Origin of the sequence: Streptomyces sp. x-19 (genome assembly GCF_046549115.1) — a bacterium.
Taxonomy (GTDB): domain Bacteria; phylum Actinomycetota; class Actinomycetes; order Streptomycetales; family Streptomycetaceae; genus Streptomyces; species Streptomyces albulus_C.
In genome coordinates, this window is the sequence record NZ_JAJPWK010000034.1 from 1 (window position 1) to 55,214 (window position 55,214).

59 protein-coding genes, 4 pseudogenes and 1 CRISPR repeat array (1 of these 64 running past the window's edge) are annotated in these 55,214 nt (G+C 70.1%); of the genes and pseudogenes, 43 read left to right on the forward strand and 20 right to left on the reverse strand.

What is annotated here, in order from left to right; genetic code table 11:
• Positions 1-265 precede the first annotated feature (265 nt).
• Positions 266-997, forward strand: a complete 732-nt coding sequence (bioD, locus tag ACLJT4_RS38380; protein WP_411129693.1) for a dethiobiotin synthase — start codon at positions 266-268, stop codon at positions 995-997.
• A gap of 104 nt (positions 998-1,101) precedes the next feature.
• Here bioD and ACLJT4_RS38385 read toward each other — a convergent pair whose 3' ends face one another.
• The 3 genes from ACLJT4_RS38385 to ACLJT4_RS38395 are packed head-to-tail and all read right to left on the reverse strand — an operon-like array spanning position 1,102 to position 2,455.
• Positions 1,102-1,473: a hypothetical protein gene (locus tag ACLJT4_RS38385; protein WP_038523872.1), complete on the reverse strand. Its 372-nt coding sequence runs from the start codon at positions 1,471-1,473 to the stop codon at positions 1,102-1,104.
• A complete protein-coding gene (locus tag ACLJT4_RS38390) occupies positions 1,470-1,757 on the reverse strand; it encodes a hypothetical protein (RefSeq protein ID WP_411129694.1) in 288 nt (95 codons plus the stop codon). The genes ACLJT4_RS38385 and ACLJT4_RS38390 overlap by 4 nt, the downstream gene beginning before the upstream one ends.
• Positions 1,758-1,780: 23 nt before the next feature.
• Complete coding sequence (locus ACLJT4_RS38395) at positions 1,781-2,455, reverse strand: LysR family transcriptional regulator (RefSeq protein ID WP_411129695.1); 675 nt, start codon at positions 2,453-2,455, stop codon at positions 1,781-1,783.
• Between the two features lie 245 nt (positions 2,456-2,700).
• Between ACLJT4_RS38395 and ACLJT4_RS38400 the strand changes: the two genes are divergently transcribed.
• On the forward strand, positions 2,701-4,182 hold the full coding sequence (locus tag ACLJT4_RS38400) for an APC family permease (RefSeq protein ID WP_411129696.1): 1,482 nt from the start codon (positions 2,701-2,703) through the stop codon (positions 4,180-4,182).
• 9 nt (positions 4,183-4,191) lie between these two features.
• On the opposite strand, the pseudogene ACLJT4_RS38405 reads toward ACLJT4_RS38400, so the two are convergent.
• Positions 4,192-4,995, reverse strand: a pseudogene (locus ACLJT4_RS38405) (multidrug resistance efflux transporter family protein); the annotation flags it as partial.
• Between the two features lie 228 nt (positions 4,996-5,223).
• Between ACLJT4_RS38405 and ACLJT4_RS38410 the strand changes: the two are divergent.
• From ACLJT4_RS38410 to ACLJT4_RS38440, 7 genes are all read left to right on the forward strand, one after another.
• Positions 5,224-5,931 carry a GntR family transcriptional regulator gene (locus tag ACLJT4_RS38410; protein ID WP_411129697.1) on the forward strand — a complete coding sequence of 236 codons (708 nt, stop codon included), beginning with the start codon at positions 5,224-5,226 and terminating at the stop codon, positions 5,929-5,931.
• A 358-nt stretch (positions 5,932-6,289) separates the two neighbouring features.
• Positions 6,290-6,709 carry a phage tail protein gene (locus tag ACLJT4_RS38415; protein WP_411129698.1) on the forward strand — a complete coding sequence of 140 codons (420 nt, stop codon included), beginning with the start codon at positions 6,290-6,292 and terminating at the stop codon, positions 6,707-6,709.
• A 130-nt stretch (positions 6,710-6,839) separates the two neighbouring features.
• A complete protein-coding gene (locus tag ACLJT4_RS38420) occupies positions 6,840-7,730 on the forward strand; it encodes an LLM class F420-dependent oxidoreductase (RefSeq protein WP_411129699.1) in 891 nt (296 codons plus the stop codon).
• Between the two features lie 62 nt (positions 7,731-7,792).
• Complete coding sequence (locus tag ACLJT4_RS38425; protein ID WP_233659032.1) at positions 7,793-8,218, forward strand: GNAT family N-acetyltransferase; 426 nt, start codon at positions 7,793-7,795, stop codon at positions 8,216-8,218.
• Positions 8,219-8,474: 256 nt separating this feature from the next.
• Positions 8,475-9,812: a hemolysin family protein gene (locus tag ACLJT4_RS38430; protein WP_411129700.1), complete on the forward strand. Its 1,338-nt coding sequence runs from the start codon at positions 8,475-8,477 to the stop codon at positions 9,810-9,812.
• Positions 9,809-10,828, forward strand: a complete 1,020-nt coding sequence (locus ACLJT4_RS38435; protein ID WP_020929283.1) for a hemolysin family protein — start codon at positions 9,809-9,811, stop codon at positions 10,826-10,828. The genes ACLJT4_RS38430 and ACLJT4_RS38435 overlap by 4 nt, the downstream gene beginning before the upstream one ends.
• Before the next feature lie 157 nt (positions 10,829-10,985).
• A complete protein-coding gene (locus ACLJT4_RS38440; protein ID WP_411129750.1) occupies positions 10,986-12,299 on the forward strand; it encodes an FAD-dependent oxidoreductase in 1,314 nt (437 codons plus the stop codon).
• On the opposite strand, the gene ACLJT4_RS38445 is transcribed toward ACLJT4_RS38440, so the two are convergent.
• Entirely contained in the window at positions 12,274-12,897 is a 624-nt protein-coding gene (locus tag ACLJT4_RS38445; protein ID WP_411129701.1) for a TetR/AcrR family transcriptional regulator, read from the reverse strand. The genes ACLJT4_RS38440 and ACLJT4_RS38445 overlap by 26 nt on opposite strands.
• Before the next feature lie 89 nt (positions 12,898-12,986).
• Here ACLJT4_RS38445 and ACLJT4_RS38450 point away from each other — a divergent pair, with 89 nt between their 5' ends.
• The 4 genes from ACLJT4_RS38450 (at position 12,987) to mug (ending at position 16,297) form a co-directional block, all read left to right on the forward strand.
• Entirely contained in the window at positions 12,987-13,901 is a 915-nt protein-coding gene (locus ACLJT4_RS38450) for an SGNH/GDSL hydrolase family protein (protein WP_411129702.1), read from the forward strand.
• Between the two features lie 129 nt (positions 13,902-14,030).
• On the forward strand, positions 14,031-14,186 hold the full coding sequence (locus tag ACLJT4_RS38455) for a hypothetical protein (RefSeq protein ID WP_020929281.1): 156 nt from the start codon (positions 14,031-14,033) through the stop codon (positions 14,184-14,186).
• 116 nt (positions 14,187-14,302) lie between these two features.
• The gene (gene purB / locus ACLJT4_RS38460) at positions 14,303-15,736 is read left to right on the forward strand and encodes an adenylosuccinate lyase (protein WP_411129751.1); all 1,434 of its coding nucleotides are present in this window, start codon (positions 14,303-14,305) and stop codon (positions 15,734-15,736) included.
• A 12-nt stretch (positions 15,737-15,748) separates the two neighbouring features.
• Positions 15,749-16,297, forward strand: coding sequence for a G/U mismatch-specific DNA glycosylase (mug, locus tag ACLJT4_RS38465; protein WP_411129703.1), 549 nt, complete (start codon positions 15,749-15,751; stop codon positions 16,295-16,297).
• Between the two features lie 64 nt (positions 16,298-16,361).
• Here mug and ACLJT4_RS38470 read toward each other — a convergent pair whose 3' ends face one another.
• Positions 16,362-16,865 carry a hypothetical protein gene (locus tag ACLJT4_RS38470; protein WP_411129704.1) on the reverse strand — a complete coding sequence of 168 codons (504 nt, stop codon included), beginning with the start codon at positions 16,863-16,865 and terminating at the stop codon, positions 16,362-16,364.
• A 135-nt stretch (positions 16,866-17,000) separates the two neighbouring features.
• Here ACLJT4_RS38470 and ACLJT4_RS38475 point away from each other — a divergent pair, with 135 nt between their 5' ends.
• Positions 17,001-18,158: an ROK family transcriptional regulator gene (locus ACLJT4_RS38475; RefSeq protein ID WP_411129705.1), complete on the forward strand. Its 1,158-nt coding sequence runs from the start codon at positions 17,001-17,003 to the stop codon at positions 18,156-18,158.
• A gap of 87 nt (positions 18,159-18,245) precedes the next feature.
• Here the strand turns inward: ACLJT4_RS38475 and ACLJT4_RS38480 are convergent, their stop codons facing one another.
• Complete coding sequence (locus tag ACLJT4_RS38480; protein ID WP_411129706.1) at positions 18,246-18,992, reverse strand: GntR family transcriptional regulator; 747 nt, start codon at positions 18,990-18,992, stop codon at positions 18,246-18,248.
• A 212-nt stretch (positions 18,993-19,204) separates the two neighbouring features.
• On the opposite strand from ACLJT4_RS38480, the gene ACLJT4_RS38485 reads away from it, so the two are divergent.
• Positions 19,205-19,867: an aspartate/glutamate racemase family protein gene (locus ACLJT4_RS38485; RefSeq protein WP_411129707.1), complete on the forward strand. Its 663-nt coding sequence runs from the start codon at positions 19,205-19,207 to the stop codon at positions 19,865-19,867.
• A gap of 52 nt (positions 19,868-19,919) precedes the next feature.
• Here ACLJT4_RS38485 and ACLJT4_RS38490 read toward each other — a convergent pair whose 3' ends face one another.
• The gene (locus ACLJT4_RS38490; RefSeq protein WP_411129708.1) at positions 19,920-20,342 is read right to left on the reverse strand and encodes a VOC family protein; all 423 of its coding nucleotides are present in this window, start codon (positions 20,340-20,342) and stop codon (positions 19,920-19,922) included.
• A 209-nt stretch (positions 20,343-20,551) separates the two neighbouring features.
• Here ACLJT4_RS38490 and ACLJT4_RS38495 point away from each other — a divergent pair, with 209 nt between their 5' ends.
• The 4 genes from ACLJT4_RS38495 to ACLJT4_RS38510 all read left to right on the forward strand — a co-directional run bounded on the left by ACLJT4_RS38495 (position 20,552) and on the right by ACLJT4_RS38510 (position 26,055).
• Positions 20,552-22,141, forward strand: a complete 1,590-nt coding sequence (locus ACLJT4_RS38495; RefSeq protein WP_411129709.1) for an alkaline phosphatase D family protein — start codon at positions 20,552-20,554, stop codon at positions 22,139-22,141.
• Positions 22,142-22,224: 83 nt separating this feature from the next.
• Entirely contained in the window at positions 22,225-23,628 is a 1,404-nt protein-coding gene (locus ACLJT4_RS38500; protein WP_411129710.1) for a GNAT family N-acetyltransferase, read from the forward strand.
• Positions 23,629-23,743: 115 nt separating this feature from the next.
• A complete protein-coding gene (locus ACLJT4_RS38505; RefSeq protein ID WP_233659017.1) occupies positions 23,744-25,438 on the forward strand; it encodes a DUF885 domain-containing protein in 1,695 nt (564 codons plus the stop codon).
• Between the two features lie 170 nt (positions 25,439-25,608).
• Positions 25,609-26,055, forward strand: a complete 447-nt coding sequence (locus tag ACLJT4_RS38510; RefSeq protein ID WP_016577829.1) for an Lrp/AsnC family transcriptional regulator — start codon at positions 25,609-25,611, stop codon at positions 26,053-26,055.
• A gap of 22 nt (positions 26,056-26,077) precedes the next feature.
• Here ACLJT4_RS38510 and ACLJT4_RS38515 read toward each other — a convergent pair.
• Positions 26,078-26,290: pseudogene (locus ACLJT4_RS38515) on the reverse strand (hypothetical protein); the annotation flags it as partial.
• A gap of 122 nt (positions 26,291-26,412) precedes the next feature.
• Positions 26,413-28,146, reverse strand: a complete 1,734-nt coding sequence (locus tag ACLJT4_RS38520) for a tyrosine-type recombinase/integrase (protein WP_411129711.1) — start codon at positions 28,144-28,146, stop codon at positions 26,413-26,415.
• Positions 28,147-28,368: 222 nt separating this feature from the next.
• Between ACLJT4_RS38520 and ACLJT4_RS38525 the strand changes: the two genes are divergently transcribed.
• The 3 genes from ACLJT4_RS38525 (at position 28,369) to ACLJT4_RS38535 (ending at position 30,721) form a co-directional block, all read left to right on the forward strand.
• Positions 28,369-28,524, forward strand: coding sequence for a DNA-binding protein (locus ACLJT4_RS38525; protein ID WP_411129712.1), 156 nt, complete (start codon positions 28,369-28,371; stop codon positions 28,522-28,524).
• 320 nt (positions 28,525-28,844) lie between these two features.
• A complete protein-coding gene (locus ACLJT4_RS38530) occupies positions 28,845-29,756 on the forward strand; it encodes a recombinase family protein (RefSeq protein WP_411129713.1) in 912 nt (303 codons plus the stop codon).
• A gap of 83 nt (positions 29,757-29,839) precedes the next feature.
• Positions 29,840-30,721 carry an MBL fold metallo-hydrolase gene (locus ACLJT4_RS38535; RefSeq protein ID WP_411129714.1) on the forward strand — a complete coding sequence of 294 codons (882 nt, stop codon included), beginning with the start codon at positions 29,840-29,842 and terminating at the stop codon, positions 30,719-30,721.
• Here the strand turns inward: ACLJT4_RS38535 and ACLJT4_RS38540 are convergent.
• Positions 30,643-31,023, reverse strand: a complete 381-nt coding sequence (locus ACLJT4_RS38540) for a hypothetical protein (protein ID WP_411129715.1) — start codon at positions 31,021-31,023, stop codon at positions 30,643-30,645. The two genes, ACLJT4_RS38535 and ACLJT4_RS38540, sit on opposite strands and share 79 nt — an antisense overlap.
• Between ACLJT4_RS38540 and ACLJT4_RS38545 the strand changes: the two genes are divergently transcribed.
• Positions 31,016-31,842 (forward strand): IS5 family transposase gene (locus tag ACLJT4_RS38545; RefSeq protein ID WP_411129716.1). Its coding sequence is split into 2 segments (ribosomal slippage): positions 31,016-31,351 and positions 31,354-31,842, totalling 825 coding nucleotides; the frame shifts between segments, so codons are not numbered across the junction. The genes ACLJT4_RS38540 and ACLJT4_RS38545 overlap by 8 nt on opposite strands.
• Here the strand turns inward: ACLJT4_RS38545 and ACLJT4_RS38550 are convergent.
• Positions 31,839-32,405, reverse strand: a complete 567-nt coding sequence (locus ACLJT4_RS38550) for a helix-turn-helix domain-containing protein (RefSeq protein WP_411129717.1) — start codon at positions 32,403-32,405, stop codon at positions 31,839-31,841. The genes ACLJT4_RS38545 and ACLJT4_RS38550 overlap by 4 nt on opposite strands.
• Before the next feature lie 336 nt (positions 32,406-32,741).
• Between ACLJT4_RS38550 and fabG the strand changes: the two genes are divergently transcribed.
• The 18 genes and pseudogenes from fabG to ACLJT4_RS38640 all read left to right on the forward strand — a co-directional run bounded on the left by fabG (position 32,742) and on the right by ACLJT4_RS38640 (position 42,003).
• Positions 32,742-33,473: a 3-oxoacyl-ACP reductase FabG gene (gene fabG, locus ACLJT4_RS38555; protein WP_411129718.1), complete on the forward strand. Its 732-nt coding sequence runs from the start codon at positions 32,742-32,744 to the stop codon at positions 33,471-33,473.
• 133 nt (positions 33,474-33,606) lie between these two features.
• Positions 33,607-33,909: a hypothetical protein gene (locus tag ACLJT4_RS38560; RefSeq protein WP_411129719.1), complete on the forward strand. Its 303-nt coding sequence runs from the start codon at positions 33,607-33,609 to the stop codon at positions 33,907-33,909.
• Positions 33,910-34,088: 179 nt separating this feature from the next.
• Positions 34,089-35,057, forward strand: a complete 969-nt coding sequence (locus tag ACLJT4_RS38565; RefSeq protein ID WP_411129720.1) for a ParB/RepB/Spo0J family partition protein — start codon at positions 34,089-34,091, stop codon at positions 35,055-35,057.
• Between the two features lie 77 nt (positions 35,058-35,134).
• Complete coding sequence (locus tag ACLJT4_RS38570) at positions 35,135-35,461, forward strand: hypothetical protein (RefSeq protein ID WP_411129721.1); 327 nt, start codon at positions 35,135-35,137, stop codon at positions 35,459-35,461.
• A complete protein-coding gene (locus ACLJT4_RS38575) occupies positions 35,458-35,685 on the forward strand; it encodes a hypothetical protein (protein ID WP_411129722.1) in 228 nt (75 codons plus the stop codon). The genes ACLJT4_RS38570 and ACLJT4_RS38575 overlap by 4 nt, the downstream gene beginning before the upstream one ends.
• Positions 35,686-35,703: 18 nt before the next feature.
• The gene (locus tag ACLJT4_RS38580) at positions 35,704-35,925 is read left to right on the forward strand and encodes a hypothetical protein (RefSeq protein ID WP_411129723.1); all 222 of its coding nucleotides are present in this window, start codon (positions 35,704-35,706) and stop codon (positions 35,923-35,925) included.
• Positions 35,926-36,053: 128 nt separating this feature from the next.
• Positions 36,054-36,938: a hypothetical protein gene (locus ACLJT4_RS38585; protein ID WP_411129724.1), complete on the forward strand. Its 885-nt coding sequence runs from the start codon at positions 36,054-36,056 to the stop codon at positions 36,936-36,938.
• Between the two features lie 996 nt (positions 36,939-37,934).
• Entirely contained in the window at positions 37,935-38,186 is a 252-nt protein-coding gene (locus tag ACLJT4_RS38590) for a hypothetical protein (RefSeq protein WP_411129725.1), read from the forward strand.
• Positions 38,187-38,268: 82 nt separating this feature from the next.
• Positions 38,269-38,511, forward strand: a complete 243-nt coding sequence (locus ACLJT4_RS38595) for a hypothetical protein (RefSeq protein ID WP_411129726.1) — start codon at positions 38,269-38,271, stop codon at positions 38,509-38,511.
• Positions 38,512-38,540: 29 nt separating this feature from the next.
• A complete protein-coding gene (locus ACLJT4_RS38600) occupies positions 38,541-38,807 on the forward strand; it encodes a hypothetical protein (protein WP_411129727.1) in 267 nt (88 codons plus the stop codon).
• A 17-nt stretch (positions 38,808-38,824) separates the two neighbouring features.
• Complete coding sequence (locus ACLJT4_RS38605; protein ID WP_411129728.1) at positions 38,825-39,016, forward strand: hypothetical protein; 192 nt, start codon at positions 38,825-38,827, stop codon at positions 39,014-39,016.
• Between the two features lie 197 nt (positions 39,017-39,213).
• Positions 39,214-39,486 (forward strand): hypothetical protein, encoded by a 273-nt coding sequence (locus ACLJT4_RS38610; RefSeq protein WP_411129729.1) that lies wholly within the window; start codon positions 39,214-39,216, stop codon positions 39,484-39,486.
• Positions 39,483-39,803, forward strand: a complete 321-nt coding sequence (locus ACLJT4_RS38615; protein WP_411129730.1) for a VRR-NUC domain-containing protein — start codon at positions 39,483-39,485, stop codon at positions 39,801-39,803. The genes ACLJT4_RS38610 and ACLJT4_RS38615 overlap by 4 nt, the downstream gene beginning before the upstream one ends.
• 156 nt (positions 39,804-39,959) lie before the next feature.
• Positions 39,960-40,190 carry a hypothetical protein gene (locus ACLJT4_RS38620; protein WP_411129731.1) on the forward strand — a complete coding sequence of 77 codons (231 nt, stop codon included), beginning with the start codon at positions 39,960-39,962 and terminating at the stop codon, positions 40,188-40,190.
• A complete protein-coding gene (locus tag ACLJT4_RS38625; protein WP_411129732.1) occupies positions 40,190-40,471 on the forward strand; it encodes a hypothetical protein in 282 nt (93 codons plus the stop codon). The genes ACLJT4_RS38620 and ACLJT4_RS38625 overlap by 1 nt, the downstream gene beginning before the upstream one ends.
• A gap of 75 nt (positions 40,472-40,546) precedes the next feature.
• A pseudogene (locus ACLJT4_RS38630) lies at positions 40,547-40,822 on the forward strand (poly-gamma-glutamate hydrolase family protein); the annotation flags it as partial.
• Positions 40,803-41,204: a poly-gamma-glutamate hydrolase family protein gene (locus ACLJT4_RS38635; protein ID WP_411129752.1), complete on the forward strand. Its 402-nt coding sequence runs from the start codon at positions 40,803-40,805 to the stop codon at positions 41,202-41,204. The pseudogene ACLJT4_RS38630 and the gene ACLJT4_RS38635, both read left to right, overlap by 20 nt.
• A gap of 85 nt (positions 41,205-41,289) precedes the next feature.
• Positions 41,290-42,003, forward strand: a complete 714-nt coding sequence (locus ACLJT4_RS38640) for a DUF4328 domain-containing protein (protein ID WP_411129733.1) — start codon at positions 41,290-41,292, stop codon at positions 42,001-42,003.
• A gap of 210 nt (positions 42,004-42,213) precedes the next feature.
• Here ACLJT4_RS38640 and ACLJT4_RS38645 read toward each other — a convergent pair whose 3' ends face one another.
• Entirely contained in the window at positions 42,214-42,921 is a 708-nt protein-coding gene (locus tag ACLJT4_RS38645; RefSeq protein WP_411129734.1) for a hypothetical protein, read from the reverse strand.
• A gap of 674 nt (positions 42,922-43,595) precedes the next feature.
• Here ACLJT4_RS38645 and ACLJT4_RS38650 point away from each other — a divergent pair.
• Entirely contained in the window at positions 43,596-43,850 is a 255-nt protein-coding gene (locus ACLJT4_RS38650; RefSeq protein WP_411129735.1) for a hypothetical protein, read from the forward strand.
• Positions 43,851-44,004: 154 nt separating this feature from the next.
• Here ACLJT4_RS38650 and ACLJT4_RS38655 read toward each other — a convergent pair whose 3' ends face one another.
• The 7 genes and pseudogenes from ACLJT4_RS38655 to ACLJT4_RS38685 form a co-directional block, all read right to left on the reverse strand.
• Entirely contained in the window at positions 44,005-44,865 is an 861-nt protein-coding gene (locus ACLJT4_RS38655; protein WP_411129736.1) for an immunity 49 family protein, read from the reverse strand.
• Entirely contained in the window at positions 44,862-47,726 is a 2,865-nt protein-coding gene (locus tag ACLJT4_RS38660; RefSeq protein WP_411129737.1) for a hypothetical protein, read from the reverse strand. Before ACLJT4_RS38660 ends, ACLJT4_RS38655 begins: the two co-directional genes overlap by 4 nt.
• The gene (locus ACLJT4_RS38665; protein WP_411129738.1) at positions 47,723-48,175 is read right to left on the reverse strand and encodes a DUF6507 family protein; all 453 of its coding nucleotides are present in this window, start codon (positions 48,173-48,175) and stop codon (positions 47,723-47,725) included. Before ACLJT4_RS38665 ends, ACLJT4_RS38660 begins: the two co-directional genes overlap by 4 nt.
• 128 nt (positions 48,176-48,303) lie before the next feature.
• A complete protein-coding gene (locus ACLJT4_RS38670) occupies positions 48,304-48,615 on the reverse strand; it encodes a pore-forming ESAT-6 family protein (RefSeq protein ID WP_411129739.1) in 312 nt (103 codons plus the stop codon).
• A gap of 53 nt (positions 48,616-48,668) precedes the next feature.
• Positions 48,669-49,001 carry a hypothetical protein gene (locus ACLJT4_RS38675; RefSeq protein ID WP_411129740.1) on the reverse strand — a complete coding sequence of 111 codons (333 nt, stop codon included), beginning with the start codon at positions 48,999-49,001 and terminating at the stop codon, positions 48,669-48,671.
• Between the two features lie 143 nt (positions 49,002-49,144).
• Positions 49,145-50,563 carry a DUF6177 family protein gene (locus ACLJT4_RS38680; RefSeq protein ID WP_411129741.1) on the reverse strand — a complete coding sequence of 473 codons (1,419 nt, stop codon included), beginning with the start codon at positions 50,561-50,563 and terminating at the stop codon, positions 49,145-49,147.
• A 266-nt stretch (positions 50,564-50,829) separates the two neighbouring features.
• Positions 50,830-51,996: pseudogene (locus tag ACLJT4_RS38685) on the reverse strand (hypothetical protein).
• An 832-nt stretch (positions 51,997-52,828) separates the two neighbouring features.
• A CRISPR array of direct repeats spans positions 52,829-53,299; the repeat unit is 37 nt; unit sequence GCCGCAACCACTCCGAACGCCCGCAGGGCATGGAAAC.
• 422 nt (positions 53,300-53,721) lie between these two features.
• On the opposite strand from ACLJT4_RS38685, the gene ACLJT4_RS38690 reads away from it, so the two are divergent.
• On the forward strand, positions 53,722-55,214 hold the 5' portion of the coding sequence (locus ACLJT4_RS38690; RefSeq protein ID WP_411129742.1) for a TIGR03986 family CRISPR-associated RAMP protein. It continues 592 nt past the right edge of the window; only the first 1,493 of its 2,085 coding nucleotides appear in the window; the start codon lies at positions 53,722-53,724; its stop codon lies off the right edge, out of view.

Here is a 55,214-nt window from a genome sequence, read left to right on the forward strand (position 1 = left end):
AGACCGCTCAATGCGCTCTGCATGGCTCCGATCGTAGGGACGGAGGGCGCGGCATGTCACCGGTGTGTCAAATGCCGAGATGTGATTGTCCGCGATGTGGGATACGCGCCGCGGAGGAGCGGGCGCGGGGCGCCCCGGGGGGGGGCCCCCCCCGGGGGGGGGGGGGGGGGGGGGGGGGGGCGGATCGCCGGTCCGCCCCGCCCCACCGGCGATCCGCCCCACCGCCCGCACCCCCACCACCAGCGAAGAGTTCGGAGGCACACCCATGGCGGTGTTGTTCGTGACCGGTACCGGCACCGAGGTCGGCAAGACCGTGGCCACCGCGGCGGTCGCCGCGGCGGCGCTCCGGCAGGGCCGCTCGGTCGCGGTGCTCAAGGCCGCGCAGACCGGTGTCGCCCCGGCCGAGCCGGGCGACGCCGCCGAGGTCGAGCGGCTGGCGGGTGCGCTCACCGTCGCCGAACTCGCCCGGTTCCCCGAGCCGTTGGCGCCCGAGACCGCGGCCCGGCGGGCGGGGCTGCCGCCGGTGCGCCCGACGGAGATCGCCGAGGCCGCGGCGAAGCTGGCCGCCTCGCACGACCTGGTCCTGGTCGAGGGCGCCGGCGGGCTGCTGGTCCGCTTCGACGACGAAGGGAACACCCTCGCCGACGCCGCGCGCCTGGCCGGCGCGCCCGTCCTGGTCGTCGTGCAGGCCGGCCTCGGCACCCTCAACACCACGGCGCTGACCGCGCTGGCGCTGCGCACGCACGGCCTCGACTGCCCCGGCGTCGTCGTCGGCAGCTGGCCGGCCGAGCCCGACCTCGCGGCCCGCTGCAACCTGCACGACCTGCCGACGGCGGCGGGCGCCCCGCTGCTGGGCCTGGTGCCCGAGGGCGCCGGCGCCCTGCCGCCGCACGCCTTCCGCGCCGCCGCCCCCGCCTGGCTGGCACCGGAGCTGGGCGGCACGGGCGCCTTCGCCGAACCGGCCACCGCCGCCGAACCGGCCGCCGGCGCCCGGTAATTCTCTCGGCTGAGCCGGGGTGACGAGCCGATGCCGGCGCGGAGCTGCACCGGGCACCGTCGCGCGGCGCGCGGACTGAGCGGTGGTGGGTGGTGGTGGGCGGGTCAGACCGTCCAGGTGCGGAGTTCGTCGGCGATGGCGCGGACGTCGGTGGTGCCGTCCTTGACCATCCGGGCCAGATCGCGGACCTGCTCGGGCGAGGTGGTGACCTTCAGCCCGCTGGCGACCAGGAAGCCGTAGGCGACGGCGCTCGCGAACATGGCGTTGGAGCGCTCCAACGCCGGGACGTGGAGGAGGAGTTGGAGCAGGGCCGCGGCGCGGTCCTGGGGCTCGGGGTAGACGGGGACGCCGAATATCTCGGCTTCGTGGCGGCCGACCGCGGCCATCAGGGCGCCCCAGTCGGTGACCTGGGGATCGCCGGGGGTGTGCTGTTCGGCGACGAGGAGGAGCCAGGCGAGATCGATGCGCAATGTCACGTTGTGCCCGGCTGTCCTTCCCGGTGGGGTGCGGCCTCCTGGTCGGGGGCGGGTCGGAGGCGGTCCGGGCCGGGGTCGAGGCCGAACTCCTCGGCGAAGACCCGCTCGTACTGCTGCATGAAGTCCGCGGCGGCCTCGACGAAGGTCTGGCCTACCTCGCCGGCGTCCTTGAGGACCAGTTCCTCGATATAGCGGTTCACGCTGACTCCCCGCTGGAGGGCGCGCTCCCGCGCCGCTTCGGCGGTGGCTTCGTCCACCCGGACGTTCAACTGCGTTTTCGCCACCCCTCCACGCTAGCGCGGATTCGCTAGCACCGGCAAGGGTCGTCGTCCTCGGTGTCCCCGGCGCCGCCGTCGTGCTCCCCCGGCCAGTGCCGCACTTCGCGCAGCAGCTCCAGGAACGCCCGTTCCGCGGGGGACAGCAGGCGGTCGCGGCGGCGCACGAGGCTGATCGGGCGGGGCTGTGGGGCGGGGGTGACCGGCAGCGCGGCGAGGGTGCCGGCGCGCAGTTCGTCGACGACGGCGTGTTCGGAGATCAGGGGCAGGCCCGTCCCGGCCGCGACGCACCGCTTGACCGCTTCCGGCCCCCAGATGTCGGCGTGCGGGGCGGCGGCCAGCCCCCAGTCGGCGAGCACGCGCTCCTGGAGGGCACGGGTCTGCGAGCCCGGTTCGCGAGGCAGGAAACGCGGGCCGTCGGCGGACAGGTCGTCCGGGGTGACGGTGGTGCGGTCGGCGAGCGGGTGGCCCGGCGCGGCGATGAGCACCAGGTGCTCGTCGAGGACCGACTCCACGACCAGGCGGTCGCCGAGCGGGGTGCCGGCCACCACCGCGATGCCGATGGTGACCCGGAGCGACTGTTCGAGCCGGCGCACCTGGTTGGAGACCGAGGGCTGGCTCATGTAGAGCTTCTGGGCCGCGGCGGAGAAGCCCTGGTGCTCGACCACCTGCATGAAGATCCACAGCCGGTGGAGGTTGAGTTCCACGGCCCTCCCTCGGTACGCGGTGCGGGGCGCGCCGGGCGCCGTGGGGAAGCGCCATGATCGACTACCCGTCGCCCCTAACCGGGTACGCCCATCGGGGACAGGGGCCGGGCGGCCCGGGCCATCGGGGCGACCGGCGCGTTCCACCCGTCGCGCCGCCACCGGGCGGGCCGGGCGGATGCCGCACGATGTGATCCGCCGGGCGGCCGGACCGGCCGCCCGCCCCGCCCTCCGGAGGTGCGCCGCCCGTGTCCGTCCCCGCCCCCGTCCCGCACCTGCGGCGCAGCCTGCGCCGGTTCGACATCATGGCGATGGGCGTCGCCGCGGTGGTCTCGTTCGACGTGATCGGGCAGATCGCGGCGGGCGGCGGGCAGGCCGTCGGGTGGATCGCGGTGCTCGCGGTGGTGTTCCTGCTGCCGTACGCGCTGCTGTTCGCCGAGACCGGGGCCGCCTTCCCGCAGGAGGGCGGCCCGTACGTGTGGGTGGACGTGGCGTTCGGGCGGCTGCCGGCCGCGCTGACGACGATGTTCTACTGGGTCACCAACCCGGTCTGGTTGGGCGGTTCGCTGGTGTTCCTGGCCGCCCAGGCGTGGGACGGCTTCGTCTTCCCGCTCGGTTCCGGCACCGTCGCGGACTACCTCTTCAAACTGGTCTTCATCTGGGCCGCCATCCTCACCGCGGTGATCTCGCTGCGCCGCGGCAAGTGGATCACCACCGCGGGGGCCGCGGCCAAGGTCCTGACGCTGGCCTTCTTCACCGCCACGGCGGTCGCCTACGGCGTCCAGCACGGTTTCCGCGGGCTGGCGGAGGCGCGCTTCTCCCCCACCACGGTCGGGTTCCTGGCGCTGGTGCCGGTGTTGCTCTTCGCCTACGTCGGCTTCGAGGCGCCGAACGCGGCCGGTGACGAGATGGTCGATCCGCAGCACGACGTGCCGGCGGCGATCGGGGTGTCCGGCGCCATCGCCGCCGGCTGCTACCTGCTGCCGGTGGCGGCGATCCTGTCGGCCGCGCCGCCGGGCCGGATCACCGGGATCGGCGGGTTCATGGACGCCGCGGAGCTGGTCTTCGGGGTGTACGGGAGCTGGCGCGGGCCGCTGTTGACCGGCGTCGCGGTGCTGTTCGCGGTGGCGCTGCTGACCCAGGGCAGCGCCTGGATGATCGTCGCCGACCGGATGCAGGCGATGGCGGCGGCCGACGGCGGGTTCTTCACCCGGGCGCTGGGCGCCTTCCACCCGCGGCTGGGCACCCCGGTCCGGATGAACCTGCTCTCCGGCGTGACCGCCACCGCCTTCATGCTCGCCGCCATGCACCTGGCGCACGGTGACGCCTCGGCCGTCTTCGGGGTGGTGCTGTCGGTGGCGATCACCACGCTGCTGCTGTCGTACCTGGCGGTGATCCCGGCGCTGTTGGCGCTCCGGCTGCGCCACCGTGAGGTGCCGCGCCCCTACGAGGTCCCGTTCGGCACCCGGGGCTTCACGGTCGCCGCGCTGGTGGTCTACGCCTGGATCGTGCTGGGCTCATGGGTGGCGCTGTTCCCCGGCACGCTGGAGGCGGCGGTCGGGATCCCGTACCGCTTCCGGGCGGTGTGGGGCGTCTCGCGGCTCACCTTCGAGGCGTTCACCCTGGGCACCGTCGGACTGCTGCTGGCGGTCGCCGGGGCGGGGTACGTGGCCCAGCGCGTGCGCGCACAGCCCGGCGACGATCAGCGCCAGTCCGGTCCAGCCGGCTAGCCCGGGCGGCGCCGCGAGTCCGGTCAGCAGCGCCTCGCCGAGCAGGGTGAACGGCACCTCGGCTGCCTGGGTGGCCTCGACGGCGCCGAGGGCGGCGGGGTGGTGCCGCACCTGGTCGGTGGCCCGGAAGAAGAGCGTGGTGGCCACCACCCCGGAGAGCAGCGCGACGATCAACGACTGCACCAACTGCCCTTCGGAGGGCGGGTGTTGGGTGACCGCGGCGGCGCCGGCGAGCGCCAGCCACAGCGGCAGCGAGCCGAGCGTCATCGCGAGGGTGCGCTGCACCCCGTCCAGACCGTCCAGGCCGAGCAGCCGGCGGTTGCCGAGGGGGTAGGCGATCGCGGCGAGCAGCACCGGCAGCACCACCCGCAGCACGTCCCCGACCCCGATGCCGCCGGCCTGCCCGAGCTGGGTGAGCACCACGCCCACCACGATCAGCACCGAGACGCCGAGGGTGCGCAGCGGGACCCGGCCGCCGCCCGGCGCGCCGAGGGCGATGCCGGTGACGATCACCAGCTGCCAGGTGGCGGCCACCAGCCAACCGGCGCCGTGCTCGCCGGCCCAGGTCAGCGGCGCGTAGAAGAGTCCGAAGCCGATCGTCGACCAGAGCAGCCAGTGCCCCGGGCGGGCCCGCAGGCTGCGGAACACCGCGGGGAGTCCGCCGCGCAGGGCGACGAGGGCGAGCAGCGGCACGGTCATGAACAGGTAGCGCAGGCTCGCGCTCCACATCCAGGAGCCGCCGGCCACGCTCATCGTGCGGTTGAGCACGAAGGTGGTGGCGAAGCAGGCGGCGGCGAGGAGGCCGAGGCCCATGGGGAGCGCGACGCCGTTCCGGGCCCGGCGGGCGGATGGGGACACGTGGTTCTCCTTCGTCCGTAACACCGTTACAGGACCTCGCACCACCCGTCGGCGAAGCCCTCTTCCCTGCTGTCATCTGCGGTTTTCCGGGATCGACGGACTCCGGAGGCAGATTGACATCTGAAATGTTAGTGCGCCTGGGGTCGGCCTCGACGGCCGGGTCCGGCCGCTTAGGATCAGGGGGTGACCGCACTGGAACCGGTGCCGAGAAGGCTGCTGCGCGACAAGGCGTACGACGCCTTGCTGGAAGCGATCGTCTCCGGCGAGCTGCCGCCCGGACAGAAGCTCCACGACGGCGAGCTCGCCGAGCGACTGGGACTGTCCCGCGCCCCCGTCCGACAGGCGCTGGCCCGCCTCACCGCCGAACGGCTGGTGGTCTCCAAACCGCAGAGCTACACCCGGGTCGCCCCGGTGGTGGCCCGCGAGATCCGGGACGCGCTGGCGGTCGTCCAGGCGATGCACGCCCTCGCGGTCCGCGCCGCGGTGCCCCGCCTGACCGGCGACGACCTGGCGCGGATGCGGGCGGCCAACGACGCGTTCGTCCGGGCCCTGGACGCGGAGGACCCGGCCGCCGCGGTCGCCGCCGACGACGCGCTGCACGCCGTGCCGATCGTCGCGTGCGGCAACGAGGCACTGGCCGAGACCGTCCGCCGGTACACCCCGCTGCTGCGGCGGCTGGAGCGCCGCAGGTTCTCCAGCACCGCGGCGCGCGCCTCCGCCGCCCGCCACGACGCCCTGATCGACGCCTGCGCGGCGGGCGACACCGAGACCGCGGTGGCGCTGTCCGGCGCGATCTGGGGCGGCCTCGAAGCGGAGGCCGCGGCCGAGGAGGAAGCGGCGGGCACCGGCGCCGCGCGGGATGGACCACCGGCGCGTACCGCCGGGTCGTGAGCGGCGGCGCGGGCGCGGGGCTGTGGCGCGTATGGCGATTTCGGTGGTTCTGCGGCGCTGAACTGCGGTGCTACCCATGAGGGGTGCGGAACGTCGGTCATGTCCTGCCCCTTCGTCGCACGTCTGGATGCCGCCAGCTGGCCCAGGGCGCGGCCGGGCACCATCCACGGCTTGCGAATGCGGCCGATAGCCGGGGCCTATCGGGGCGTCGGCGGGGACGGCGTCCGTTCGAGCGAGCCGAATCGTTCTTCCTGCCGCCGTTCGAGCGAGCCCCGGAATGCGCCCGGACCGGCTCGGGCAACGGTCGGTCTACCGACGCGGGGTCGGCCGGCCCCGTTCCTGTGCACGGAGGAGGCCCATGTCCAGCGAAGAGACCCCCGACCCCCGGCATCCGGCGGCGGTCACCGTCGAGCTCGGCGCCTTCCAGGTGGAGACGGTCCGCTCGGTGTCCGGGCCCGCCTTCGACACCCCGCCGTCCGACGAGGACCCGTTCACGCACGGGATGGGGCACCCGGGCGAGGTCACCATCGTGCGCGGCCCGGACAAGAGCGCCGCCCTCACCGACTGGCTCACCAGGTGCCTGGTGGAGGGCGGTGCCGCCGCCTCCCGGCAGGCGGTGACGGTGGTCCACTACGCCGCCGACCGCACCCCGCTGCGCCGCTACCACCTCGCCGGGGCGCTGCCGACGGCGTGGGAGCCCCCGGGCGTCGGCACGGATCCCGGGACCGACGAGGAGTGGGTGACCCTGGCGTACGAGGAGCTGACCGTCACGGCCTGACGGGGCGTCGCCCGCCCGGGCCCCAGCGCCGAGCACAGCCCGGGAATCCCGGGTACGGCGACCAAGGGAGCGTGATTTCCTGCGTGTTGACGGTTGCCGATCCGCGGCGACCAGCTCTCAAGGGGGCCTGATGTCACGACCGTTCCGCTTCGGCGTCACGATGCTCACCCTCGACTCCGGACCGGCCTGGCGGGAGAAGTGCCGCCGCGCCGAAGAGCTGGGCTACGACGTGCTGCTGGTCCCCGACCATCTGGGGTGGCCGTCGCCGTTCCCCGCGCTGGTGGCCGCGGCGGAGGCGACCGTACGCCCGCGGGTGGGCACCTTCGTCCTGAACGCCGGCTTCTGGAACCCCTCGCTGCTGGCCCGCGAGGTGGCCACCACCGACGCGCTCACCGACGGGCGGCTGGAACTCGGCCTGGGCACCGGGTACGTCAAGGCCGAGCACGACGGGGCCGGCCTGCCCTTCGGGACGCCCAGGCAGCGGGTGGACCACCTGGCGCACGTGATCGAGGAGCTGGACCGGCTGCTCGGCGACCCCGGGCACCTGCCGGCGTTCCCCCAACGGCCCCGCCCGCCGCTGCTGATCGGCGGCAACGGACCGCGGCTGCTGCGGCTGGCGGCCCGGCATGCCGAGATCACGGCCTTCACCGGCGGCCGGCAGGCGCCGGGCCAACCGGAGGGCACCCTGGAGCTGCTGCCGGCCGAGCGGGTCGCCGCGTCCGTGGCCGCGTACCAGGAGCACGCCGCGGACCGCGCTGAGCCGGCCGAGCTCAACGTCCTCGTCCAGCAGGTGCTGGTGACCGACGACCGGCGGGCCGCCGCCCGGGACTTCGCCGCGCGCCGGGTCGGGGTGGACGCGGAGCAGGCACTGGAGGTCCCGACGCTGCTGATCGGCACGCCGGCGCAGATGGCCGAGCAGTTGCGCGAGCGCCGGGAGCGGTACGGCTTCTCGTACGTCACCGTCCTGGACACCTTCATGACGGCGTTCGCACCGGTCATCGAGGAACTCGCCGGCAGCTGACCGGCGGGCGGCCGCCGGGAATGCGATCGACAGCGCGCCGGGCCCGGTGATGGGATCCGACCATGACTGAGCTGCACATCCGGGCCGGGGGCCCGGCCGATCTCGATGCCGTCCTGACCTTCTGGAAGGTGGCCGCCGAGGGCACCAGCATCAGCGACGACTCCGACGGTGTGGCGCGGCTGGTGGCCCGTGACCCGGAGGCGCTGCTGCTGGCCGAGCGCGACGGGGAACTGGTGGGGACGGTGATCGCCGGGTTCGACGGCTGGCGGTGCCACCTGTACCGGCTGGCGGTCCGTCCCGACCAGCGCCGGCGCGGGATCGGCGGTGCGCTGCTGGCGGCGGCCGAGGAGCGGTTCGCCGCGCTCGGCGGGCGGCGCGGCGACGCGATGGTGCTGGACCGCAACACCGCCGCGCACCCCGCCTGGCGGGCCGCCGGGTACGCCCCGGAGCCGCAGTGGAGCCGTTGGGTCAAGCCGCTGGACGCCTGAGCGCGGAGCGCTGCACGAGGAGCCCGTCCCCTTGCCGGGGCGGGCTCCGTCGCGTCCTTGCGGGCTCCGGTCGCCGTCCCGACCGCCGACTTTGCCGATCCTTTACCATGGATGTCCGGGTGACGGACTCCCGGTTCCCCTTCCCACGAAAGGTGTGTGAGCGTCCGGCCATGGCCGAGCCTCCCAGTAGTCGTGCGTCCCGTCGACGGGACGCGAACCTCCCGAACGTGTCCGACCATGGGACGGAGGTGAACCGATGACCGACCTGCTCCTCCTGGCCGTGGCCGTCCTGCTGACCCTGGCCTGCGGCGTCTTCGTCGCGGCGGAGTTCTCGCTGACGACCGTCGAGCGGGGTGACCTGGAGCGGGCCGCCGCCCGCGGCGAACGCGGTGCGGACAGCGCCCTGAAGGCGGTCCGCTCGCTGACCTTCCAGCTCTCCGGCGCCCAGCTCGGCATCACCGTGACGGGCCTGATCATCGGCATGCTCTCCAAACCGGCCATCGCGACCCTGCTGGACGGTCCGCTGGTCGCGATCGGGCTGCCCCGCGCCGCCGCGGACTCGGTGGCGCTGGTCCTGGGGACCGCGCTCTCCACCGTCGTCCTGATGGTCGTCGGTGAGCTGGTCCCCAAGAACTGGGCGATCTCCAGCCCGCTGGCCGTCGCCAAGCGGACGGCCACCGCCCAGCGCGGTTTCAGCGCCGCCTTCAAGCCGCTGATCACCCATTTGAACAACACCGCCAACCGGGCCGTGCGCCGCCTGGGCCTGGAGCCGGCCGAGGAGCTGGCGTCGGCCCGCGGCCCGCAGGAGTTGGTGGCACTGGCCCGGCACTCCGCCAAGGAGGGCGCCCTGGAGGCCGACACCGCCGAACTGTTCGTCCGCACGCTCAGCCTCGCCGAGCTCACCGCGGAGAACGTGATGACCCCGCGGGTGCAGGTGGTGGCCCTGGAGGTGCAGTCGACCGCGGAGGACGTCGCCAACGTGACCCGGGCCACCGGACTGTCGCGCTTCCCGGTCTACCGCGGCAACCTCGACAGCGTCGTCGGCGTCGCGCACATCAAGGACGTGCTCGCCGTCCCCGCCCACCTGCGGCCCCGGCACCCGGTCTCCGAGCTGCTGCGCGAGCCGCTGCTGGTCCCCGAGACGCTGACCGTGGACCGGCTGCTGGACCGGCTGTCCGGCCGTCGGACGATGGCCGTGGTCATCGACGAGTACGGCGGCACCGCCGGGGTCGCGACGCTGGAGGACATCGTCGAGGAGGTGGTCGGCGAGGTCCGCGACGAACACGACCCGCTGGAGATCCCGGACCTGGCGCCGGCCGGCACCGACGCGGCCGGCCGGGCGGTCTACCAGGCCGACGGCGCGGCCCGTACCGACCAGTTGGCCCGGATCGGGCTGCGGCTGCCGGAGGGCCCCTACGAGACCCTGGCCGGTCTGATCGCCACCGAGCTGGGCCGGATCCCGCAGGGCGGCGACACCGTCGAGGTGGCGGGCTGGACGATGGACGTGCTCGACGCCTCCGGCCACCGCGCCGCCCGGGTGCTGCTGCACGCCCCGTCGGTCGGCACCCCGGACGCCGAGGAGGTCGGCCGATGACCGCGCTGCAGCTCTTCGTGGGTCTGCTGACCCTGGTCGTCAACGCCTTCTTCGTGGGCGCCGAGTTCGCCCTGATCTCGGTGCGCCGCAGCCAGATCGAACCGTACGCGGAGGCCGGGGACCGGCGGGCGGGCAGCGTGCTGTGGGGGTTGCAGCACGTCTCGGCGCTGCTGGCCGCGGCCCAGTTGGGCATCACGCTGTGCACGCTGGTCCTGGGTGCGGTCGCCGAACCGGCCATCGCCCACCTCCTGGAGCCGGTGTTCGACGCGGTGGCGATCCCGCACGCGCTGATCCACCCGATCTCGTTCGTGATCGCACTGGCGGTGGCGACGTACCTGCACATGCTCTTCGGCGAGATGGTCCCGAAGAACGTGGCGCTGGCCGAGCCGGTCCGCACCGCCCTGCTGCTGGGGCCGCCGCTGGTGGCGCTGACCCGGGCCCTGCGACCGGTCATCTTCGCCGTCAACGCGCTGGCCAACGGCCTGCTCAAGCTGCTGCGGGTGGAGACCAGGGACGAGGTCGCGGCCACCTTCTCGGACGCCCAGCTGGCCCAGCTGGTGGAGGACTCGCGGGCCGCCGGGCTGCTCGACGAGCGGGCCCAGGAACGGCTCCGGGACGCCCTGGAGCTGGGCCGCCGCCCGGTCCGGGACGTGGTGCTCCCGGTCGACGCGGTGGTGTCGGCCCGGATGGGGACCACCCCGGAGGAGCTGGAGCACCTGGCCGCCGAGTCCGGCTTCTCCCGGTTCCCCGTCGTCGACGACACCCAGCGCATCCTCGGCTACCTGCACGTCAAGGACGCCCTGGACACCGCCCCGCGCACCGCGCCGTTCCCGGTGTCGGCGCTGCGCCCGATCGCCCGGGTCCGGGCGGCCACGCCGTTGGACGACGTGCTGACCGCGATGCGGGGCTCCCGGACGCACCTGGCCGCGGTGATCGGTGACGACGGTCGGCTGGCCGGACTGGTGACCATGGAGGACGTCCTGCGGGAGCTGGTGCTCCAACGGCCCGCGGCCTGATCGCCGGCCCGCCCGATCGCCGGCCCGTCTGAGCAGCGCACCGAAGACGGCGCCGACGCCCGGCGGGCCCCGCACCCGCCCCGACCTGACCGATCGGTTAGATTACTAACCGATCGGTCAGTCGCGTGTCGGGAACACGGCGACCACCCGGTCACGCATCCGTACGCGCACGCGACGAGGGGGCAACACCGCGGATCGCACGACATGCTGCGTGGTGGGCGGCGGCCCGGCCGGCATGATGCTCGGACTCCTGCTGGCCAGGGCCGGCATCGAGGTGACCGTCCTGGAGAAGCACGGGGACTTCCTGCGCGACTTCCGCGGCGACACCGTCCACCCGTCCACCCTGAACCTGCTCGACGACCTCGGCCTCGGCACGCGGTTCGCCGAGCTGCCGTTCCCGAAGCTCCAGGAGATGCGCGCCCAGATCGGCGACACCACCGTGGTGATGGCCGACATGCGGCGCATCCCCGGCCGGCACAAATACTTCGCCATGGTCCCGCAGTGGGACTTCCTCAACCTGATCGCCGACGCGGCGGCCGCGGAGCCCTCCTTCACCCTGCGGATGCGCACCCGGGCCACCGGGCTGCGCACCGACGGCGTCCGGGTCACCGGGGTGCGCTACGTCGATGAGCACGGCGCGCCCGGCGAGCTGGCCGCCGACCTGACCTTCGCCTGCGACGGCCGGGACTCGCCGGTCCGCGAGGCGGCCGGGATGCGGCAGCGGTACTTCGACGTCCCGATGGACGTCTGGCAGGTCCGGGTGGACGCTCCCCCAAGCTCTCAACTGCGTTCGAGCAGGGGGGACCCCCATGCCGACGCCGTCAAGGAAGGCCGGGTCTTCGCCCGGTTCGGCGGCGGCCAGGCCGCGGTCACCATGGACCGCGGCAGCTACTTCCAGACGTCCTACCTCATCGGCAAGGGACAGGACGCCGCCATGCGCCGGCACGACGTCCAGTGGCTGCGGGACCGGCTGGGCGCGCTGTTCGGCTGGGACGCCGCGGTCACCGACACCATCGGCTCCTGGGACGAGGTGAAGCTGCTGGAGGTCACCTTCGGGCGGCTGCGGCGCTGGCACCGGCTCGGTCTGCTCTGCCTCGGCGACGCCGCGCACACCATGTCGCCGGTCGGCGGGGTGGGCGTCAACCTCGCCCTCCAGGACGCGGTGGCCGCCGCCCGGCTCCTGGCCGGGCCGCTGCGCCGCGGCACGGTCGGCAGCGACGACCTGGCCCGGGTGCAGCGCCGGCGGGAGTGGCCGATGGCGGTGATCCAGAAGTCGCAGCGGAGCGAGCACGCGATGATCCGCTCCGCGCTCGCCGGCACCCTGCACGGCGACCGGCTGCCGATGCCGATGAAGCTGCTGCGGCGGATCCCGGCGCTGCGGACCGTCACCGGCTACCTCGGCGGGGTCGGCGTCCGGCCCGAGCCGACCCCGGACTTCGCGCGGGTCAGTCCCGGCGCGCCACGGCGTTGAGGGTGAAGGTCTCCAACTCGGCGGCCGCGGCGTCCAGATCGAGGTCCGGGTGGTCGAGCCAGTGCCCGATCACCCCGTCGATCGCGCCGCCGATCGCCAGTGCCACCGCGCGTGGTTCGAACTCCCGCAGCACACCGGCCCGTTGCCCCTCCTCCAGGAGGGCGGCGAGGGCCTGCCAGCGGCCGTAGGCGTCGTGCTGCCCGGGGGTCTTCAGGCGGGTGCCGGCGGCGTCGTCGAGCAGCATCTCGGTGATCACCCGGACCTGGCGGCGATTGTCCCGCTGGTAGCCGATCATCGCGTGGACGTAGGCGACGACCGCGGCCAGTGGGTCCGGGGCCCGCTCCACCCGCTCCCGGACGTACCCGCCGAACTGCTCCAGCACCTGGGTCAGCGCGGCGCGGGTGAGGTTGTCCTTCGAGGAGAAGTGGTACAGCACCGCGGCCTTGGAGACCCCGGCCCGCTCGGCGATCGCGGCCAGCGACGTCGAGGGGAAACCGCGGCTGGAGATCAGGTCGATGGTGCAGTCGATCAACTGCTGCCGACGGGCCCGTTCGGTGAACGTCGCCGCCTCGGGGTCCGTGCTCCGCCGAGGACTCATCCCACGCCCACCTCTGTCCTTCCGCACCGCTGCGCGGCCGGCACTCCGGCCGCTGTCGACCGTACACCGCGGGATAGGATCACCGCGCCATGGAGACGAATGTGCCATACACCAGTTTCGTCGCGGTCGGCGACAGCTTCACCGAAGGCATGTCGGACGGCCTTCCGGACGGCTCCTACCGGGGCTGGGCGGACCTGCTCGCCGCCCGACTGGCGACCCTCGGACCGCCGGCGGCCGGCGACGCCCCCACCGAGGGGGACCCGCCCGGCTTCCGGTACGCCAACCTCGCCGTGCGCGGCAAGCTCATCGACCAGATAGCCGACGAGCAGTGCGGCCCCGCCGCCTCGATGGGCGCCGACCTGGTCACGCTGGTCGGCGGGCTCAACGACGTGCTGCGCCCCTCGTGCGACGTGGAGCGGGTGTGCGCACGGCTCGCGGACTGCGCGGAGGTGCTGGCGCGCGGCGGCGGGCAACTGGTGCTGATGCGCAGCCCGGGCCGCCGCGGACCGGTGCTGGAGCGGTTCCGGCCGCGGATGGAGCAGCTCTTCGCGACCGTCGACGCGCTGGCGAACCGGCACGACGCCGTGGTCGTCGACCTCTACGCGTCGCAGGCGCTGGCCGACCCCCGGCTGTGGGCCGCGGACCGGCTGCACCTCAACGCCGAGGGGCACCGCCGGGTCGCCGAGGCGGTCTGGCAGGCACTGGGGCTGCCCACCGCCGCGGACTGGGACGCCCCGCTGCCGCCCGCCGTCCCGCCCCGCTGGGCCAGCCGGCGCACCGCCGACCTGCGGTTCGCCCGTGAGCACCTGGTGCCGTGGATCGGCCGCCGGCTCACCGGGCGCTCCTCGGGCGACGGGCGGAGCGGCGCCCAGTTCGACACCGACCTGGGCACGGCCTTCTGGATCACCCCCGCGGACCCCGCCGACCCCGGCCCGGTGACCTGCTGGCGCGCGGTGAGCGGCACGCGCCCCGTCCCGGGGCGGACGGAGCGTCGGACGCCCTAGGTGTTCTGTCCGGGCATGCGGCGGACGGCGGGTACTGGGGTCCGGCGGCTCGGGCACGGCCGGGCCGCCCGCCGGTCCCGGCGTTACGCTCGTTCTGTCGGCATACGTTCCGTTCGGACGGAGGCGGCCATGAGCCAGTACGACGAATACACGACTCCGTCGCAGGCCGAGGGCGAGCGGCTCGACGAGGACCGGGACCCGTCCGAGCCGCGCCACCCCGCGACGATGCGCACCCAGCCGTCCCAGGCGGAGGGCGAGCGCACGGCGGAGGACGACACGGACTGACGGCGCCGGCCCGGGGGCACGCACCCGCGCCCGGCCCGGGGGCTGTAGGAAAGCACAGCCGGGACCGGGGCGCTGGCCTGCGCAAACCGCCAGTAGACTCTCACCACGTGACTGCTGTGTCTGCGAAGCCTCGCATCCCCAATGTCCTGGCCGGCCGCTACGCCTCCGCGGAGCTGGCCGTGCTGTGGTCCCCCGAGTACAAGGTCAAGCTGGAGCGGAAGCTGTGGCTCGCGGTGCTGCGCGCCCAGAAGGACCTGGGGGTGGCCGTCCCCGAGCAGGCGCTGGACGACTACGAGCGGGTGCTGGACACCGTCGACCTGGCCTCGATCGCCGAGCGGGAGAAGGTCACCCGGCACGACGTGAAGGCCCGGATCGAGGAGTTCAACGCCCTGGCCGGGCACGAGCAGATCCACAAGGGCATGACCTCCCGCGACCTGACCGAGAACGTCGAGCAGCTCCAGGTCCGGCTGTCGCTGGAGCTGGTGCGCGACCGCGCGGTCGCCGTGCTGACGCGCCTGGGCGCGCTGGCCGCGCAGCACGCCGAGCTGGTCGTGGCCGGCCGCTCGCACAACGTCGCCGCGCAGGCCACCACGCTCGGCAAGCGCTTCGCGACCGCCGCCGACGAGCTGCTGGTCGCCTTCGCCCGGGTCGAGGAGCTGCTCTCCCGCTACCCGCTGCGCGGCATCAAGGGCCCCGTCGGCACCGCCCAGGACATGCTCGACCTGCTCGGCGGGGACGCCGGCAAGCTCGCCGAACTGGAGCAGCGGATCGCCGCCCACCTCGGTTTCGGGCAGGCGTTCACCTCCGTCGGCCAGGTCTACCCGCGCTCGCTGGACTACGAGGTCGTGACGTCGCTGGTGCAGCTGGCCGCCGCGCCCTCGTCGCTGGCGAAGACGATCCGGCTGATGGCCGGGCACGAGCTGGTCACCGAGGGCTTCAAGCCCGGTCAGGTCGGCTCGTCGGCGATGCCGCACAAGATGAACACCCGCTCCTGCGAGCGCGTCAACGGCCTGATGGTGATCCTGCGCGGCTATGCCTCGATGACCGGCGAGCTGGCCGGCGACCAGTGGAACGAGGGCGACGTGTCCTGCTCGGTGGTCCGCCGGGTGGCGCTGCCGGACGCCTTCTTCGCGCTGGACGGCCTGCTGGAGACCTTCCTGACGGTGCTCGACGAGTTCGGTGCCTTCCCCGCCGTGGTCGCCCGCGAGCTCGACCGCTACCTGCCGTTCCTCGCCACGACCAAGGTCCTGATGGGCGCGGTGCGCGCCGGGGTGGGCCGCGAGGAGGCCCACGAGGCGATCAAGGAGAACGCGGTCGCCTCGGCACTGGCCATGCGCGAGCAGGGCGCGGAGCGCAACGAGCTGCTGGACAAGCTGGCCGCGGACCACCGCATCCCGCTGGACAAGGACCAGCTCCAGGCCCTGATGGCGGACAAGCTGTCGTTCACCGGCGCGGCGGCCGACCAGGTCGCGGCGGTGGTCGCCCGGATCGGCGAGATCGCCGAGCAGCACCCCGAGGCCGCCGCCTACGCCCCCGGCGCGATCCTCTGAGCCGGGGCCGACGTGCGCTTCACCCCCGAGGAGTTGCAGGCCGCTCGTGACCGCGTCGTCCCGGACGTGGTCGCGAGCGGGCTGCGGGTGCTCTTCTGCGGGATCAACCCCGGGTTGATGACGGCCGCCACCGGACACCACTTCGCCCGGCCCGGCAACCGCTTCTGGCCCGTACTGCACGCCGCCGGCTTCACCCCCCGGCAGCTCCGCCCCGACGAGCAGGGCGAACTGCTCGACCACGGGCTGGGCATCACCAACGTCGTGGCCCGGCCGACCGCGCGGGCCGACGAGCTCAGCGCGGAGGAGTACCGCGAGGGCGGCCGGCTGCTGGCCGAGCGGGTCGCCCGGCTGCGGCCCCACTGGCTCGCGGTCGCCGGCGTCACGGCCTACCGCGTCGCCTTCGACGACAAGCACGCGGTGATCGGCCCGCAGGAACGCACCGTGGGCACCACCCGCATCTGGGCACTGCCCAACCCCAGTGGCCTGAACGCCCATTGGACGCTGGCCACCATGGCCGAGGAGTACGGCCGGCTGCGCACCGCGGCGTTCACCGAGTCCTGACGGACGGCGGGCGGTGCGCGTCGGCGCGCGCGGACCCGTCGGCGGGCGTCCATCGCCGCGCCGGCTAGCCGGCTCCGGGCGGCGGCCCCTGCGCCACGGCCGCCAGCACCTGGCACGGCTGCCCGGGCTCCAACGGCCCGGCCCCGACCGCGACCCAGCGGTCGCCCGCCGTCCACGCGTACACCCGCGGCACCAGCCCGCACAGCGTGTCCAGCGGCGGCGGGACGGGCAGCCCCCGCGCGGTGCGCTCCAGCGCGTCCGTCAGATCGTGGACGACCGGCCGGCCCCAGCGCAGGGACACCACCGCGACCAGCGCGGCGAGTTCGTCCACGCACCGCTCGCGGGCCGCCGCGGCGTCCGCCGGATCCGCGTCCCACAGCGGGCGGCCGGCCCACAGTCGTACGAGGTGGAAGCCCGGTCCGCTGGTACCGACCGCGGTGTGCTCGCGCTGCTCGGGGAAGGGGCGGGCGCATAAGGCGTCGAGCGTGGTGAGCGCGGCGGGCGGTCCGCCGGGCGGCTCGGGTCCGGGCCGTGCGACGGACGCGGCGCGGCGCGGTTCGTTCGTCATGCCGTCAGTAAACCGCCGGGGTCTGACAATTGGCCGGGCGCGCGGTCCGCACCGCCGCCGCGGGCCCGACGGGGCTCGCCGCACACCCACTGACCGGCTACGATCCGCCAGACAGGCGAGGCGAGGAGACGGACGTTGGGTCGGCTCACCGGCGGGGACCCCTCCCTGCTGCGACGGATCAACTCCGCGGTGGTGCTGCACGCGCTGCGCGCCGCGGACTCCCCCACGCTCACCGACCTCGTCCAGGTGACGGGCCTGTCCCGGCCGACCGTCGAGGGCGTGGTCGAGGGGCTCATCGAAACCGGCCTGGTGGCCGAGGTCCCCGCCGAGGAGGGCGAGGCCCGGCGCCAGGGACGGCCGGCCCGCAGGTTCCGCTTCCGCACCGAGGCCGGGCACCTGCTGGGCATCGAGATCGGGTCGCACCGGGTCGCGGTGCTCCTCGCCGACCTCGACGGACGGGTGCTGGACTCGGCGCACCGTGCCGTGTCGGAGACCGCACCGGCCGACGAACGGCTCGAACGGGTCCGGGCGGTGGTGGCCGACCTGCTGCGCCGGACCGGCGTGGCCCGCAGTTCGCTGCGGGCGGTGGGCGCGGCCGGTCCGGGCATCGTGGAGGCAGACGGCACCGTGCGGCTGAGCACCGCGCTGCCCGGCTGGACCGGACTGCCGCTGGGCGACCGGCTGCGGCGCTCGTTCCGCTGCCCGGTGCTGGTGGAGAACGACGCCAACGCCGCGGCGGTGGCGGAGCACTGGCAGGGCGCGGCGACCGGTTCCGGAGACGTGGTGTTCGTCCTGGCCGGGTTGAGCCCGGGGGCCGGGGCGTTGATCGGCGGACGGCTGCACCGTGGCTTCGGCGGTGCGGCCGGTGAGATCGGCGCCCTGCACCTGCTGGGGCGCGAGGCCACGCCGGAGGCGCTGCTGTCGACGACCGGGGAACCGCTGCACCCGCTGGACGAGGCGCAGGTGGCGGCGGTGTTCGCGGCCGCCCGGGACGGGGACGCCGAGGCGCGGGAGGCGATGGACCGCTTCATCCGACGGCTGGTGCACGACGTCGCCGCGCTGGTGCTGGCGCTCGATCCGGAGTTGGTGGTGATCGGCGGCTGGGCGTCCGGGCTGGCGGGCGTCCTCCCGCCGCTGCGCCGGGAGTTGGCGCGCTACTGCCTGCGCCCGCCGCAGGTGGTGCTGTCGCAGCTGGGCCCGGCCGCGATCGCCACCGGTGCGCTGCGGCTGGCCCTGGACCACGTGGAGGGCGAACTCTTCGCGGTGGACGGGACGGTGGCGGGGCGGCGGTGAACGGCCGGTCCGGCGTCGGACGGGCCGATGCGCGCGGGCCCGCACCGGGAGCGTTCCGGTGCGGGCCCGTCCGTGGGACTGCGGTCGTCAGCCGGCGAGCACCGGCTCCCCGGTGCGCTCCCCGAAGGTGAGCCGGCAGGTGTCGGCGCGGTACGTGGAGACCGCGACGGCCGCGGTCCGGCCCCGGGAGACGTAGCGGGTGGTGACGACGAGCACGGGCGAGCCGGGCAGGCGGTCCAGTTGCTTGGCGTCCTCGGCGCGGGCCGAGCCCAGTTCGACGGTGCGGTCCTGGCCGTCCAGGTCGAGGGTCTGGAGGGCGCGGAGCACGGCGCGGGCGTGCGCGTCCGGGGCGAGGACCGCCGCGTCGACGCAGTCGGGGACCGTGGCGGTCCGGACGTAGAGGAGTTCGGCGGCGACCGGCTGGCCGGCCGAGACGCGGCTGCGGCGCACCACGTGGACCGTCTCGCCGGGTGCGGACTCCAGCAGGCGGGCCACCGCGGCGGGCACCTCGTCGCTCTCGCTGGCGGCGACCGGCTGCCAGTCGTCGCCGGCGGCGCCGGGCCAGGTGTGGCGCGCGGGATCGACCGCGACGCCGAGCCGGGGCGGGGCGACGGTGGTGCCGACGCCGCGCCGGCGGTGCAGTCTGCCTTCGAGTTCGAGCTGTTCGAGCGCCTGGCGGAGCGTGGCGCGGGCGACGCCGAACCGGGCCGCCAGGTCCCGTTCGTTGGGCAGGATCTCGCCAACCGCGAACTCGGTGTCCAACGCGTCGCTGAGCACTGTCTTGAGATGCCAGTACTTGGGCTCCGGAGCCGTTTCGAGCTGCGTGGTCCCCACCCCCAAGGCCGCGGGCCCCGGTCGGGCCCGGTGATGTGCGGCCCGCGAGCGGGCCCTAATAATGAGCGCTTCTTTATTAAAGGTTGTTGCAGTATCCCGACGATATGACCGACCCCACCCTTGGTCAAGACCAATCCCGTACCGGTTTTCGGCCGCCACCGCGGCGCCACCCGACCGACGCCCGCCGCCGACCGGCCGTTAGTCTCCTGGGCATGCTCGGTCTGTTGCACACCTCGCCGGTCCACGTTCCCGTCTTCGACGCGCTGCGGGACGCCGATGCCCCCGGGCTGCCCCTGCGGCACCGGGTGCGGCCGGAACTCCTGGCCGCGGCCCGGGAATCGGGCCCGGACGGGGTCGCGGAGGAGGTCGCGGAGGCGGTCGGCGCGCTGGCGCGGGACGGGGCGCGGGCGGTGCTGTGCACCTGCTCGACGCTGGGCGACGTGGCCGAGGCGGCCGGGGCGGCGGCCGGCGTGCCGGTGCTGCGGGTGGACCGGCCGATGGCCGCCGAGGCCGTCGCCGCCGGTCCGCGCCTCGCGGTCCTCGCCACCGTGGAGAGCACCCTGGCGCCCACCACGGAGTTGATCGCCGACGAGGCCCGGCGGGCCGGGCGCCCGACCGAGGTCCGCACCGTGCTCGTGCCGGACGCCTGGGAGCGCTTTCAGAACGGCGACCGGGAGGGCAGTCTGGCGGCGGTCGTCGCCGCGGTGCGGCGGGAGCGGGCCGCCGGCGGGATCGACGCCCTCGTGCTGGCGCAGGCGTCGATGGCGCCCGCCGTGGAACGGCTCGTCGACGACGGACATCCGGGTGCGGGCGTGCCGGTGCTGGCGAGCCCGCGGAGCGGCCTGCGGGCGGCGGCCGTACTAGCGGGCCGGTGACTCCTGTGGTGAAGACTGACGCTACGTCACGCTTTCGGTGTGGAAGTGGTGTTCAGCGTGCGGCGAGCGCTTCGGCGTTGTTCCAGTCGCGGGTGGACAGGACCAGTCGGTAGCCGTCGGGGTCCTCGACGGTGACGCCCCAGGCGTCCCAGTAGGGGTTGCGGGCGGCGACGCGGGTGCCGCCGCAGCGTTCGAGGCGCGCGACGAGGTCCTCGGGGACCGGTCCGCCCACGTAGACGACGAGGAGGTCGTCCGGCGTGGGCGTCGGGTGGAGCGCGCCCGACGGGTCGTGGGTCAGTTCCAGGTGCCAGGCGGCGTCCGGCCACCCCAGCATCAGGAGGGAGTGTTCGCCCGCCTGCGAGGTGTGGCGGTGCAGTTCGCGCAGGCCCAGCCCGTCGCGCCAGAAGCGGCCGGCGGCGACCAGGTCGCGGGTCGGGCGGGCGAGGCGGAGGTGTGCGGAGCCGAGGGCCGGCATGGGCGTGGCCTTCCGTGGGGGCCGCCGACGGCGGCGCGTCATCGCACCGTAGGCGTCCGGGCCGGTTCCTGGCGATCGGTCATCGGTCCTGCGACTCTGGTCGCGGCCGCGGTCCGGCCGCCGCGTGTTCACCGGGAGTTCGCCCGGTCGGCATCGGGTGGCGATACCAACGGGACGTGACGAGATCGGACGCATCACGGAGGTGCGAGATGACGCAGGGTTCCGGCGGCGGCTTCGGGCGGCGGGCACTCCTGCAGGGCGCGGCGGCGGGGTCCGCGGCACTGGCGCTGCCCGCGACGGCCGGGCTCGCGCCGGCGGCGGCAGCGCCGGCGCTGGTGCACGGCGGACGGCCGCGCGCCGACTGGGGCGTGCAGGTCGGGGACGTGACCGCGTCGTCCGGCCTGGTGTGGGCGCGGTCCGACCGGCCGGCCCGGATGGTGGTGCAGACCGCGGCCACCGAGTCGTTCCGCAACGCCCGTACCTGGCACGGGCCGTTGCTCGGGCCGGGCACGGACTTCACCGGGGTGACCGCGCTGCACGGACTGCCGGCCGGGGAGCAGGTCCACTACCGGGTGCTGCTGGCCGACGCCGACCATCCGGAGCGCACCGGCGAACCGGTGGCCGGGACGTTCCGCACCGCGCCCGTCCGCCGTCGGACGGACGTCCGTTTCCTGTGGTCGGGGGACCTGGCCGGGCAGGGCTGGGGCATCAACCCCGAGCACGGCGGCTACCGCGTCTACGAGGACATGCGGCGCCGGAACCCGGACTTCTTCCTGTGCAGCGGCGACAACATCTACGCCGACAACCCGATCCCGGAGCGGGTCACGCTGCCGGACGGCCGGATCTGGCGGAACGTCACGACCGAGGAGAAGGCCAAGGTCGCCGAGACGCTGGCGGAGTTCCGCGGCGCGTTCCGCTACAACCTGCTGGACGAGAACCTGCGCCGGTTCAACGCCCAGGTGCCGACCATCACCCAGTGGGACGACCACGAGGTGCACAACAACTGGTACCCGGGCCAGTTGCTGGACGACGACCGGTACCGCGTCAAGGACGCCGACGTGCTCGCCGGGCGGGCGCTGCGCGCGTTCAGCGAGTACTTCCCGATCCGCACGCTCCGCCCGGACGCCGGCGGCCGGGTGTACCGCGTCCTGCGGCACGGTCCGCTGCTGGACGTCTTCGTGCTGGACATGCGCCGCTACCGCAACGCCAACTCCCCCGACCGGCAGACCGACGACCCGCAGGGCATCCTGGGCGCCGATCAACTGCGCTGGCTCAAGCGGGAGTTGTCGCGTTCGCGTGCGGTGTGGAAGGTGATCGCCTCGGACCTGCCGCTGGGGCTCGTCGTCACGGACGGCCCGGCGAACTTCGAGGCGGTGGCGCAGGGCGACCCGGGCGCGCCCCTGGGGCGGGAACTACAGATCGCGGAGTTGCTGCGGCACGTCAAGCACCAGCGGATCACCGGCACGCTCTGGCTGACCGCGGACGTGCACTACACCTCGGCGCAGCACTACGCGCCCGAGCGGGCGGCGTTCAAGGACTTCGCACCGTTTTGGGAGTTCGTGTCCGGGCCGCTGAACGCGGGCGGTTTCCCGGCGGTGAAGTTGGACGGAACCTTCGGGCCGGAGCAGCCGTTCGTCAAGGCACCGGACCGTGCGAACGTCTCCCCGGCGGAGAGCCCGCAGTACTTCGGCGAGGTCGACATCGACGGGGGAAGCGGGGAGCTGACGGTGCGGCTGCGCCAGGAGGGCGGAGAGGTCTTGTTTACGAAAACGCTACAACCGGGACGGGTAGGACAGTAGAGGCCAATGCGTCGATTGTGTCTTTTACCCGTGCGACACAAGGTGTTGGCGACCAGGCAACACCGGTCGGCGAGGCTGGCCGCATGACTGAAGCCACCTCCGCCCGTTCGGCCCGGCACCACTCCTGGCGCCGGGACGTCGTCGAGCTCGCCGCCCTGTTCACCGCCGTGGCGGTGGCCGACGCCGCGGCCAACACCGTCGCCCACGGCCCGTCGGGGCCCGTGCTGCTGTGCGCCGCCGCGGTCGCGCTGCTGGCCACCACGGGCTTCCACGTCTGGTGGGCGCGTCGGCACGGACACGCGCCACCACCGACGGACACCCCGGCTCCCGACGCCGCCGCGCCACCCGCCGCCACGCCCCCCGGGGCGGGGGCCCGCCAGAGCGCGCTGTGGCGGATGCGGACCACGGTCCGGGACGAGCCGGGCAGCCTCGCCGCGCTGTGCACGGCACTGTCCGCCCTGGGGGTCGACATCCTCAGCCTCCAGACCCACCCGCTGTCCGAGGGGACCGTCGACGAGTTCCTGCTGCGCGCGCCGGCCGGCCTGGCGCCCGCCGAGCTGACCCGCGCGGTCGCCGGCGCGGGCGGCGCGCACGGCTGGCTGGAGCGGGCCGACGCCCACGACCTGGTCGACGCGCCGACCCGGATGCTGGGCCTGGCCACCCGCACCGCCCTCGACTCCGCCGAACTCCCGCTCGCACTGCGGCAGTTGCTGGGGCGCTGCACCATCCACTCGGTGCCCGCACGGTCACTGACCGGCCAGCCGCTGGCCGACGAGGTGCCCGCCGAGGGCGTGCTGGAGGAGCACACCATGACGTTCCGGGACCCGTCCGGGGGCTCGCTCACCATCGAAAGGCCGCACTTGCCGTTCACCCCCACCGAGTTCGCCCGGGTGCGCGCACTGGTCGAGCTGGACACCCGGCTCGGCCAACGCGTCCCACCGCGGCGCGAGGTGCTCACGCTGCCCGAGGGCAACGCGATCACCGTCCGCCGCGCCGGCACCGACGACCTGGCCGCCGCCCGCGCGATGCACGAGCGCTGCTCGGAGCGGACGTTGGCGCAGCGCTACCACGGCCCGGTCGGGGACGCCGACCGCTACCTCGGGCACCTGCTCAGCCCGCGCTTCGGCCGCACCCTGGCGGTGGAGACCGCCTCCGGGCGGCTGGTGGCCCTGGGCCACCTGCTGTGGGACGGCGACGAGACCGAGGTGGCACTGCTGGTCGAGGACGCCTGGCAGCAGCGCGGCATCGGCGCGGAGCTGCTGCGGCGACTGGTCGCGATGGCCGCCGAGACCGGCTGCGAGAGCGTCTACGCCATCACCCAGGCGTCCAACACCGGCATGGTGACGGCGATGCGCGGCCTGGGGCTGCCGCTCGACTACCAGATCGAGGAGGGCACCCTGGTGATCACGGCGCGCCCGTCGGGCGTGCCGGCCCACCGCGAGGACCGCACGGCGCTCCGCCTCCGGGACGGCTCCCGACACGGCTGAGAGCCCGCCCCGCCCGGCGCCGGCCCGGGCAGCGGCGCCCCGAGAGCGGACGCGACAGGAACGTCCGTCGGAATGATGGTGACGCGGCGGCCCCATCCGTACGAGGATGGCCCGCATGTCCAACACCACTACTCCCGCGGGCGGTCCGCTGCCCCGCCAGGTCGCCGACGCCTACGTCGACGCCCTCGTCGAACTGGACCCGATCACCGGCACCTTCCTCGGCGTCGCCGAGAGCTCCGGCAAGCTCCCCGACCTCTCCCCCACAGGCCAGGAAGCGGTGGCGCAGCTCGCCCGCACGACCCTGGAGCAGCTGACCGAGGCCGAGGCCCGGCCGGGCGCGGACAGCCCCGCCGAGCAGGTCTGCGCCCGGCTGCTGCGCGAACGGCTGACCGCGGAGCTCGCGGTGCACGAGGCCGGCGAGGGCCTGCGCGCGGTGAGCAACATCGGCTCGCCGCTGCACGCCGTCCGGGAAGCCTTCACCCTCACCCCGGCCGACACCGAGGACGACTGGTCCGCCCTCGCCCAGCGGCTGCGCGCCGTACCGGGCGCGCTGACCGGCTACCGCGCCGCCCTCCAGGCCGGCCTGGACCGGCAGCTCCCCGGCGGCCCGCTCCAGGTCGCCACCGTCATCGGGCAGCTGGGCGAGTGGATCGGCACCGACCGCAGCTGGTTCGCCGACTTCACCGCCCCCGGACCGGCGTCGCTGCGCGCCGAGTTGGACGAGGCGGCCGCCGTCGCCACCGGCGCCCTGGGGGAGCTGCGCGACTGGCTCCGGGACGTCTACGCACCGGCGGTCGAGGGCGCACCGGACGTGGTGGGCCGCGAGCGGTACGCCCGGCTCGCGCGCTACTACAACGGTGCCGACCTCGACCCGGAGGAGGCGTACGCGTACGGCTGGTCCGAGTTCCACCGGCTGCTGGCCGAGATGGAGGCCGAGGCCGAGAAGGTGCTGCCCGGTGCCAAGACGCCGTGGGAGGCGCTGGCCTGGTGCGACGAGCACGGCGAGGCCGTCGAGGGCGTCGAGGAGACCCGGCAGTGGCTCCAGTCGCTGATGGACGAGGCCATCGACACCCTGGACGGCACCCACTTCGACCTCGCCGAGCGGATCCGCCGGGTGGAGTCCAAGATCGCCCCTCCGGGCAGCGCCGCGGCGCCGTACTACACCCAGCCGTCGCTGGACTTCGCCCGGCCCGGCCGGACCTGGCTGCCCACGATGGGCGCGACCCGCTTCCCGGCGTACGACCTGGTGTCCACCTGGTACCACGAGGGAGTGCCCGGTCATCACCTCCAGCTGGCGCAGTGGGTGCACGTCGCCGACCGGCTCTCGCGCTACCAGACGACCGTGGGCATGGTCAGCGCCAACGTCGAGGGCTGGGCGCTGTACGCCGAGCGCCTCATGGACGAGCTGGGCTTCCTGTCCAGCGCGGAGCGGCGGCTGGGCTACCTGGACGCCCAGATGATGCGGGCGGTCCGCGTCATCATCGACATCGGCATGCACCTGGAGCTGGAGATCCCGGCCGACTCCCCGTTCCACCCGGGCGAGCGCTGGACGCCGCAGCTGGCGCACGCGTTCTTCGCGCAGCACAGCAGCCGCCCGGCCGACTTCGTCGAGAGCGAGATCATCCGCTACCAGGGCATCCCCGGCCAGGCGATCGGCTACAAGCTGGGCGAGCGCGTCTGGTTGCAGGGCCGGGACGCGGCCCGGGCCCGGCACGGTGCGGACTTCGACCTGAAGGCGTGGCACATGGCGGCGCTGTCCCAGGGCTCGCTCGGCCTCGACGACCTGCTGACGGAGCTCTCGGCGCTCTGACGGCGACGTCCCGGGCCCGCCCCGCCCCGGCGGCGGACCCGGGACGCCGCGGTCGGCCCGCGCCGCCGGCCGCGGGGGCCGGTCCCGGCGGCCGCCCCGGCGCTCGGCCGGCACAAGCCCGAACCCCCGGGCCCTTGCTCCGCCGGCGTTCCCCCTGCTAGACAGCGGGGATGACCGGATACTCCCCCGATGACGCCGACCGGCGCATCCTCGACGTCCTCCAGCACGACGGGCGGGTGGGCAACGCCGAGCTGGCGCGGTCGGTGAACCTGTCGCCGAGCACGGTGGCCGCGCGGGTGCGGCGCCTGGAGGAGTCCGGAGTGATCTCCGGGTACGCGGCGGTGATCGACCCGGAGCGGGTCGGGCTGCCGGTGCTGGCGTTCGTCCGGCTGCGGCAGGCCGGCGGGACCGGCCAGCCGTTCCGGGACCTGCTCGCGGACACCCCGGAGATCCTGGAGGCGCACCACGTCACGGGCGAGAACGCCCTCTTCCTCAAGGTCGCGGCCCGGTCGATGAAGCACCTGGAGGAGGTGTCGGGCCGGATCGGCGCCCTGGGCGAGGTCGCCACCAGCGTGGTGTACTCCTCCCCGCTCCCCCGGCGCCCGGTCAGCACCTGACGCCGTTCGACGGGCCGGGCGGTCAGCCCCCGGCCGGTACCCGGTGCCGGACGCTGGATCCGGCGCGGTCCTTGACGACCTCCAGTTGGGCGGGGATGCGGGCCTTGAGGTCGGCGACGTGGCTGACGATGCCGACGCTGCGGTCGCGTTCGCGCAGGCCGTCGAGGACGTCGAGGACCTCGTCGAGGGTCTGCTCGTCGAGGCTGCCGAAGCCCTCGTCGATGAAGAGGGTGTTGCAGGTTCGCCACTATCCATGGACACCCTGCTTGACCAGGAAAAACAAGGCAAGAATGCCCCCTCGGGGTGCTCTCCGAGGGGGATCTTGTCGCTCCGGGGGACAGACGGGGGACGCGGCGGTTACGCGGCGTTGAGTGCGGGGTCCCGAGAGCCGGAACTGAGCAACGTCAGGTGACGCTCGGGAGCGGTGGGTGTGGGCTCGATGCGTCGCGGCTCGTCGTCTGCGCGGGCGAGCATAGCGTCCTCGGTGCGGTTGACGGGCACGGCTTTGCCAGCGGAAGGGCCGGGGGTGCAGGTAGTTGCGGTGTCTCGTGCAATCTCATCGACGGCTGGAGCTTGCTGTCCCGTGGGCTCGTCGGCGCCGTGGCGACGGGGTACGAGGTCGACGGGGGCGTTGGCCTCGGCTTGTTCGAACTGCGGCAGGAGACTGGTGTAGGTGTCGGCGGTCAGCTGGTAGCTGCTGTGGCCGAGCAGCGCCTGAATGGCCTTCATGGACAGTCCGGCGGCGAGGCTGAGGGATGCGGCGCAGTGGCGCAGGTCGTGGAGGCGGATCGGTGGTAGGCCGGTGCGCTTGATGAATCGGTCGAAGGCTTGGGAGACGTGCTTGGGGTGGTGTGGGCGGCCGTCAGGCTGGGTGAAGACGTAGCCGGAGTTCGTGTAGGGCCCGTATTTGTCGGCGGCGTTTTGGTGTTTGTTCTCCCATTCAGTGCGCTGCATCTTTTGGACGTCGCGCCAGGCCGTGAGCAGGGAGAAGGTGGCGTGGTCGAGGGTAACGGTGCGGCGGCCGCTGCGGCTCTTGGGAGTGTCTTCCCAGCAGGCATGGGAGGAGTCGGTGACGAGTTGTTCGGTGACGTGCGCGATGCCTTTGATCATGTCAAGCTCGGCCCAGGGAAGGCCAACGGCTTCGCCTCGGCGCAGTGCGCGGTAGACCATGAGGTGCCACAGGGTGTACAGGGGGTGTTCGACGGCTGCGTCGAGGAACTTCCCTGTCTGTTCGGGGGTCCACACCATGACGGGGCCGGGTTTTTCTCCCGTTTCACGCCAGCGGGCTACACGTTCGTCAGTCCACACGAGGGGCTCGGGCCTTTGGTACTTGGGGAGGACGACGAGCTTGGCCCAGTTTTGGGTGATGAGCTTCTCGGTGACGGCGTCTCCGAGTGCTGCGGCGAGGCAATCGCGGTACTTCTTCTGTGAGCCGGGGCCCGTGTGCTGGCGTGGCTTCGTTCGGGCTGCTTTCAAGGCTTGTTGGGCTTGCTGCCGTGCTTGGCGTAGTTCTATGGGGCGGGGGCTGGGAGCCTGCTTCCAGGCGTGGTGGGCGGTTTCATACGCGATGGCGGCCAGCTGTGCTGCTTCCCGGTTGGCTTTCTTGACCTCGTTGAAGGCCCATATTTGCTGGAACATCTCTTGGATGTGTCGGTTGCGGAGTTCGCGCATCGTTAGGTGGCCGAGGGCCGGCTTGAAGATGCGGTCTATGTAGTCGCGGTAGTCGGTGCGGGTTCGGCGCTTGAGGTCGACGCGTTTGTCGTGCCAGCGGTCGAGGTACTGGGCAACTGTTTCCTTGGTGTCTACGTCGATGCCTCCGTGGGCTTCGTCCCAGAGCTTCTGTGCCTCCTCTTTGGCTTGCGTCTGTGTGAGGAAGCCTCCCTTGCATGGGCGACGGCGCTTTCCTCCGGGACCGTCGGGGAGTTTGACGTAGTAGTACCAAGTGCCGTGATCACGTTTCTTCAAGAGGGGGCAGGAGGAGCCGAGTTCGCGTGTTCTGGGTTTGTTGTGGGCGTCGAGGATGGGTTGGCCGTTGTCATCGAGTTTGGGCTCGGTGCACTTGCATCGTTTGTAGGTGCTGCCTTCGAACACGCGAAGAACCTCCCTGTATGTGCGGGGTCTTTCCTTACGTGCCCTGATCATGCTGTAGCGAAGGGGTCGGTTCCTTGGCCGTCGTATGCTTCCTGCCAGGTGGCGCGGGGCGGAAGGATGTGACCACCTTTGTCCGCATCTACGGTGGAAGCCCGGCAGTCTCGTTCGGCTCGGTCTCGTGGCGGGATGTCGGTGGAGGAAGTGCGGTCTTTGCCTGCTGCCGTGAGCGTGGTGACTGCGGCTCGGGCACTGGGGATCGGCTCGGACAAGGCGTACGAGTTGATCAAGGCTGGTGAGTTCCCGGCGCAGGTGATCCCGCTGGGGCAGACCCAGAAGGTTTCGACGGCGAGCCTGTGGAAGGCTTTGGGCATCGACTGAGTGTTCTACACCCACCTACCGACCCGGATCACGCCCGTACGCCGGCGCTTGGGCGACACAGAGAAACAGACCGTCCGGTTTACTTCAGGGGAGACTTCTCATTTTCGAGTAGCCAATCTTCGGCGCGCCGACCCAGGTAGTTAGCAGCTTTTAGGGTCGCGACTGACGGATCGAGTGATCTGCGCAACAAACCAAGCGTGTGCTTAGTATGTTTCGCTCGAATGATGGATATACATTGGCCTACGCCAGGTCTCAGCGGCCCCTAAGGTGACGTCATCGTCGCCGGTCGCTGGTGCAAATCACTGATCGGAGTCAGCTGCGTGGGACGGTTGTCGGGCTACGTGCGCACGGGGGTGACGCATCCCGAGGAGGCCCCCCTACTTCGGGAAGCCGTCACGCTACTTTTCGATGGCGAGACGGAGGCCGAGGCGACGCGGTGGCTGACTGGTCAGGGAATGCTGACGCCTCGCGGCAACGCGTTTCGCCGCGAGGTGCTGCACCGTCTCCTGGCCAATCCGCGACTGGCGGGGCTGGACGAAAGCGGCGAGCCGATCGAAGGCTGGGACGCGCGGGTCCTGGAACCCGAGGTCTTCCACCGTCTACAGAAGCTGTTCGAGGAGCGTAGCCAGAAGCGCAGTAAATCTCGTGACGCACACGTTTACCTGCTCACCGGCGGCTGTGCACTGTGTGACGAGTGCGCGCACCCTATGGTCGGCAGTCGGGTTCACGCCGAGGCGCCGCCGTCCTACAAGTGCAATGGCTGCGGCAAGACCCGCATCAACGCCGACCGGCTCGAAGACTTCGTAGCCGAGCACGTGCTGGCCGAGCTGTTCAAGCCCGGGGCACGTCAGCGGCTGGAGAAGTTGGAATGTGACATCGAGGCGGAGGTCGCCCGCCTGAAGGAGCACATCGAGGGCGCCGCGGAGCGGGAGGCCAGTATCGGTGATCTCTATGGGCGGGGTCTGATGGTGAAGGCCGCGTTCCTCGCAGCTCAGAAGGCCAGCAAGGAGGACGTACGGGTCTCCAAGCTTCGCCTGAAGCAACTGGAGCAGATGACGGATCTGCCGATCGGTGATGTCCATGATCTTGTTGCATGGTGGCGGACGGCGTCGCATGCTGCGAAGAAGGGCCTGGTACTACTGGAAGTCGAGCACGTGCGGGTCGGGCGCGCCCAAGGTAGCCAGGATCCTGAGAAGCGCGTGCTGATCGACTGGCGGCAGCCGACCTCCTGAGGAACATCGTGAACACTCCCCATGCCCGCAGCACCTCGCCCTCCCCTGCTCTTCGTCGGCTGTCCGAGGTGACGTGGGCGTGGATGCATGACAGCAACGACTGGGGTTACAGCAACGCAGGGCTCATCGCCTCGCAGGACCAGGCGCTGCTGGTGGATACGCAGTTCACCTTGGGCGGCACGCGGCAGCTTCTCGACGCGGTCGAGGGCGTGTGCCCACTGGACGCTGTGGGCACGGTCGTCTCCACGCACCAAAACGGTGACCACACCTGGGGAAATCAGCTCCTGCCACAGGCGGAGATCATCACCTCCGCGGCCAGCGCCGCAGGCAGCTGTCACGAGATGGGCCCCGACCAGCTGACCCAGCTGTGCCGCTCTACCGCCCAGGGCAAGGCGGTGGCCTACGTAGTCGAGCACTTCGGGCGCTTCGACTTCTCCGGCGTGACAGTGGTGCCGCCGACGCGCACGTTTGAAGGGCGCGAGGAGATCAGGGTCGGCGAGGTCGTGGTGGAGTTGATCGACCTGGGCGCCGGCCACAGCGCGGGAGACGTCGCTGTGCACGTCCCGGACTCAGGGGTGGTGTACGCCGGGGATGCCCTGTTCTCCGGGGGCCACATGATGGTGTGGTCGCAGTCACTCAGTGGCTGCATCCGGGCCTGCCAGACGCTGCTGGATACCGGGGCCGAGGTGTTCGTGCCGGGGCACGGGACGCTCCTCGATCGTGCGGGCGTCGCCGGTATCCGAGACCAGTTGAGCGCGGTTGCGGATGCGGCAGTTTCGCACGCGCAGCGCGGGGTGCCGCTGGCCGACGCGGCTCACCTGATCAAGGCGACGCACGCCGGCTCTTGGGCGCACCCCGAGCGGCTGTTCACGCAGGCAGCGGCCGCTTACGCGGAGGCCGGCATCCCTGGGATGCCTTCGAGCACCTGGGAGATGCTCGAAGGCATGGTGTCCTTGACGCCCTGACGAATACTGCCGGGCATGACCACCATCAGGCGGGTCTTGTTGAGCAGCCGGCCGAAGGTGACGAACTCGACCTCGGTCTCTTCCTCTTGGTGCGGCAGGTAGAGGCGGCGGCGGTGACTGTCGGGGTGCGTGACAGTGGTGACGTCCTCGTCGAGGATGCGACGGGCGATCTCGTCACTCTGCCTGATCTCTTCGCAGACCTCATTCAGGCGGGCGTCATCAGGGTTGGCCTTAGAGCTCCTAACGCAACACTGGTAGCCGTGTCCTCCGGACGGATGCGTCGGTTGCTTGGGTATGGGCAAGAGGAACCCTCAACCCTGGCTGGTTGACGATGAGTTGTGGTCGAGAATCGAGCCGTTGCTGCCATCGACACCCGATGGTCAGCGGCGGCCGGGGCGGAAGAAGGCGTTGGAGGACCGCAAGGTGCTCTGCGGCATCTTGTTCGTCCTCTACACCGGCATCCAGTGGGAATGGCTACCCGGCGAGCTCGGGTTCGGCTCGGGGATGACCTGCTGGCGGCGGCTGCGGGACTGGAACAACGCCGGGGTGTGGCAGCGGCTGCACGAGGTGCTACTGGACGAACTGCGGGCCACCGACCGTCTGGACTTGTCGCGGGCGGTGATCGACAGCTCCCACGTCCGGGCGCTCAAGGGCGGCCCAAAACCGGACGGAGCCCGGTCGACCGAGGCCGGCCGGGCTCCAAACACCACGTGATCTGCGACGCCACAGGCATCCCGCTGGCTGTGACGCTGACCGGAGGAAACCGCAACGACGTCACCCAGCTGATGCCCCTGCTGGAAGCGATCCCGTCCATCCGCGGCAAACGCGGCCGGCCCCGCAAGCGACCGAAGGAGGTCTACGCCGACCGAGGCTACGACCACGACTGCTACCGCCGCCAGGTCTGGGCAAAGGGCATCAAGCCGGTCATCGCCCGACGCGGCACCGAACACGGCTCCGGCCTGGGAACCAAGCGATGGGTCGTGGAACAGACGATCGCGCTCCTGCACTGGTTCGGCCGCCTGCGCATCCGCTGGGAAACCCGAGACGACGTCCACGAGGCATTCCTCAAACTCGCCTGTTCACTGATCTGCTGGCGACGCCTGCAAAACACGTTGCGTTAGGAACTCTTAGAAGAGAGACGTAGTTGGGAAGCCATGGGCTTGGCCCAGGTCTCTTCCCAGTCGATGAGTTGCAGCCGGGCCTCGCGGTAAGTCAGGGCCCAGATCATGACGTTGACACCGTGCAGCATCCACGGGTAGTCCCGTGCCGCGCGCTCGTTGAAGACGCGTATGTCCCACCGGTGGTCGAAGGTGTAGGCCGGCCAGGGAAGTTCATGGACGATCGCGGAGACCACGGGGTCGATGGTGCTGGGGTCCGGGTGGGGGCGCGGCGGGGGCGCGAAGCCGTAGACCTCCAGCCACAGGTGGGTGCGTTGCGCCTCGTCCAGGTCCAGAACACGGACGACGCTTTCCAGGAACTCGCTGCCAACGCTGTCGAGTTGATCCCGCTCCAGCCTGCCGTAGTACCCCTCGGTCACTCCCGTCAGGTCTGCCATGTCTCGCTGCGTGAGGCCCTTCCGTTGGCGTGAGCCGTAGCGGGCGGTGAAGCCGGGCACGGCGCGGGGGTCGCGCTGTTCTCGCCAGGTCTTGAGCATGCGGGTGATCGGCGGCATGTTGCTCGACATGGGGCAACCAGGACCTTCCTGGGTAAAGAGAAGTAAAAGTACCAGGGGACCCTAACGCACTTTACAGCCCTGTCTGACTTGGATGCACCTCTCCGCCAAAGTGGACATCTGATCATATGCAGACCCAAAGGGTTAATCGAACCAGCGGTAACAGGTACTGCCAGTACCGGTTTCGCGGCTATAGGAATAGCCACTTTCGACCTAACAAGTCGATTTTCGGGCAAGGTAGACATCATCGTCGCGGGCGCAACGCCGGCGGCCAATCCACCCCGCAGCCCAGCTTCATCGTGCTCACTGCTGCGGGCGCACCACTGACCAATCAAGGGGAGTCCAGGGATGAGCATCATCGTCACCGGCGGCAATCGAGGCATCGGGAACGCCATCGCCACTGAGCTTGCAAAGGCGGGGCACGATGTGGCCATCACCTACCGTTCCGGTGAACCCCCCTTGCACTCCTACCGGCCGGGCCAGGAACGCCACGAGAGCCGTTTCCTGGCCGTGCAGTGCGACGTGACCGACACCGAACAGATCGACGCAGCTTTTAAGCAGGTGGAGGCGGAACTCGGCCCCGCGACTGCCGTCGTCTCCAACGCGGGGATCACCCGGGATGGGCTGCTGGCCCGCATGGGCGAGGACGACTTCACCGCGGTGTTGGACACGAACCTGGTCGCCTCCTACCGCGTAGCCAAGCGTGCCCTGCGCAGCATGATGCGGGCCAAGACCGGGCGCATGGTGTTCATTTCGTCCGCGGTCGCTATGCGCGGGGAGGCTGGGCAGGCCAACTATGCGGCCTCGAAGGCCGGTTTGGTCGGCCTGGCGCGTTCCATCGCTCGCGAGTACGGGTCTCGGGGCATCACCGCCAACGTCGTCGCACCTGGACTGACTGCCACAGACATGGCCGCAGCTCTGCCTGAGGAGCGCATCAAGGCCATGGCCGACCAGATCCCGCTGGGGCGCCTGGGGCAGCCTGAGGAGGTTGCGCGTGCGGTGCGGTTCCTCATCGATGAGGGCTCGTACGTGACCGGTGCGGTCATTCCGGTGGACGGCGGTGCGGGGATGGGGCATTAGCGGGTGGACTTCAACTGCGCGGCTTTCTTAAGGAATACGGGGGATTACTGGCACACCGCCACCCGCGAGGTCGGCCTGCCTGTCCGTAGCAGGGTGCGAACGACTCAGGCCCTTGATGCGCAAGGGGGCGGGAGTGGTCGACGTTGAGCGGATCCTGGCGCTGGCGCAGCAGCCGGCCCGGGTGAGGTCCAGCCGCGAGGGCGACGCGGCCCGCTTGGCCGCGTTGGCCGGAGTGGAGAGCACGCCTGTCACCTCGGTGACGTGGTCGGCGGCGCGGTGCGTGGAGGGGGCGCACCGCGCCGCGCGAGATCGGCAGGAGGGGGATGTGGCGCAGACGTGCGCCGTGTGCCCGATCCAGCAGGGCTGCTTCTCCACGCCCGAGGCGAGTGCGCCGGCCGCCGTGCGCGCATGGCGGGACCGCGGGGGCGAGAAGTAGAAGAGGAGTGCCGGTGGGCGCCGAGATTTTCTCGGCGCCCACCGGCGTTTTCGCACGTCAACGGCCATATCGGGCGTGGTCGAGGTCACTTCCCCGGTGGCTTCAAGGAGTGGACCCCACCCCTATACATAGTAGAATTAACTTAGTGAGTGAGAGGGGAAGGCCCTCACCATCACCTGTTGGAGCCCGAAGTGCAGCGCGTCGTCAAGATGTCCCAGGTTCACCGCAACCCGCGCCAGCCGCGCGAGTACTTCGATGAGGACGCGCTCAACGAACTGGCTAAGTCCGTCGACAAGTACGGGCTGATGCAGGCCATCGAGGTCCGCCCCGACAACGAGCGCGGCGGATACGAGATCGTCAGCGGCGAGCGCCGCTGGCGGGCACACCAGATCCTCAGCCGCACCAAGATCCGCGTCAACATCATCTCCGAGAAGAACGAGATCCAGCGGTTCAAGCGGTCCATGTCTGAGAACGTCACCCGCGAGGACATGACGCCGCTGGAGGAGGCCCGCGGCTTCCAGCGCATCCTCGACGAGGAGGAAGACGCCACCATCGAAACCGTCGCCGACGACTTCGGTGAGACGGTCACCTACATCAAGCTGCGCCTTGCACTGCTCGACCTACACGCAGACGTCGCCAAGCACGTGGAGGCGGGCGACATCGGCACGCAGGCAGCCGTCCAGATCGCCGCCCTCTCCCACGCCAACCAAGCAGCAGTGCTCGCCAAGTTCGTCCGCGGCGAGTTCGCCTCGGACAACGAGATCGTTCACTTCGCCTACGCGATGAAACAGCAGCAGGAACAGGCCGTGCTGATGGTCGTCGAGGAGATGACCGACGAGCAGCGGCAGGAGAAGGCGACCGCGCAGAAGAAGACGCGGACCACCCTCGACAAGATCGAGCAGGCCCGGACTCTGCTGGTCGAGATCGCCCGCACCGAGCCAGTCAAACTCGCCGAAAGCCTTGAGCTCCAGGTGGGCGCGCGACTTGCGCAGTTGGACCGCGTGGCGGAGTCGCTGACGAAAGCCCGGTTCCAGCTCAAGCAGGCCAAGGCCCATGCCGAGGCGCGTGAACTGGTCACCGTCAACCCCGAAGCCGTCAGCCACAGCGACGTGGCGTCCGAGGCCGAGCCTGAGCCCGTCGCCGCCTGACGCCAACTCAACGGTGCGCGGGCGCCCCAGCCCGCGCACCGCCCCTACCAGTCACACCTCGCCCGAAAGGCACCATCATGCGCTACACCGCTCCTCTCAGCACCGCCCAGGCCGAGCAGCTCGGCAAGGACATCGGCACGATCATCGGCCTCGCCGCCAAGACCATCAGCGCCATACGCGGCGATGTGGACGCCGACGAGGTGATGCGCACCCTCACTTCCTCAACCGCCATTGATGTCACCACGGCCCGCTACCTGAAGGCTCTTGAGGAAGGTCGCCGTCCCGAAGCAGCCGCAGCCGCGGCCGGCACCGCGCTCGTCTTCGACTGGGCGGACGCCGTCCTGGAGACCCGGAACCGGCTACGCCGGAAGAAAACCACCATGGCCGAGGGAGCAAACCAGTGAGCACCGCTCCCGCGGGCCGCGATTGGACGGCCATGCAGCGCGCCGAGTTCGACCAGGACGCGCCCGTCGAGCTCCCCATCGCCGCCGGCCCAGCCCGCATCCCGGCCACCCCCGACCAGTTCGGCACTCAGCCGCTCTTCGGCGACCCCCTACCCGCCCCGAAACCCCGTCCCACCAGGGCGCAGCCGCCAGGCGACGTCGACGGTCAAGACGAGCTGTTTTGACCTCGCAGGAAGACGCCGATGTACCTCATCACGCTTGACCCCGACCACGGCCTTGTCGCCGCACCCCGCTCACAGGCCGACATCGACACCATCACCGAGAACGCTTTGCACGCTTACGGCTTCCGCTGGGACGACACCATCGAGGCGTACACCAACTCCACGGACACCGACGACGACACCGTGGTTCAAGTCGCCCTGCTCCTGACCGCTTTGGACCACTGCATCAGGGTCGTCGCCTAACGCGAACGCTCCACGGAAGCTGCGCACACAACTCCCTGTGCTGAACACCAGCAGCTCCGCACTCTCTTCGGCGGCCCGCCCCAGCCGGCCCGTCCTCCCACCTTCATCTCTCATCACCAGGAGACCTTGTGCCGATCTACCTTCCCGAACCTGAACCCACTCGCCCTGCCGACGGCAAGGGCTACAACCGGCTGAGCCTCAACGCGCATATGGGCGTCGGCGGAGCTCAGTGTGCCCTGCTGCCGCACTCGTACCCCACCCTCCTTGAGAGCCGTGACACCCGGCGAGCCCGCTGGGGCGGCTTCGGCTGCTGCATCCGAGGGCAAGCCGATTGCCGAGACTGCCACGTCTTGGCCGCCACACTCGACGCGCCCAGCCAACAGGTGCGCTTCAACGCCTCCACCGTGCTCATCCGCGTCGAGACCACGTTCCGCGACCACGCGTCGTCGAACGCCCAGCCGACCACCGCACTGTGGATGACCGACCGCCCCGCCGACGCCGACTACCGCACTTACGGGCAGAAGTGGGATTGGTTCAATCTGCAACGCCTCAAAGGCTGGGAGCTCGGCCGGAAGCACCGTGACGAGATCGGCGAGGGCTTCTGGATGCACCGCACCCCCTACGCCAAAGCCCCGCGCGTCGATGTGCGCACTCGCGAGTACGAGGGTTTCACACGGCATGCGTTCGTGGTGGCCGGTACCCATGCCGCCCTGCTGACGTGCCACGGAAACTGTCGGCACGACGACGGCGCGCTCCTGAACGTCATCGGCCACCACACACCAAGCGAGGTGGACGACGAGAACGTCAAGGTCCCTTGGCAGCAGTTCTCAGGCCTGCCTGCTGGGAACGAGCACGGCCGCCGTCTCGCGCTGGCGCCGCGGAGCGTCTCGGTCAGGGTCTCCCTCGTCGAAGGCTCGCGTCGGCTCGCGCAGTTGGCCTTCGACGGATCGCAGTGGTCCGTCGAGCAGATCCGCGGGGCCGCTACGGCGCTCCTCGACCACGTGGGCCGGTGAGCGTATGGACGGCTGGCAGCCCCCGCAGATCTACCTGCTGGACGATCACCTCCCCACCACAGCGATAGACCCGTGGATGTGTCGCTCCTGTGATGTCCCATGGCCGTGCCTGATCGCGGCCCCGCATCTCACGGCCGGCCGTTGCCAGTGCGGAGCGCCGTCCTACTGGGACAAGCGCCTGCGGCGGCACTGGCATGTCGGGCCGATCTGCTACACCCGGGCCGACGTCCTGGCCGCGTACGCGAAAGAGCGACACGAGTACCACCAGGCTCATCCGCACTATCCACCCGAACGTCCGCCGCAGCCGCTCCGCAGGAGGCGGCAGCGGCCCCCGTACAAGCACACCCCTGGCGGGCCCGGGGACGTCCGTCCGGGAACCTGGCTGTGGGTGAGGCCGGGTGGTCTGCATCCGGCGTGGGGCGACCTGCATCGCCTGGCCATGCTGACCGGTGTGGGCAGTCCGTACTGCGAGGTGTGGCTGGACGACTCCACGGTGCACCGCGTCCGGGGCGAGCTGTTGATCCTTGAGCGCAGGTCGACGGCGGCCAACACTGCCGAAGCCGACGGAGTCCCCCTGGTTGAACGTCGTGGGCCACGCCCATGGCCGCTCCTACCGGAGTGGCAGTGGTTGGCGTGGACCGTTGCGGAACACCTGGCGCTCTTGGAGGGCGATCGCGCGTCGACCAGACCTGCTTCCATCCAAGGGGAGCTCTTTCCCTCGCAGTTGGTGTGAAAGCTAAACATCCAGGCGTCCTGAAGTCCGTAGCGTGCTCTATGCCACGCCACTTCCTCGACGCTCATCGGAGACGAAACGGCGTACACGTCACCGATGCGTTCGTTGCCGCGCCGACGCCTCTCTCCGTCGCGGACCCGGCGCCGTCCGGTGCATTCCGAAGCGTCTCGACGGAGTGGACACCCCCTCAATTCATAGTAGAATTAACGCAAGAGTTGAGAGTGGAAACCCACACTGCAGGCAACCAAAGGGGAAGCGGCACCATGACCAAGGTCGACGATCTACACATCGACGCGACTGCCTACTACGGCATCGAGTACTACACCTACAACGAGGCGGACGAGATCGCCGCAAGCAGCATCGACACCATCGCGGGCGCCGACCTGCACGAGGAGATCACCTCACGACTCTTCGCCTACCAGTCGCTACAGCAGGACGGCGACCGCATCGAGCTGACCGGAGACCGAGGCCGACTCGACGGGCGGCGTGTGGTCACCTACACCAAGATCGACTGACCCAACATCACCGCACGCAACCGGCAAGGGAACACACCCAGCAAGGCACCTTCCCTGCCAGCACGCGATCAAGGAGTCGCCAATGCTCGTCATTCTCAACACCGTTGAAGCCGTCACCGTGCTCGGCGCCCCGGCCCCTGAATGCGGAGAGTGTGAAGGCTCCGGCGCGGTAACCCACCCGCACGGCCCGCACGAGCACTCGCGCGAATGCGACGCCTGCCACGGAGCCGGATACCGCCTCGCGTGCCCGGCATGCACCGACGGCACCAACACCAGCACGGGCGACACCTGCACCACGTGCGACGGCTTCGCCATCCTTACCTAAAAATAGGCCACTACCTAAAGGGTTCAAACATGAAGCTCGGCGACTCCCTCACCAAAGACGCGCTCCGCAAGGGCGGTCGGACCACCGCGACGATCACGCCCGAAGGTGCACTACAACTGACCATCACCCTCCCTGACGGCTCAGCACAGCACTTCGAGCACCCGAAGGGTGGCACGTGCGCCGACTGGCGGGCGACCGACTCCGAGGCCCCCGACTCGGGCTTCGCCTTCGATGAACCCATCAGCGAGGACTGGGGGCACGCCCTCACCATCGTCGCCGCCGCATTCCTCGCCTGACGAGCAAGGAGGCACCCATGGAAGGCTTCGAGAAGCACACCGGGGTCACACTGGCCGGCCCCGTACCGGCGGGCCAACTCCGCCCCTTCGGGGAAGTTCACGGCCACGCCACGGACCCCATCACCGGCAGAGAGCTGGTGATGGTCCTATGGCTCGGCACCCGCAAGCCCCTCCCCTATGAACCGGACGAGCTCGCGCACCTCGACTAGACAATAGGTGAGTACACATCTCGTGTTAGGGTCTTAGTGATGTCAAGCCCTGGCACGGTTCGACATCATCCACGCCTCCGGGCGGGCAGCGACCCCCCGCGCCCCGCCCGCCCGGACCGGCTCGTCCGATACGAGCCACCCCTCCGGCCGGGACCCGCCTCCCCCAGCGGGTCCCGGCCATCCCATGGAGAAACGACATGCCTGCCACCACCAACGACAGCCCGACGCCCGTGAACCATGACGATGCCCTCCATCAGGCCCTCATCCACGAGCGATACGGGCGCCCTCTCCACGAAATCCTGTGGGAGGAAACCAAGCTCCCCCTGCCTAAACTCCTCAAGGAACGCGGCCGGCGCCCCCAACGCCCAACAGTGGCCGCCAGTCACACCCCGCAGCCGGACCCGAACGCCGCCATGCACCGCGCTGCACTCCTGGAAGCCATCACCCCCAGGCGCCGGAGAGCGACGTGACCGAGGAGCAGTTCCGCAGGCACGTCCGCAAGATCGCCGCCCTCCGTGGCTGGACTCTGGCCTACCACACCCACAACTCGCGTCGCAGTGACCCTGGTTGGCCGGACGAGGTCTACGGGCACCCCACAGCCAAACGCATCCTCTTCGTCGAGCTGAAGTCCGACACCGGCCGCATCCGCCCCGCACAACGCACATGGCTCAAGCACCTGGCCGCATGCGGCCTCGAAGCTGCCCTGTGGCGCCCCAAAGACCTCGACCACATCGTCAACGTCCTCGCCCCAGACGGACCCCGCGCCCAACTCCCCCACAACCTCTAGGAAGGACACCACCCGCCATGCACGAACAGACCAGCCCCCCGAAGGAAATCCCGCCGATCCCCGGAGCCATCTGGTGCAAGTCCTGCGACAGCTGGTTCAACCCCATCACCAACACATGCCGCTGCAACAACCACTGAACACGCCGAGGCCCACACCATGAACCACCCTGCTCGCGCCAACCACCCCACCCCAACGTGCCCCCCACCGGGAGCAACAGGCCGCGAGCAGAACCCCCTCCCCGCGGGCAGCAGCCTCGAACAGGCCCTTGCTTCCATCGTCACTTTGGCCAACGGCCTGTGCGAGCACCTCGCCGACAACCAATGGCGCGCCGCCGCCCGGATCCGGGAACTCGCCGAAACCACCATGCCAACCGTCCGAGGCCACTGATGCACGCACTCTTCCAGCCCCTGCCTGCCCCCAACCGGGACCAGGCCGCCCACGACACCGCTGAAGCCCTCCGGGACCGCCCCGGCCAGTGGGCGCGCATCGAAACCCTCGGCAACCCCAACCGGGCCGCCAACCTCGCTTACCGGATCCGCACCGGCAGACACACAGCGTTCCAGCCTGCCGGCGCGTTCGAAGCCACCGCGCGAAGCTCCGACGACGGCACCGCCTCCGTCTACGCCCGGTACACCGAAACAGCCAGCGAGACCCGTAATACCCACTAACTCAGTACCAGTTCACTCAGGAAGCCGGGCCAGCCAACACCGCTGGTCCGGCCTGCCATACCCAACGCAACAACTATGAAGACCAGTTACTCGACCATCGCATCCCGCGCAGGAGCGGCCGATACGTACTGCAGCTTCCAAGAGCTGGCCGGCAGCGAGCCCGAAGGGGCCAACTGGTCAAGGGAACTCCAGCGCACCGCCGAGTCCGATCTCGCCCACCTTGCGATTCAAGGGGGCAGTATCGAGCCCGGCAGCACGGAAGCGACATGCGCCGCCTGCGGTTCCCGCCACAACTACTACTCCTTCACCGGCACCAAGAAGGCTGCCAACCATCACTTGCACATCACCTCAACGAACTTCGACGAACCCCAAATGCCTCGATCTACAGGCCAACATGGTGCGCACGGTGTCCTGGCACGGATTCCACGGCACCGAGAAGGTCACCGAGATCGGCGGCCTCGACGAGGACTTCTGGTTCTGGATGGAGGTCTCGTTGCAGCACGCGGGGTTCGCAGCCATCGACGCCGCTCCGGCCCGGGCCGGGCGCAGCCCGGAAAACGTCACCAACCGCAACCTTGCCGGCCGCGGCGTCCAACTGGAGTTGTCGACCGCTCAACGCGCGGCGTTCTTCCGCAACGGTGACCTGAGCGCAGGCAACCGCACCAACACGACCGACGAGTTCCACCGCTACGTCGAGGCCATCCAGGTCGCCTGTCGGCGACTGCTCGCCTAGCTCGTCATTCCCGCTCAGCGCGCACAGAGTGCGCAAAGGGTATGTTTGTCCGCTGCACACACAGATGTGCGTTTATGCAGGCTATTTGGAGTATTCCGCCGTGTCGCATCACCCCGTCGGCATCCAGCCCGACGGCCCCGTTCTCCGTTCCGCCAAGGGCCTGGCAACGGCCATCACCGCCCTGCTGCTCGCCTTCATCGCCATCGACCTTTTCTCGCTGTTCGCGGGCCTCAACATGCACGCGCTCATGGGCAGGCTCATGTCCGACGGCTTCGAGAACGTGTACTTCAGCGATGCCGCCTTGGCGGACGCCCTTTCCATGGCGGCCGGAGCCCTCCAGGTCCTCGGGGTCCTCGCCACCGGCACCGTCTTCCTGATCTGGTTCTACCGAGTACGTGCCAACGCTGAAGTCCTCACACCAGGCACATGCACCATGGGCAAGGGGTGGGCCATCGGCTCCTGGTTCATCCCCGTCGGCAACTACTGGCTGCCATTCCGCATCGCCCGGCAGACCTGGGACGCCAGCTTCCAAGGCGCTCCTGAGGGCTCCCGGCGCCCGCGCGCGATCCTGTTCGCCTGGTGGTTCACCTGGGTCGCATCAGACGCGCTCGGCGTCGCTGGAGCGCGGCTCCACTCCAAGGTCGAGAGTCCTGAGTCGCTCCAGATCGCCACGCGCATCGAGATGGTCTCCGACGCAATCAACATCGCCGCAGCCGTCCTTGCGATTCTTGTCGTACGGAAACTGACGCACAGGCAGCAGGCGCGTCATCAGCACAATCCTGCTGCCATGGCGCGCTGAAGCACAGCCGAGCTCAAAGCGGGACGGCGATCCACACGCCCCGCCCACACCCAGCGGACGCCCCGAGATTTCGGGCCGTCCGCTGTTCTCGATCAATCACGGGAGCGTGACGGTCCTCTGATCGAGCAAGGCCATCTACTGGCCAAGCAGTCGTTGCCGGCCAGAAGTCGCAGAAGGAACTCCTGTGGGCAGCGTCGGCCCCGCTCCGGTTCAGCCCCGGTCTGCCGGTGACAGCCTCCGCGGGTCAGTGTTCGGCGCGATTCTCGTGCTGGCTACGAGCAGGTCCCGCTGCTCGGGCTGCGGTGTGTCCACATCGGCGAGGCCCAGGAACCGCAGGCTCTCCTCTACCGACTGAGTCGCGAGGTCAGCGAGCCTAAAGCCTTTGTCGCCTTCGTCGTCGGGCAGAGCCTGGTAACGCAGTGCGTAGCGGACTCGGGATGCTTCCAGCTTCGGGTCGTCGGTGCAGTGGCCTGTGGGGCAGACGAACAGGGCCAGGGGCCCGTCCAGGGCCACGCTGCCGCCAGCGGTGGCCCTGCATGTCCCGCATTGGACCGGAAGCGAGGCGTCTGGCGAGACGACCCGCACCCATCCAGTGACTGGGATCGTTACCGGCCCGGCCGGCGGCGAGACCTCGGGCAGGGAGGCGACATCGGTCGCATTCATCTGGGTCAGGTACTTCGCAAGCCGTGCTGCCGAGTGCCTCAGGGGCGACGGGCCGGGCTCCATGTCGGCCATCGGCTCCCCGCTCGGCTCCCACTGGTAGGTCAGGTCGCTCCAGACCTGTCCTAGAGGGGTGTATCCCCGGACGCTGGAGTACATCCCGGTCGCGTCCACCACGACCTTCACCCGCTCGCGCAGTTCCCGCGGCTCCTCACCCTCGGGGGTATCGAGCGCACCACGGAGGACATCAACCGGCACATCTTCGGCGGCTTCTCGGCGCTACTCCGCCAGAGCGTGGAGAACCATCGCCAGACACCGCAGGTCCGTCACATCGCAGTTGGAGCCCCAACTCGGCCGAAGAAGTTGCGCGGCACGCAGCACGGCTCCTGGCCACCGCTCGGGCACCTCGACCGGCAGCAGGTACGCCACCGCATCGTCCAGTATCGGTTCAAGCCGTTTCGGCCATCGTCGAGATGCGCCGCTCATGAAGTTGCTCCTGCCACTATCGAGTCTGTCGCTGACGAGGCTTTCCTCGCACTGCATACGGCGTCAAGAGGTTGAGGGTCGAGCGAACGGCTACCCGAGACGTCTACGCGATCACCGAGGGCTCCAGCCGCTTGTGACCGAAGCTCCCGTTGCAGTCCAGGCCACCCCGTTCCACCTCCGCTCACTGCACATGCTGTGGCACAAGGCCCCGGAGCCGAATCAGGCTGGCATCACGGCCTACGCGAAGGCCGGGTTCCGCCCAGCAGTACGCCGCCCGCAGTCAGTATTCTGGCTCGCGGCGGAAGATCCTTCGCCGACCAGGAGGATCAGGTCGTCGACGAGCGGCGCGTTCTGCCTATGACCGCGGCCAACTGCCCCGGCTGGGCGATTATTTGAGACGCGAGCTAGCGGTCTCAGGAGAACCGTCGTCAACATATGCTGTCTACATGGGGATTGGGCTCGCGCTGGCATACATAGTCATTGGTGTCGTTCTACTTGTCGACTGCGGCGGATTCATCCGGCGCTGGTGTGCGCGAGTACAGCACAAGGCAGCTGAGCGGCATCGAAACATGCTGTGGCGAAACGGCCGCATGGAAACGCCGTACGTACCAACACTCAACGCGCGCCCGGGCTGCCTGCGCGCCATGGGAGTCCCGCTCGTGATTCTGGGCGGTCTGCTGCTCCTTTTGAAACTGGCGTAGGCCGGCGAGCCAGCTGGCACCACATCAGCGGCACGCTTCGAAGCAGATCCGAGACTTCGATCCCCGCAAGTGCCGGATTGATGGACTTTCCGCAATATCGAGCGCATCAGGCCCTAGCCCACCGTGCCGGGCACCCTTCACCGTGCCAGGTGTCTCACGTGGGGAACTCGCCGAGCCAACCGCGCTGCAGGAGGTGCTTGGGCAGGTACTCCGACTCGACCTCGACCGGGATCCCCCCGTCGTAGGCAAGGCAGGCGATGGCGAGCGGGCCCAGAGCGATACGGCCATCGGGGTCCGCCGTGCGGTCCTCGTCTGCAGTCCAGTACGCCTTGTGCAGCTCCAGCGCCTCCAGCAATGCCTGGTTGAAGCCCTGCTCATCTTTGGTGACGAAGCGGTGGAAGAGGTTGATTGGCGGGTAGAGCACGGCCTGCAGCAGATCCCTGGGAGTGACCGAAACCGCATCCGGGTGCGACGTCTCAATCGCGGCGATGAGCTTGTCCACCAGCCCCGGCCGCTGCAACCAGTACGTCTGCAGGACGTCCACCCAGTGGTAGATGTACTCGTCGTAGGCGCCCTCAGGCGAACGGAGGCGGTCGAGCGGGATCTCGCACAGCTCCGTCATTCGCTTCTGGTCCCGGCAGACGACCGCCAGCCAGAATGACGTCAGCCAGTTACCCGCGTCAGCGAACGAACTCGGGCCGAGCGCAGGGATATTGCGCAGCTCCCGGTTGATACGGCACTGGATGGTGCCTTCACTCACACCTGCCGCGGCGAACAGCGCCGAGCCCAGCTGCATCGCGTTGACAACCGCCTCCCATGTCTCCAGCTCCGCTGCTCGGGGATCTACGGTGCAGCGGGCCTGCAGGTGCAAAAGAGCGGTATTGAACGTGGAGTAGATCATATCCGAGGACTCTTCGAGTTCACCGATGTCCTCGATCAGGTCCTGGCCCAGCTCCTCTGCCCACTCCGCGGCGTTGGGTCCTGGCGTGCCATGCCGGTCAACAGTGACGGTCACGGAAGACTCCTTTTGGTGATGTCGAATCGCCGGTACTGGTAGCCAGTATATATCCCGGAATTCTTCTCTCCCTTGACAACAACATACTCCAGCTTGCCCGACTTGAGTGCCTTTTCGAGATTTCGCGCGAGACGCCTTTCCTCTACATTATGCTCGCCGCGCTTTTTCATTTCTCGAATGATGTCGAGGAAATATTCCTGGGATCCCTGGGACACACGCTTTCCGTTGGGCAGATTTCGAGCACCCAGCTTCGTGTCCACACTGCTCTTGGCCTCGACGACGACGTACCCGCCGTCCTTACGCTTCCAGACCTGGTCGAACTGGTCATTTCCGTTCGCAGGGCCGTCGAGTGGTTGACGAACAGCGCCCTCGTGATGCTCGGCGATGTAGTGGTGCTCGGCCACGGCTTCACCGAAGGCTTCAGTCTCCTTGCCCATCGCGGTGTGGGCTTCCTTGTAGAGCCCCTTGTTCTCTCCCCAGAGCCCGCCGGTCTCGAAGGTTCCGTGCGTTTCGTGAGACAGGGCGGCATCCTTCTTCAAGGACTCCGCGATTTTGTCCCACTCGATAGCGAAGTGACGGTTCCGTGCGGATTCTGCCAGCTTCTGGCGCCTACCGCTGTCCGTGACTGTGTCCGCGCTCTCCTTCAGGTAATGGGGGTCGAGGAAGTGGGGCTTGGGAGGCTCGGGAGTGTCCTTGACACGGACCAACGGGCCATCATCCAACAGCCGGGTCAGCTGAGGCGGAGTGAACCCGCTCTCGTCCGTGAGTTCCAGGTTCTTACGGTCGCCGAGGTGGTCGCCGCCCTTGTAGTAGTCCTTGAAGTACCCGGGTTCATGGTTGGCACGGTAGACCTGGATCTCCTCGATCTGCTCCCGGGTGAGGGAACCACGCGGACCGTACGGGTTGTCGCCCTCGCGCATGAAGCTGGGACGCGGCACTGGATCACGTTGTGGCGGGGTCGTGCCGTCGTGTGCGCCCGGAGACTCAGGATGGGCGGAGCTGTCGGCGAGGTCGTGTCCGCCCCCAGCGCCTACCGGGCCATCGCCCTGATGCGGGATAGACAGGCCGTGGCCGGAGCCGTGACCGCGGCTGCCGGTGGCGCCGGTTTCAGCGGTGTGGCCGGCGCCGCTCGTGGAGTTGTCTATTCCGCCGGCGCCCGACGTGTGGGGGGTGCTCCCGCCACCGCCCGGAGTGTGGCTATTCGTGGGCACGTTGTTGCCCGCGTCGCCACCCGGGGCACCGTGGTCGCCGGCGCGCCCCATAGGGGTGTTATCTCCCGGTCCGGTGCCGCCGTGGCCTGCGTTGTTGCCCGTGCGGGCCGGGTCGGATATGTCTGAGCCGACGCGTGTGATGTCGTCGCCGCGTCCGCCGACGCCGGCCAGGGCAGGCTGCTCCTGGTGGGCCGGGGTCTCGGTCCGCGGGTTGTCCGCGCCCGTGGTAGGTGTGGTGGTCTGTCCCTTGGGGGCGTCTTCGGCGCGCTGGAAGAGGCTGCCGTCCTGGTTGTAGAGGTCGCCTCTGCCGCTCATGTACTTCCCGGTGGCCGGGTCCTTCACCGTGTTCGGCGGGAGGTCGACCGTTCCTTCGGGCAGCTTGATTCTGCCGTCCGGGAGTTTGTTCGCGCCTTCTGGGATGGCGGCGTCCTTGGGCAGCTGGATCGTGCCGTCCGGCAGCTTGGTGGCGCCTTCGGGCAGGCTGTAGGCGCCTTCGGAGATCTTCGGGACCTGGAAGTGGCCGGCGTTCTTGAGGTGGGCGATCAAGTCGCCGATCTTGGATAGGCCGGCGCCTGCGCCCTTGAAGACGTAGGTCATCGGGTCGATGACCTCGCCCACCTTTGCGGCGACGGCCAGGGCCCTGGTGGCTGCGGCGGCCTTGCCCGCGCCTTCCACGGCAGCGCCGCCGCCTCGGGTGATGAGCGCGGTCACGACGTTGAAGGTGACCGCGCCAGCGGCCCGGGAGCCGTTGGATTCCCACTGGTCCCAGGCCACGAACGCCTTGCCGGACTCCAGCATCGCGGTGCGCGAGTCCCGGAACCAGGAAGGGAGCATGCGCCCCGGCGTCATCACGTAAATGGGGGCCAGGAAGGGCATGGTGGTGATGAGCGCAGTGGTGGTGGTGAGCTTGGCCAGGCCGGTCCATGCCCCTTTGGCGGCGTCCCAGCCGTCGAGGCCGACCAGGGTGCCCAGACCCTTGATGACTCCCCCCACGCCGTCGATGATGACGCCCTTGCCGAAATCGCCAACGTGGACCCAGACCTTCCACCAGGGAGCGGATTCCTCAACCGCGTCGCCCCAGGGCAGGCTCTTGGACTGTTTGAGGGTTTCGGCGTCGTAGCCGTAGCCGTTCTTGTGGGAGGCGTCGATGGCGTGGAGTGCCTTGCCTCCGACCAGGCCGACGATCTTGGCGTGGCAGTCGCGTTCGGCCGCCTGGAACGCGGCCCACACCTCGGCGATCTTGTTGCGGCGAGCCAGGTTCTCGTCGGTCAGGTCGCCATCTTCACGCCAGTCGTCGTCGCTGGAGTCGACTTTATGGCGGAAGGCGGCGGCGTCCTGTTTGAGCTGCTGGAGCTGCTTGACCAGCGGGCGGATCTCGCGGGCGTATGTCCCCAGGGCGCCGGCGATGACGCGCGCGTCGTGGCCGACCTCGCGGGCCTTGTCAGCCACGGGTTTGGTGACGCCGAACAGCTGCTCCGCCTCGGGCGCCTTGTAGAAGGCGGACAGGCCGCCGAAGGACTTGTGGACGTCCGAGCCGGCAGTCTCGATCTTGGGGCCGCCATGGGACAGCGCCTTCACCTTGGTTTCGAGAAGGTCCAGATCGCCGGTGAAGACCGGTACCTCGGCCGGGTCGACCGGTGCATCGCTCATCTCTGCTTCCCCCCGAAGTCCTTGAGCGCATCCAGCTGCACGTTCCGAGCGGCGCTCTGGGCGTTCTTCGCCGCCTCCAGGTCTCCCTGGACGTACTCATTGGTGGCTTTGGCCGCGCCCAGGACGCCGGCCTGGCAACGATCGGCCATCGCCTCGAAGTCCTTGCTGCGGCCAGCTGAGTACGCGACCAGTGCCGTGGCTACCGGCCCCGATGACGTCTGCGACAACACCGACGCGCCCGTCGGTCCCTTCAGCGTGGGTCCCGGCATCACGGGCCCGTGCGGCAGCGTGGCTGCCTGCGAGCCCGGCACAGCCGTACCCGCCGCCCCAGCTGCCTCCCGCAGGTCCGCAAGCAGCGTGCTGAGGGCGTCACCCAGATCTGCGGCATGTGTGCCGACGACCTTCAACTGGCCCTGCACTCCCTGCGGCTGAATGTCCCACGACGCCATGAACGCCCGCATTCCTCTCTACTGCACCATCACCGCCACCACGCCCCGCGGCGGCGCCGCCTCCTGCGGCCAGCAACGCGTTGGCGCACTGCGGGGGATCACTCCTCCCGCTGATGCGCCGGGGTGGTTCAGCCGATGTTGTCGACCGCACTCTTCGCACGAGCGAGCGTCTGGTGCGCGGTGGCGTCGTTCTTCTCCAGCGTGGTCTTGAGCAGGTGGATGATGTTCTTGACCTCCTGCGAGGCGCGGTTCCAGCGCAGTTCCTTGCCGTGGTACTCCTCGGCGACACCGTCGGCCGTGAAGTCCGCCATCGCCTGCTTCACCTGCGCGTCACGCGCTGCGATCACCTGCTCCAGGCGCGCGATCACCGCCTGGACGTTGCCCTGTGCTTCCGCCGATGCGCCCGAGTCATACGAGCGACGGTCCATACCAGCAGCCACCACAATCCTCCCCGTCGAAGCCTGGTCTGAGTACTTCCGCAGTAAGCGGGCTGTCAGCGGCCCGAGAAGCGGGCGGCGTCGAAGTTCGCCGCCGACATCTGAGACCGGGCGTTGTCGGCCTGCTCCTGGACACCGGTGCTGAAGGCCGACTCCATGCCCGACTGGCCGCCCACCATCGCGGCCAGCGCACTGTTCAGTTCCGCGGTGATCTCGTCCGCGTGCGACTTGAACGAGTCGAAGGCCACCTTGCCTGCGCCGTTGAACTTGCCCTCCAACGGCTGGGCTGCCTGGACGAGCTGGCGGATCAACGTCCCCAGTTCCGTGCTCGATCCCTGCGACTGCGACCTCAAGGTCGAGAGCGTCTGCGCTCCCATGTCGAACTTCATCGGGCTCCCCCGCGGACTTGACGATCGTATGTGCGGACATGCCTATCAACAGGGTTGTCATTGCTGCAATCCGTAAACACCATGCTATGGCGAAGGTGTGACAACGGCTCAGCCCCGATAGACGACCGCACTGCTCCAGGCCCTCACTCGCCCTTGAGATGCCGCATCAGGCGCTCGAAGTCCTGCCAGCCCGACAGGTCAGAGGGGTCTCCCGGCAACGGGTAGTACATCGCAGGGCGGGCCTTCGGACCGAGGGAGACCGGCGGCTGGGACAGCGGGGTGCGCCGGGCACGGTCGTCGGGCATCTGGCGGACCTCCTCCGCACCGAGCACGAAAGCAACCGGGACGCCCGGGCCCTCGAAGCGGGGCGGCACCGCCAGGTCGCGGCGGGCTTTGCGGAGCTGAACTAGCATCGATTGCAGGTGGTGCCGGGTGGCGAGCAGCTCCGCCACCGTGGGCAAGGTGTCCACCGGCGGCTCCTCGTCGGGGCCGTAGCCGAACATCAGCGTGACGTCTTCCTCCACACCCGCCTTCGTACGACTGACACGGACCGTGGCCAGGCCCGGTCGGTCCGGGCTGCCGACCACCACGCCCCAGGTCGGCTCCGGCGCCCGCTCACGCGCAAGGTCGGTGATCTGCCGTGGTGACCAGGGAAGGTTGGCTGGTTCCGCGGTTCCCCACCCGGCCGGGGGCGCGCCGGTCAGTTCGCGCCATATCGCCTCCAGCGCGCCGCCGAGCACCAGGCCCTCGGTGGCGGGGTGGACGGTGCGGAACGTGATGGCCAGCTGGCGCTCGCCGGTAATCGTGGCCTCCTGGTAGGTGGCGGCCACCGGGGTGCGCGGGTCTTCAGCGATCGCCTCGGCCGAGGGTACGGGGGCGAACATGCCGTCCTGCCAGCGCAGTACGGCTCCGGTCAGCCCGTCGTAGTAGTCATCGCGCTCGTCGCGCACGACCCAGCGGGAGGGCCAGTTGCTAAGGCTGTCACGTGCGGCCGGGGAGAGCGTGGTTCCCGGCGGGGTGACGACCTGGAGGCCGAGCTCTGCACTGGCGGCGGTCCGGAAGGCGTCGGAGAGCCAGGCGGTCATGGCGACCACCGGACGGTCCTGGATGACCACGGCGACCTTGTCGGTGAGAACGTCGACGGCAGGCTGCGCGGCGGCCGGCTCGGGCGCCACACTCACGCCCTCGGTCTTGACCACGGCCACGGAACGGGCGGCCTCGGGGGGCCAGGCGGAGCCGTCGGCCAAAGCGGCCAGCCGGGCCGCGAAGGTCCCCGCGAGCTGCTCGGCCTCTTCGACACCGGTGGTGGCGCGGGCCTCGGTCCACCAGTACGGAACCGGCGGCGCGGTGGCGCCCAGCAGCCGCTCCGCCTCACCCGGGACCTGCACGAGCAGCGGTGCCTCGACGGAGACCAGCGGCCGGCCCTCACCGTCACACAGCCGCACCACGGCGCCCTCACTGGTCGTGTCCACGAGCTTGTCGGGACCTCCGGAGATCAGGCCGGCGAGCATAGCTCCCGGGGCTGGCATGCGCGGGGTGAGGGCGATGACGTCCTTGGTCATGTCGTCGTCCGGTCCTTCATGTTCGTGGCAGGGACGCCATACGTCTCGTGGCTCGCGTGCGGGGGAGCTCGCCAGTGTGTCACGACGTTTGGCAAGTTCATCCTGACCCCTTGCAGCACGCCCTCCAGGTCGGGGAAGGGCGGGACTATACCCAAGGGCCGGCATGTTGAGGCCCGTTCGCCAACCGGGGCCGATTCCCGATGTTCCATGTTGGCCGAAGGACATCGGCTCCCGAGAAGGGTTTCTTCGCCCGTGGCCGTGTAGTGCTAAGGACGGGTGGTGGCCTGGTCGGAGGCCGCGGAGTCGGCGGTTTCCGTGCGGCCCGCGGCTACCCGCAGGGTCACGGCAGCCGCGACTCCCGCCACCAGGCGGCAGGTCAGGGCAACCGGGACGCCCTGACCAATGCTGGCAGACAGACGCAGCAGCTCCCAGTGCAAGCTCGCCCCATCCATCACCATCCGCAGCAGCTGGCTGGCCAGCAGCCCAAGGACAGTCGCGCACACTGCGCCAGCCGCCATCGCCGGGACAGTGGCGCGGGTGAGCAGTCCGGGCATCCGCCGCAGTGCCCACCACACCACCGCGAGCAGCAGCGCGTCGGCGGCGCGGTACAGGAGCCAGTCGCCGAGCGGCGTGGTGCCCCCAGGGCCGGACCAGCCGCCGAGCAGCAGCCACTGGCGCAGGAGGTCGCCCGGCTCGGCGAACCACCCTGATGTTCGGGGAGATCTGCTGGAGGGCGGCGGCCACCGACTGGTACGAGAGGACCACCAGGGACAGTGCGACCATCGCGGTCCCGGCGGTGGCAGCCAGGCGGGAGGCGCGCGCCGGGATGGTCTCCTGCGGCAGCTGCCCAGCGTCCTTGGCAGTGACGCGCGCTGCGAGCACGGTCACCGCCGCCGCGACCAGCGCGGCACCCACCAGGACCTGCCTCCCGGAGGCGATCACGTTCGACAGCTGGGGCAGGAAGCGGTAACTGCCGTGCCCTTGCGAGGCGATCAGCCACGGCGCGGAGACGGTCGCTGCCAGGGTCCCGGCTACCAGGCCCCAGGCCCACAGCGCGAGCACTGCGGCGGGCACCCGGCCGCGCACCGGGGGCAGTCTGCGCACCAGGAGCAGCGCCCCGAGCACGAAGAGGGCGAAGACCGCGCCGAACCGGATCTGCATCGCCGTGGTGTACAGCGCGAGGTGGCTGGCACTGCCGAGTCCGGCCGTGTCCCCGATCCCGCCGGACACCGCGGCGCCGGGCTGAATCGAGCCCGGAGGGTCATACGGCCAAGGGGTGAGCCAACTCTGGAGCTCGGCGGCGGCCTGGCCTCCGATCACGTCGGTGGTGCCCAGCAGGTACAGCGCGTTCGCACTCGCCCCGCCCACCACAACAGCGCCGTGAATAACAGCCCTCCGGCCAGTGCCAGTATCGCCGCGCGCCGATACGTCATCTGCTGCCCCCGCATTGGTCGTGTATCCCGTAATATCCCCCGACCATGGGAAGTTACGGGACATTGGCCACAGGCGGATCACGGCCGTACGCAGGCTCGTCCGGGCGACGGGGGCAATGGCGCCAGCTGGAAGCCGAGGGCGGCTGGGAAGTCGGCTGCACTGGCACTACACGGGGAGCCGACGAAATACGGCTTCCAGGGTGACGGAATGCGAGCTGATTCAGCTGTCGATCCTCAGATTCGGATCGAGTAGTGTCCCGTCGGGGCGAACCTTGAGTGCGCCTCAACGGAGTCTGACGTCCTTTGGGGGGCATCACGATCTTCCTGCTCCTGCCCCGATTTTCCTGTTCTCGCAGGTCAGAGGGACGCAGTTAGTCGTTCACATTCGAGGGATTCCCCGTCTTTCCTGGTCCTTCGGTCCAGTGCGCGTCCACTACGGGTCCACGCGGGCCGTTCCACAACCGGCATTGTGATCCGCCGACGACATCAGTGCAGGCTGAGGCGCAGACCAACGAGGGATTTGAACTGGCAAGCAGCGGAGCACCTTACCGGCAACAAGAGCCCCGCCCTCTTCGCCCAGGGTGGAGCCGTACAGCTTCTTTCGTGTTCAGCCACCTGATCAGAGCGTACATTGCGGTTGCTCCGAACTGGGCCGTGGGCGCTGCCCGTTCAAACAAGTCGCACGATGACCTCGACCTCGCACTTCGGAACCCCAAGGACACGCAAGACACGCCAGTCACGCCGAAGGAAAATGTCGCCTTTGAGTGCTATCGCCCACGGGTTCTTAAAATCAGATCTTGCCATCAACCGCTAGACTCGCAGCTCACGCACCGCCGCAACCACTCCGAACGCCCGCAGGGCATGGAAACTCCGTCACGATCACCAACACCGTCTTGTCGGGGTAGCCGCAACCACTCCGAACGCCCGCAGGGCATGGAAACCGATTCAGTGCGGTGGAGCGCAGCACGCAGGTCAGGGCCGCAACCACTCCGAACGCCCGCAGGGCATGGAAACCCCAGATCTTGACGCCGTCAGCCACGTGCTGCTCGCCGCAACCACTCCGAACGCCCGCAGGGCATGGAAACACCGTGGTGTGCGGCATACCCAGTGCCTCGTAGACGCGCCGCAACCACTCCGAACGCCCTCAGGGCATGGAAACTCGGTGCGTGGCCTGGACGCTGGTCGCAACAGTCGCCGCAACAAATCCGAACGCCCGCAGGGCATGGAAACCCCAGCGTCTCCAGGTAGTCCGCGTATTCGTCCCAGGCCGCAACGACTCTCAACGCCCGAAGGGCGTGGAACCTCGTGGTCGATGGTCTTGAATCTTCAACCGGTGGAGGCCGCAACGGCTTCGAGAGTCGATAGTCGTGGGAGACCTCTCGATGCATGCCAGCTCGCGGGGGGGAGGTCGTGTCGGCGCGGCGCCGGGCCGTTGACTGAAGTCGCTGAAACCACGCGGAACTTCCGTGCCGCTGGCGCCTGCGCCGAGTACTGCAGCAGTTCGTGGCGGGCTCGGCTCAGGAGGGCCCGCCCGCCTGTCAGAAGGCTGCCCAAACAGCGAGCATACGTGCGTGTTCTGACTGTCGTCGGTGTGTCACGGCGGAGCTCGGTGGGCCAACTCTGCTGGCACTTTGACCAGTTCAGCTTGCGGGGCAGTATGGATCTCGGGTAGCAAGTGTCCTTCGCGGTTCGACGGTGGTTCGCCGATTCGGGGGAGGGGCGAGTGTGTCCGAGGGCAAGAGGGTGACACGGGAGGAGTTCGTCAATCCGTACACTTTCGTACAGCTGCCGAAAGGAGAGCCGGACGCTGGCTGGCGTGCGGCGCCTGCTGGGCACGGTCGGCTTGCGGAAGGGCGCTACTCGGGGGTTCTTGAGGTCGAGTTGACGGCCCGCAGCCCGCTGCTGCTGCGCAATGTTTACGCCGGTGACGATGGGGTCTTCCCCAGGCGGTCCATATCCGGCTTCGAGGGTCCTGTGCCGTATCTGCCGGGGTCCTCACTTGCGGGCGCGGTGCGGTCGTTGCACGAGACGCTGGCGGGCGGCTGCCTGCGGATCTTCAGCGACAACTTCCGTCCGGGGTACCGCGATCAGGTACAGAAGCGCCCGCCGGGCTGGCGGCTGGCCCGGGTTGATGAGGTCGACGAGAACGGTAGGCCGCTGCGGATGCAGCTGTGCTCGCAGCCTCCGGTGTGGGTGGAGTCCGCAGCTCTGCACAGCGCACTGGGCGATGCGGACAGCCTTCGGACTGGTGCGCGGGTGACGCTGTTGAGCCGCGGCACGGAGGTACTTGAGCGTGAGCAGTTGGAGGACCCGAACCTGGTCCGTGCTCACGGGAATTGGGTCGTGTTGCTCACCGATGCGCAAACCCGGCGCAAGAGTCGCAAGAATCCGGCCGGCGGGGCGAAGCTGCGGGGCCGCTACTTCTGCGCCACCGGCGAGCTTGAGGACACGGTCCGCGGGGTGGTGTTTCCAGAAGGTGTCTGGGAGGGCTTTCTCGATGCAGTCGACGACACCAAGGACATGCGGGAGTTTCGGCAGAAGCCAGGTCGGGAGGATGACAAGCCTCACTGGGTGGACGTGCTGCACCCCCGGGACAAAGGGCTTCTTGGCAGGCGGATCGCGGCTCGCCGGAGGGTGTATCCGGACCAGGTCGTGTGGGTGCTGCCCGAGGTCGGGGGCGAGACGCTGCTGACGGTGAGGGATATCGCGTTGTCGGTGGTGTGGCGGCATGTGGGAGGCGTGGACAAGGCTGGGCGGAGGGTTCCCGAGCATGCGCTGGCCTGCACGGATTCGCGGCACCTGTGTCCGAGTTGTCGGGTCTTCGGTTCGGCGGACACCGAGGGGGACGGTGGGAAGGGGCGAGCGGAGCAGACTGCCTACCGTGGTCATGTCCGCTTTGGTGATGCCGTCCCCCGTGAGGCGTATGCGACGAAGCAGGAGTGGTTGCCGCCCATGGGTGCTCCGAAGCCGGGTGCGGGCCAGTTCTACCTGAACCGCGACCAGGGCTCGGAGGAGAAGACGGCGGTTGAGCAGCATGCTCAGCCGTTGCGCGAGTGGGGGTCTGAGGGGGATGGCAAGGGGCCGCGTGGGCTGCGTGGTCGTAAGCAGTACTGGCTGACGGGCACGCCCGGCGAGCGCCCGTACTTCCGTGCCAGTGCGGCCAAGCCGACGGTTTTTCACGAGGATGTGCACGAGCCGGGGAATCAGATGCTCACCCA

Coding starts and splice junctions, on each gene's coding strand:
- bioD (WP_411129693.1), top strand. CDS start 266: ATGGCGGTGTTGTTCGTGACCGGTACCGGCACCGAGGTCGGCAAGACC.
- ACLJT4_RS38415 (WP_411129698.1), top strand. CDS start 6,290: ATGTCCAGCGAAGAGACCCCCGACCCCCGGCATCCGGCGGCGGTCACC.
- ACLJT4_RS38420 (WP_411129699.1), top strand. CDS start 6,840: ATGTCACGACCGTTCCGCTTCGGCGTCACGATGCTCACCCTCGACTCC.
- ACLJT4_RS38425 (WP_233659032.1), top strand. CDS start 7,793: ATGACTGAGCTGCACATCCGGGCCGGGGGCCCGGCCGATCTCGATGCC.
- ACLJT4_RS38430 (WP_411129700.1), top strand. CDS start 8,475: ATGACCGACCTGCTCCTCCTGGCCGTGGCCGTCCTGCTGACCCTGGCC.
- ACLJT4_RS38435 (WP_020929283.1), top strand. CDS start 9,809: ATGACCGCGCTGCAGCTCTTCGTGGGTCTGCTGACCCTGGTCGTCAAC.
- ACLJT4_RS38445 (WP_411129701.1), bottom strand. CDS start 12,897: ATGAGTCCTCGGCGGAGCACGGACCCCGAGGCGGCGACGTTCACCGAA.
- ACLJT4_RS38450 (WP_411129702.1), top strand. CDS start 12,987: ATGGAGACGAATGTGCCATACACCAGTTTCGTCGCGGTCGGCGACAGC.
- ACLJT4_RS38455 (WP_020929281.1), top strand. CDS start 14,031: ATGAGCCAGTACGACGAATACACGACTCCGTCGCAGGCCGAGGGCGAG.
- ACLJT4_RS38470 (WP_411129704.1), bottom strand. CDS start 16,865: ATGACGAACGAACCGCGCCGCGCCGCGTCCGTCGCACGGCCCGGACCC.
- ACLJT4_RS38485 (WP_411129707.1), top strand. CDS start 19,205: ATGCTCGGTCTGTTGCACACCTCGCCGGTCCACGTTCCCGTCTTCGAC.
- ACLJT4_RS38490 (WP_411129708.1), bottom strand. CDS start 20,342: ATGCCGGCCCTCGGCTCCGCACACCTCCGCCTCGCCCGCCCGACCCGC.
- ACLJT4_RS38495 (WP_411129709.1), top strand. CDS start 20,552: ATGACGCAGGGTTCCGGCGGCGGCTTCGGGCGGCGGGCACTCCTGCAG.
- ACLJT4_RS38500 (WP_411129710.1), top strand. CDS start 22,225: ATGACTGAAGCCACCTCCGCCCGTTCGGCCCGGCACCACTCCTGGCGC.
- ACLJT4_RS38505 (WP_233659017.1), top strand. CDS start 23,744: ATGTCCAACACCACTACTCCCGCGGGCGGTCCGCTGCCCCGCCAGGTC.
- ACLJT4_RS38510 (WP_016577829.1), top strand. CDS start 25,609: ATGACCGGATACTCCCCCGATGACGCCGACCGGCGCATCCTCGACGTC.
- ACLJT4_RS38535 (WP_411129714.1), top strand. CDS start 29,840: ATGCATGACAGCAACGACTGGGGTTACAGCAACGCAGGGCTCATCGCC.
- ACLJT4_RS38550 (WP_411129717.1), bottom strand. CDS start 32,405: ATGTCGAGCAACATGCCGCCGATCACCCGCATGCTCAAGACCTGGCGA.
- fabG (WP_411129718.1), top strand. CDS start 32,742: ATGAGCATCATCGTCACCGGCGGCAATCGAGGCATCGGGAACGCCATC.
- ACLJT4_RS38570 (WP_411129721.1), top strand. CDS start 35,135: ATGCGCTACACCGCTCCTCTCAGCACCGCCCAGGCCGAGCAGCTCGGC.
- ACLJT4_RS38580 (WP_411129723.1), top strand. CDS start 35,704: ATGTACCTCATCACGCTTGACCCCGACCACGGCCTTGTCGCCGCACCC.
- ACLJT4_RS38590 (WP_411129725.1), top strand. CDS start 37,935: ATGACCAAGGTCGACGATCTACACATCGACGCGACTGCCTACTACGGC.
- ACLJT4_RS38595 (WP_411129726.1), top strand. CDS start 38,269: ATGCTCGTCATTCTCAACACCGTTGAAGCCGTCACCGTGCTCGGCGCC.
- ACLJT4_RS38600 (WP_411129727.1), top strand. CDS start 38,541: ATGAAGCTCGGCGACTCCCTCACCAAAGACGCGCTCCGCAAGGGCGGT.
- ACLJT4_RS38605 (WP_411129728.1), top strand. CDS start 38,825: ATGGAAGGCTTCGAGAAGCACACCGGGGTCACACTGGCCGGCCCCGTA.
- ACLJT4_RS38610 (WP_411129729.1), top strand. CDS start 39,214: ATGCCTGCCACCACCAACGACAGCCCGACGCCCGTGAACCATGACGAT.
- ACLJT4_RS38620 (WP_411129731.1), top strand. CDS start 39,960: ATGAACCACCCTGCTCGCGCCAACCACCCCACCCCAACGTGCCCCCCA.
- ACLJT4_RS38625 (WP_411129732.1), top strand. CDS start 40,190: ATGCACGCACTCTTCCAGCCCCTGCCTGCCCCCAACCGGGACCAGGCC.
- ACLJT4_RS38650 (WP_411129735.1), top strand. CDS start 43,596: ATGGGGATTGGGCTCGCGCTGGCATACATAGTCATTGGTGTCGTTCTA.
- ACLJT4_RS38660 (WP_411129737.1), bottom strand. CDS start 47,726: ATGAGCGATGCACCGGTCGACCCGGCCGAGGTACCGGTCTTCACCGGC.
- ACLJT4_RS38665 (WP_411129738.1), bottom strand. CDS start 48,175: ATGGCGTCGTGGGACATTCAGCCGCAGGGAGTGCAGGGCCAGTTGAAG.
- ACLJT4_RS38675 (WP_411129740.1), bottom strand. CDS start 49,001: ATGAAGTTCGACATGGGAGCGCAGACGCTCTCGACCTTGAGGTCGCAG.
- ACLJT4_RS38680 (WP_411129741.1), bottom strand. CDS start 50,563: ATGACCAAGGACGTCATCGCCCTCACCCCGCGCATGCCAGCCCCGGGA.